The sequence below is a fragment of the Micromonospora sp. NBC_01638 genome (genome assembly GCF_045209745.1).
Classification (GTDB): domain Bacteria; phylum Actinomycetota; class Actinomycetes; order Mycobacteriales; family Micromonosporaceae; genus Micromonospora.
The window spans coordinates 6,871,181-6,928,851 of record NZ_CP109273.1 but is presented as its reverse complement, the minus strand read 5'-3'; the positions used below and the strand labels follow the sequence as shown (position 1 = coordinate 6,928,851).

The window sequence follows — 57,671 nt, the reverse complement described above, 5'->3', positions numbered from 1 at the left end:
ACGGGCAGCAGCCCAGAAGGCGTCTCGCCGAACATCAATAGTCTCGATCGGCGAGGCCGTCCTTTTGCAGGTTCCGGTCAGATCTTCCCATGCCGCTATTAGCGCTGGAGGTGACGCCAGCAGGCACCTCAGGTCAGCGAGAGCCTGTTGTAGACGCGCAACCTTATCCTTGTTCTGGCCAACTTCGTCGTCGAGTCGAGTCAGGACATCTTGTGCACGACCAGCTAGGACTTCAGTAATTTTCGGCCCGAGGTTCCGGTAGGCAGTGCGGAAATCCTCGACCGCCGAACTCCATCCAGATTTGTGCATCCTTTCGCTATATGGGCGCGAATCCTCACACCAAGCAACTAGCTCATCTACAGCTACGAGGATGTCAATCTGGCGGTCGTTACTCCAAGGCGCCCCGGGCGAGGTCATACATTGCATCAACTCGCGGTGCGCATCGTCTCCGAATAGCCAGTATTTTCCACTACCTCTACTCATTCCTTGCCTTCCATTGGCCGAGCCGTCGGCTTCAGCTCCGAACCTCATCGGCGTTCTCGTTGTCCTGCCGATCTCGTCGAACCACCCGAATAGTCCCGCCCGGCCATTCCAGGCCAGCGGGTCGGATTCGTCTCAGCCGAGACCGCCGCTTGGGCAGCCCGTACAGGACGAGTGCCACGAGGAGCACCGCAAGGACACTGAGATAGGCGACAAGTGAAGCTGCCGCACCGACCTCCGTGATAGCCCGCAGTGGGGACGCGAGCCATCCAGTAACGCCGTTGTGAGGCATGGCCTTGACAAGGTTCAAGGTCTGGTCGATGGCGGGTAGTCCGAACACAACGGCTGCGGCGAAGGCTGCGACTGCCGCTGCCGTCGACCGAGCGGCCGACCGCTCCGCCTGTTCGGCCGCAACGATCGAGCCGAGCTGGTCAAGACGTTCTCCCAGCAACGCCCGCATACGTTCGGCGCCAGACGACTGCAGGAGCACACTGACGGTGTCTTGGGCGTCCCCGTACGCGAGCGCAGACCGATTAAACTCCTGCAATCCGAAGATGAGTCGTCGCTGCAGGTCACGTGCGACTGCGGCCGTGGGTGCGGTACCGGCCGCCTCCAGTGATGCGTTCACAGCTCGCAGTTGCCAGTACTGCAGGAGGAAATTTTCGACGAGCAGGAGCGCCCACAGATGATCGTCGAACCTCTTCCGCTCCTGCTCCCACGCGATGAGCGTGGTGGACGCATGTGCGTGCCAGACCGAGTCACGGTTTCTGATCGAGCTATCCGCCGGCACCTTGAGTCTCGCCGGCTCGCGGAGTCCCCGGTACCCCTCGTGGCGGGTTAGGATCCCGTTGAGTTCATGTCGGTGGCGGCTAGTCCACAAGGCCTCACGTCCGCAACATCCCAGCCGGTCGACGCACACCACTGGGTGACAGAACCATTCACCCCCTGGATCGATGCCCGACGCCTCCACGATCGCGTCCTGGTAAAGCCGGAATAGGTCGACAAGCGACGCTGGACCGGCGTGGACGATGCGCCGCCAGCGCGTTCCCTCCTGAGTCTCCGACAGCCAGGTGCCGGGCCATCTGCGTGGATCGTATCTGCCTCTCCGAGAGGCGGTCTCCATCACAGGCTCGGCTACCTCGATCCAGCTGAGGCTGACACCCGAGGCGACTGTCCGCGGAATCAACTGGTCGGTGTTGAGCCCTTGCGGCATCCGGACCGCCACTGTCAGCTGCAACACACCGGACCGGTGCACCAAGAGCAGCACATCGCCCCGCTGTCCCCCGGCCAACTCATCCTGGTCCGAGAATCCCGAAAGCCCGAAGTTCACCTTGCGCAGAGTTAAGCGCAGGTAAGGTTCCGATTCGAGGTACGCGGCTTGGTACATGTCCTGCTCGCGGGCGTGCTGGATGGCATTCAGCGTCTGGCGGCGCGCCACCGACGCGTTGACCTCGTCGACAACGCGGAGCATCTTGGTCTCGACGTCTTCGTCGTTGTCGACTTCCTCCTCGTCCCCGCGGTCGATGGGCCGGCCGTCTGCCCTTCTCACTTTCCGTCTCAGCACCGAGGTTGCGAGCTTGGCCGCCAGTAGGGGATGCTTGCGGGCCCATCGTCCCAACTGCCCGCCGGCCACAGCACGACCGGCCTCGGCGAGCCGTTGAGCATCACGGATCACCCGAACGAGATCCCCGTACCGGGGCGCCATGCGCACCTCACCGTCCACCGGTGACGTGACCGTCTCCGCGAGCTCGGCCGCGAGCAGCCGCTCGGCGACGGCATGTGGCGACACGGGCGCCGACCCGAACACAAACGTGAAGTACACGACCACCTCGTCGTACGTGGCGACATGCGCTCGACCCGGATCTTCCAGCCCAGGCCGGAATCGGTCGCACGTGCCACGGAGCACATCAGCTACGCGTCCGAGCCTCATGGCCGGATGTTACGAGGACCGTCCGACACTCACGGGGCGGCCGCCAGAGGAGGTCTCTAAGAGCGACCGGCAACAGGTGTCACTTGAGCCGGCGGGTGGTGGGCCGGGTATCCCAGCGGTAGAGCGTGCGGGCACGGCGGATGAGTTGACGGATTGTGACGATGGCTGCTGCCAGGTACAGGTAGAAGTCGATGATGCTGGCGTTGCGGTCGGTGCAGCGGCGGATCTTGCCGAACCCGTTCATCCACGAGTTGGTCCGCTCGACCACCCAGCGTTTGCCGACCTGGACCGGGGCGGGGATGCCTTTGCGCGCGATCTCGGCGTCGAAGCCCAGCTCGTCGAGCAGGTTGCGGGTCGGGCCGTTGTCGTAGGCGCGGTCCAGATGCGCGGTGACCTGCTCGGGCCAGCGATGCCGCAGCTGCGCGCTGCACGCTTCGAAGGTGTCACGCAGCAGCGGCGAGTCGTGGCGGTTGGCCGTCGTGCCGGTCAACCCGAGCGGGATCCCGTTGCTTTCCACGCCGGTCGAGCGTTTCATGCCGCCCTTGCCACGGTCGACCGGGGAACGACCGGCCCGCTCGCCGCCACACGGTGCTTTCGTGATCGCTCCGTCGACGCTGACATCGTCCAACTCCAGGCCGATCATGCGGTCGTAGGCGTCCAGAGTCAGCTCATGCAGCCGCTCACCCAGGCCGGCTTCGGCCCACAGCTGCAGACGCCGGCGGATGGTGCGATCCGAAGCACCGGTCCGACGCGACACGTTCGTAGCCGGAGCCGTGCACCAGCGCGGCGATGACGTGCTCGAACACGACCCGGCCGGGAATCCGGCGCCGGTGGCAGCCCAGCGGGTGCGTCGGGTCGAACTCAGGTTGCTCACCGCACAACGCGTCGAACTGGACCCAGACAGGTTCGAGCAACGATGATGGCAGGGCAGGCACAGGACTCCCGTCGATCACTGAGCGTAGAGAACTCCGATGATCGATGGACCCGTGCCTGCTTGCTACCCCGGGATGCCTACCTGTCCAGATCTTGACCTATCGCCGGTCGCTCTAAGCCGCCTGCCACCAACATCACCACGACGGCGCCCGACACAGCTTCCCCCGTTGGCGTCGGCATTCCAACCTCGGCCGGGGCTGCGGAAGCAGATCTTGGCAGCCCGCCGCCGTGGCGACGACGTCGTCCTAACCCAACCGGAGGACGGCTCCGGCAGCGCGCCTGCCGGGACCCGGGTCCTTGCCGGTGGAGGAGGTGTCGGCAAGTCCCAGCTGGCGGCATGGTTCGCCCCGGACGCGATCGAGCGCGGCACCGTCCTGGTGATGTGGGTGGCGGCGGGCAGCCCTGAGCAGATCATCACCGACTACGCCCGCACAGCGGTCCGAGTCGGCGCCCCCTCAATTTTTGCCAGCAGTCCAGATGTTGATGAAGTAACCGATAAGGCCGCCGATCCCGAGTGAAATAATGTTGCTCACAACCGTAATCCACACATCGCGTTTCTTGGCATCCCAAAAGGTCGGTGCTTCTTTTCTCGTTCTAGTATCAAGTAGCACTCGAGGCTTCGGCCGCTCCACATCGCGTCGCCGCGACAGCCCATCGTAGATTGCGCGGCCGACGACGGGGGCAACAAGAAGAGCAGCTCCGAAAAGGGTGTCAACAAAGTCAGGGGTGACTAGCCTGCGGCACCCAAGTGCTATTTCGTAGACTTCTTGAGCTGCCCCCTTAGATGCTAAATCATCACCCGTTATCTGGAGAAGGCTGATGTCCTTACCGAGCTGGAGCGTCACCTCACCCGAGTTTCCGCCGGTGAAAGAAAAGCTCCTCACAGCGTGGACGCCCTGCGACGCAAGATCGGCAATGTCGGCGACATCGTCGATCTCGTAGTCGTCAACCTTCATATCAACTTTTTGATGGGATATCTTGTGAAGAACGGCCACCATTCGATCGAGATCGTCTCGCCACATACGCAAGTATCCGAGGTCGACAGTGATTACCTTTGGAACAACACGTCTTAGCGCCACTCGATGGATGATAGGTTAACCGACCCCTTCTCGTACAGGAAGGAACCAGGATTCGACGGCGCCACCATGCGTTCTCAACGTGACGACATCCCCTAGTGATCAACTCCTATACCCTGAACTCTCCGCTGGCCGCCTTCGAACGCCCTCACATCGGCATGATCAAACGCGTTCTCATCGGCAGATCCGCGCCCTCGGTCACAGACGGTGGAGTCGCGCGGCAAGGGGCGATGGGGCCAACTTCGTCCTGACAGTCGATGGAACGTAAGCAGCCGGACGACTGGCAGGCAGAGCTGCCGACGGGTTTGTCCACCGACGGCCGGCCGTGACAGGGTCTGCGAACATAGTGGTCCGGCGGATAGGGCTCGTGAGGGCTTCGCCTGCGGTGCGGTGTGGACGGCTGGGACAGGGGGATAGCGGTGCCGAGAAGGCTTGTGGTGGCGGAGTGGGAGGACGGGCAAGAACCGTTCGACTCGCGGAAGAAGCCGGGCAGCTACAGCCCAGCAACACGTCTACCGGGCAGTTCACGCAAAGCCGGGGAGATGACGATCACGCTGCCCACCGAAGAGGACCTGGCTGAGCGTCCTCGGGAACCGCCGGAGCACCGCCAGCGCGTTGCCGCCGGGCGGCCGTTGCAGCGCGGCGATAACGGCGCCGTCGATGCATTGGCCGACGCCCTTGTCCTCGCTGGGATGAAGACCGTGGATTGGGTTTTTGAGACAGGGGGCCCGAAGGCCTGGGCGTGGGGTAAGCAGACCGTGGCGGATTGGAAGGCTAGACGAGCTAGAGCTGCCGTTGAGGCCGCTGCGTCCGTGGAGCTCGAGCCGGCCGCAGTGCAGGTTGAGCCAGCTGACGTGACGCACCTTGCGGGTACCGCGGTCGAGGCGGAGAAGCCCATTATGAGCTGGACAGAGGTGCAACAGCGCCTTCGCGTAGCCGACGCGGCCGAACGGCTCCGTGACCAGCAGATAAAACTCGTGCTGGGTTCACGGATCGTCGATGATGACCTGACGGAGCTGGGCAGCGCGGCCGTACCGTCCGCGCAGGCGCAGGTGGGTGCCAGGGACCAGCCGATGCTGCAAGCAACGCCATCGCTGGCTGACGCAGATCTCCGGGTCCAGCTCGACGGCGTTCGCAACCGCGACTCCTGGCAGGGCGACGGCATACCTGTCCAGCGGACGTGAAAACGCGGCAAGCCGGGTGGTCACCACCAGTCGTTGCGCTCCGAACCAAACCGCAGCTTAAACAGTGATGGCGGGCGCGGCGCTGCACGAGGCTGACACCCTCGGACCGTTTCTCGTAGTGAACCATGACGAGGTCCACTCCGAAAGTGATATTCTCGCGCACGGCGCGAGCGATCTGGCAAAATCGCTCTGCCGGCACCGGCCCGTCGAGGGGCTGACATGACCCGAGTCGGCAGTCATCCCTGAAGGCTACTTTGCGCATCGGCATTGTTGGGTGCCCGCTAATCGGCAGATCCGCCTATGGGCGTCAGCGAGCCTTGCACGCCTCTTGACAGGCAAATCGACTGAGGATCATTCTTCCGAGACTTACATGCCCGACGTTAGACAGAGATCGGCTGCCGATAATGCGTTCGGCCACATCTCAAGACCCGCGCCTTTGGACCATGCTGGCCCGCCAGTCGCCGGTGCGTAGGTGACTCAACATGACGCTCGCCGCCCTCGCGTCCGGGTGATCGCTGCCGAGTAGTCGGTCGGTGTCGGCGACAAGCCGTTCGAAGATGGCTGTCGCCTCATCGGTGCGGCCGGCAAGTGCATAGTTGAGGCCGAGGCCGCTACGGGCATTGATCGTATCTGGATGATCGACACCGAGCAGGCGTTCGAAGTCCGGCACGACCTGTTCCGACAGCGCGGTGGCGTCGTCGATTCTATCCGCCTGCCGGTACGATCCGGCGAGGTTGTCTCGAGCGGTCAGCGTGTCCGGATGCTTCGGATCAAACAATCGCTCACGGACAGCCAGGACCTCCTCCTCGATGAGAATGGCCTTATCAGGACGTCCCTCCAGCCGGTACGAAATTGCCAGGTTGCTGCTGGCCTCCAATGTCGCGGGATGCTCGGCACCGAGCAGGCGTTCGAAGTCGGCGACAACGGCTTCCGAGAACGCGACTGCTTCAGCGAACCGGCCCGCGTACCGGTAGGAGGCTGCGTGGTTGTCACGCAGACGCAAGGTACTGAGGTTCTCCGCACCGTAGACGCGCTCGTACGGGGCCAGCAGCCTCTCCTGGATATCGATCGCCTTGCTGAACTGGCCCGCCTGCCGGTAGGAGACGGCGAGGTTGGCGCGAGCGGTCAACGTGCCCTCGTGCCCGACCCCGAACAGCCGCTCCCACTCGGTGGCGGTTTGCTCCTCGATGGCGATCGCATCGTTCGTGCGTCCGGCCTGCCATAGAGCGCTGGCGAGGTTGCCCCGCGCGGTCAGGGAGTTGCGATGTTCAGATCCCAGCAGACGTTCGCTGGCGGCGACGATCTGCTCGAACTCGGCGATTGCGGCGGTCAGGTTTCCCTGATTCTGTTGGAAGGTCGCTGCGCGATCCCGCAGCCACAGCAAGTCGGCGCTGATCTGCTCCTGTGCAGTGTGTTCCACCAGCGCTTTGATGTGGGGCAGCAGCGCTGTCCACAGCGGCCAGCCTGCCAGGTTCATGGCCGGATCATCCGGCACAGCGATAAGAAGAAGCTCAGCCGCAAGGTCACCAACAGCCTTCGCCTGCCCAGCCGTTGTTGCGGCGCTGCGGGTAACAGACTGGACCAGCCGGTGCACTGTCGTGCCGCCGGCACGACGGCTGATCATGGAGTACGAGGCCAGCAAAGACAATGCGTCGGCGACATCCCGGGAGTTGTCGGAAAGCGGGAGCAGCACGCTGTCGGGCAGCTCGTCAGCGGCCAGCCAAGCGAGCAGGTCCAGCACCGTGGTGGCGAGCGGGTTCTTGTGGTCGATTGCATCCATGGTCACCGTCCACACCACGGCGATCGAACGTCGGTCGGAGTCACCTTCGCCCGTGTCAGCGGCTGTCGGCACGAGGCGTTACAGCGGGTCGCCGACGACGGCTGGCCGTACGTGGTCCTGGACAGCAAGCTGTTCACTCATGCGGTTCTCGCATTCGTCTGGCGCTTGAGCTCGTTGCGGGCTAGCGCGTTCTTGTGTACTTCGTCTGGGCCGTCGGCGAACCGCAGGGTGCGGATCCCGGCGAACGATGCGGCCAGCGGGAAGTCCTGGCTCAGTCCGCCGGCGCCGTGTACCTGGATGGCCTTGTCCAGGATCCACTCGACGGTCTTCGGCGCCGCTATCTTGATTGCCTGGATCTCGGTGTGCGCGCCCTTGTTCCCGACGGTGTCCATCAACCAGGCGGCCTTGAGTACGAGTAGCCGCAGCTGCTCCACCCGCACCCGCGACTCTGCGATCCAGTCCCGGACGACACCCTGTTCGGCGAGCGGCTTCCCGAACGCGACCCGATCAGAGGCGCGGGCGCACATCAGCTCGATGGCGCGTTCGGCGACGCCGATCGATCGCATGCAGTGGTGGATGCGGCCGGGGCCGAGTCGTGCCTGGGCGATGGCGAACCCGTCCCCCTCGCCACCGATGAGGTTCGAGGCGGGGACTCGTACGTCGGTGAACTCGAGTTCCGCGTGGCCTCCGTGGTCGCGGTCGTCGTATCCGAACACCTGCATGCCGCGTTTGATCGTCAGGCCGGGGGTGTCGCGCGGGACGAGGATCTGGCTCTGCTGGCGGTGTCGCTCGGCCGACGGGTCGGTCTTGCCCATCACGATGAAGATCTTCGCCTCGGGGTTCATCGCCCCGGTGATCCACCATTTGCGGCCGTTGATGACGTAGTCGTCGCCGTCGCGATCGATGCGGGTGGCGATGTTGGTGGCGTCGGAGGATGCGACGTCGGGTTCGGTCATCGCGAACGACGAGCGGATCTCGCCGGCGAGCAGCGGTTGCAGCCATTGCTTCTTTTGCTGGTCGGTGCCGAACGTGGAGAGAACCTCCATGTTGCCGGTGTCCGGGGCGGCGCAGTTCAGGGCGGCCGGCGCGAGGTGGCCGCTGCGCCCGGTGATCTCGGCGAGGGGAGCGTACTGCAGGTTGGTCAGGCCGACGCCGTGCTCGCCGGGCAGGAAGAGGTTCCACAAGCCTCGGACGCGGGCCTCGGCCCGCAACTGCCTCAGGACCGGGACGGTGGACCAGGCCCAGGGATCGTGTAGGGCCGCGAGTTGCTCGGCGAACACCGGTTCGGCTGGGTGGATCTTCTCATCCATGAACGCGAGCAGCTTCTCGCGCAGCTCTTCGGTTCTGGGATCGAACGCGAAGTCCATCAGTTGTGCTCCTTCAGCGAGGTGAGTCCGGCGGCGATCAGGGGCTCAACGATGGTGCCGATGGTTTCGAACCCCTGGCCGACGGTCTGCCCGTGGGTGTGGCGGTAGTGGATGCCTTCGAGGATCACGGCGATCTTGAAGTAGGCGAGTGCGAGATGAAAGCCCAGCCGCGACAGGTCCCGTCCGCTGGCTGCGGCATAGCAACGGAGGATCTCGGTGTCGGTGATGAAGCCCGGGGCGGTGCAGGCGTCGGTGACGACGTACCCGCCGTCGAGCGCGGGCATCCGTTGATAGACAAGCAGCAGCGCGACGTCGGTGAGCGGATCCCCGATGGTGGCCATCTCCCAGTCGATCACCGCGGCAATCTGGTCGTCGCGGTCGACCAGCAGGTTGTCCAGCCGGTAGTCGCCGTGCACGATGGCGGGCGCCGACCCGGCCGTCGGCATGTTGGCCTCCAGCAGCGCGTGCAACTGTTCGGCGCCGGCGAGGTCCCGGCTGCGGGAGGCGTCGAGCTGTTTGCGCCAGCGTCGGACCTGACGGGTGAGGAAGCCGTCCGGGCGGCCGAAGTCGCTGAGGCCGATGGCGGCGGGGTCGACGCGGTGCAGCGCAGCGAGGGCGTCGACCATCCGGGTGGAGATGGCGTTGACGCGTTCCACGCCTAGTGGTCGCAGCTGTGCGGCGTGGCGGTACGGCGTACCGTCCACCCGCTGCATCACGTAGAACGGAGCGCCGACCACGTCCGGGTCCTCACACAGCGCGAACGTTTGCGGTACCGGCACGTCGGTGCCCTGCAGCGCGCTGATCACCCGGTACTCGCGGGTCATGTCGTGGGCGGTCGCGAGGACGTGACCGAGCGGCGGCCGACGTACGATCCACCAGCTGCTGCCGTCGGTAACCTCGTAGGTGAGGTTGGACTTGCCACCCGCGATCACCCGCGCCCGCAACGGCCCCCCAACCGTGCCCGGGCAGGCGCGCTGGAGGAACGCCTCGAACTTTGCCAGGTCGAGTCCCGGAGGGTTGCCCGCTGCAAGGTCGTCGCCGGCAAGGCCCCGGCTGGCTGTATCCACCTGCTCACTCATCAGGGCACCAGCACGGAGATGGTCTCGGCACCCGCGTGGACCCTGTGGGACCCGACTGCCTGCCCTCGAACTCGTCGAGCCCGTTGAACTCTGCATTGCCTACTCCTGTGACGCGGGGTGATGTCCGTACATGTGTCGCCATGAGTGCGAAGAGCCGCCAACGTACGTTCACGGCATCTCAGTCGCGCGGTCCGCCAGCGACGTAGATGACCTGGGCCGGAGACGAACGATGCGTCCTCCCACGCGAAGAATGAGACAGTGGCGGCGATGTCGTGGGGCTGACCGACGCGGCCTAGCGGGATCTGCGCGGCGGCAGCCGCTTTGAAGTCCTCGAACGGGACACCGACCCGGGGCAACGGTGGTTGCGGTCCTCTCGGTCTCGATGAAGCCGATCTCCTCGACGACCGGCTTGCCCGCCGACTCGTCCAGGTCAAGTACGGCGGCTGCGAACCCGTCCTCGCTGAGCCGCTTGGCGACGGCGGCGCCGGTGCCGCGTGCGGCTCCGTTGACGATGGCGGTACGACGGATCGCGGTCACGGAGTCTCCTCCAGCTGTGGTGTGGTGGTGTTCAGGCCCGCAACGTGCCGAGCAAGCTGACTTCTTGTTTCGTGTACGTCGATGTGCAGGACCGCCTGCAGGCCTGCCCGTCTCGCACCCTCAATGTTCGCGACGGCGTCGTCGACGAACACCGCCGCACCGGGCTCGACACCGAGCAGCTTCAGGGTGTGCGCGAAGATCTCCGGGTTCGGTTTACGCATCCCGACCTCGCCAGAGATGACCACCGGGTCGAACAACGCGTCGATCAGCTCCCGCGGGTAGGTGTTGCCCCAGCTATTGGACAGCAGGGCGACCCGCACGCCGGCGGACTTGAGCTCTTCGACGAGGTCGAACATCAACGGGTCCGGGCGCATCTCGGCGAACAGTGCCTGCAGCAGCCCGTTGGGGGCGACCGGTCCACCATCGGTGGCGACCAGTTCCGCGGCGAGCAGGGTATCGAACTGCGCGGCGGCAAGCTCACCGGTCTCCAGGCGGTGGATCGGTGTGCCCTCGGGCGCGGATCGGGACATCCACGCCTTCAATGTTCTGGAGAACGACACTGGGTCGATCCCGTCCCGCTTCAGCCAGGCCGCGATCGAGTCACGCACTGGGCTGGTGAGAACACCGCCGTAGTCGAAGACCACCGCAGCGGCGGTCACTCGCTCGTCGTACGTCATCTGCTCCTCCTCGATCGGCAGCATGGGATCCGGATCGGCGGTGTGGGGGTCAGGCCAGGTAGGTGACTCGGCCGACCGTCGTACCGTCCGCCAACCGCTGCAGGCCCTCGGCGACATCGCCAAGGTCGAGCCGTTCGCTGACCAGCGGCTTGACCAGGCCGTCGGCTGCCAGCTTGGACAGCTCGTCGTGGCACTGCCGGACGGCCGCGGGATCGTGCTGGTTGTACAGGCCCCAGTGCAGCCCGACGATCGAGTAGCTCTTGACCAGCGCGTGGTTGAGGGCGGCGGACTGGATGTCGCCGCCGGCGAAGCCGACCACCAGGATCCGCCCCTCGAACGCGATGCACTTGGTCGAACGCTGGTAGGCCTCACCGCCGACCGGGTCGTAGACGACATCGGCGCCGCGGCCGTCGGTGAACTCCTTGACGACCGCGACGAAGTCCTCGGAACGACGATCGACGACGACGTCCGCGCCCAGAGCCCTGGCCACCTCGGCCTTGTCTGGTCCTCCGACCACACCGACCACCCGGGCCCCGGCTGCCTTGCCGAGCTGGACGGCCGCGCTGCCCACGCCGCCGGCTGCCGCATGCACGAGCAGTGTCTCCCCGGCCTGTAACCGGGCCCTGCGGTGCAGCCCGAACCATCCGGTCTGGTAGCCGATATAGAACGCGGACGCCTCGGCGTCATCGAGGCACTCAGGGGCCGGGAACGTGGTGGCCGGGTCCATCACCGCGTACTCGGAGAAACCGCCGGCGGGAAGCACCGATGCACCGATCACCCGATTGCCGACCGCGAAGCCGGTCGCACCTTCACCCAGTGCGACCACCTCACCGCAGAGTTCGATGCCGGGTGTGAACGGTAGCTCCGGCTTTACCTGGTACCTGCCCCGGCACATCAACACGTCGGGGAAGTTGGCCGCAGCAGCACACACCCGCACCACGAGCCTCCCGGCGGCAGGCTCGAGGTCGGGCACCTTCTGCAGCCGCAGCACCTCGCGCGGCTCACCGAGCTGGTGCACCTGCCAGGCCTTCATCCGCGGAACCCTCCTTCATTCAGTCGCCGCTGGAGCTTGCGCATCCCACTGAGCCCGCGGCGGTAGTACTTTCTGACTTGCGGATGCGGCAGGATCAGCAAGTGATCGTGCTGCGGTTCTTGGCCCGTGGCGCCACCGGCACCGAGCTTCGCGGCCATCGCGTGTCCGATGCCGCGATCGGCACCGGTGACCACCTCACCCCTGTCGCGGGCGTCGATGCCCGCCACGGTCACACTCCTCCGGTCAGGGTGAGTCCACCGTCAACGACCAGGATCTGCCCGGTGACCCAGGCGGCGTCGTCGGAGAGCAGGAAGGCGATCGCACCACCGACGTCGTCCGGAACACCGAGCCGCCTGAGGGGGTACGCGGAGGCGACCTCGTCCTCCTTGCCCTCGTACAACGCGGTCGCGAACCTGGTCTTCACCACCGCGGGAGCCACACCGTTGACCCGGATCCGTGGCCCGAGTTCCACCGCAAGCTCGGCGGTGATGTGCGCGAGCATCGCCTTGCTGGCTCCGTAGAACCCGATCCCCGGGGCCGGTTTCAATCCGGCGACCGAGGAGACGTTCACGACCGACCCGCCGTGCTCACCCATCCAGGCCCGGTGGGCCTGCTGCACCCACGACAGCGCGGCCAGGCAGTTCACCTCGAAGATCTTTCGCGCGGCGTCGAGGTCGAGGTCGACCATGGGCCCGTAGACCGGGTTGATGCCGGTGTTGTTCACCAGCATGTCGACGCTGCCGAACGTTTCGATTGTCCTGTCGATCGCGTCGCGCTGGTGGTCCACGTCGTCGCCCTTGCCTGCGGCCGCGATCGCGTTCTTCGGGCCGCCGAGCGACTGCACCGCCGCGTCAAGCGCTTTCTGCTTGCGGGCCGTGATGCACACCTTCGCACCGCCAGCGACGAGCCGTTCGGCGATGCCGATGCCGATGCCGCGGCTGGCTCCGGTGATGATGGCGACCTTGCCGTCGAACCTGTTGCCCATCAGGACAGCCCCTCTGGCACGATGGCCATTCTCTGGTCGCCACCGACACACGTCGTTTCCAAGCCGAACTGCTTGTCGTGGAACTGCAGCGAATTGATCAGCGTGCTGGTGATCCGGGCCCCGGTGATCCCGAATGGGTGGCCGACCGCGATCGTGCCGGCGTTGACATTGAAGTTGCCGAAGTCGACGCCGAGGTCTCGGGCGGAGGGGATCACCTGCGCGGCGAGGGCCTCGTTGATCTCGACCAGGTCGATGTCGTCGATGCTCATCCCTGCGCGGACCAGCGCCCGCTTCGACGCCTCGACCAGGCTCAGTCCCATGGTTTCCGGCGACAGGGCGCCGACGCCGGTCGAGGCGATCCGCGCCAGTGGGGTGAGCCCGAGTTCGGTGACCTTGGTGTCGGACATGATCACGGCCGCCGCGCCGTTGAGCGGGCCGCCGTTGCCGGCGGTCACCGTGCCGTCCGGTCGGAATACCGGCTCGAGCTGGGCGACCTTCTCCAGCGTCACACCCGCCCGCGGGCCGTCGTCCTTATGTGCGATCGCCTGCTCGACCAGGTTCTGGCTACGGACCCCAAACGAGTCCTGCTCCTCGCGGGTCACACCCTTCAATTGGGCGACGTTCTCCGCGGTGAGCGTGTCGTCGGCTTCACGGTCATCGTGGCTCGAAGCCTCAGCTAGGTGGACGGACGGCTGCGTCATCCCTATCGGATCCCTTCCGGGTTCTCGCCCGCGTGCCGGCGCGCGACGTGGAACGCCGCACCGCCGGCACGTGGACGTGATGAGTGGCTGGTGATGAGGAGGCGTCAGCCCGCAGGGCGTGCCTGGATGTCCACCTCGATGTTTCCCCGGGTGGCGGCTGAGTACGGACAGATCTGGTGTGCCTCCTCGGTCAACTTCTGGCAGGTGGCCTCGTCGACGTTCGGTATTTCGACAACAAGGCGGACCGCCAGGCCGTAGCCGGTCCCGACCGGACCCATGCTCACGTGGCAGGTTACGAGCGATCCCGACGTGTCGACCTTCATCCGCCGGCCGGCGGCACCGATGGACGCTTGGAAGCAGGCGGCGTAGCCGGCGGCGAAGAGCTGTTCGGGGTTTGTCGCCCCACCTGGCCCACCCATCTCCTTGGGCGCGCGTAGATCGACGTCCAGGAAGCCGTCGTCCGATCGCACGTTTCCTGCGCGCCCACCGGTTGCGGTAGCCGTGGCCGTGTACGTGACCCGGTCAAGTTGGGTTGTCACGAGAAGCACGTTCCTCTCTTGCTCGATCAGGAGTCTGCGCTGACGGCGCAGCCGGCCCGGTAGGCCATGGCGATGTTGCGGGTGTTGGCGTATCCGGTCACGTAGCCGCGGAATTCCGTGGTCGCGACGGCGTTACCGGTGGCGAACAGCCCGGGGATCGGCGTCCCGTCGCGTCGTAGTACCCGGGCGTCCGCGTCGGTCTGTAGACCGAACGTGCACACCCCGATGCCGAGCAGCCGCAGCGGAAGCGCGTAGAAGGGCGGTTCGGCGACGGCTCCCAGGTTGGGGTTCGGTTGGTGCCGCGCGTCGCCGTATCGACGCCGGACAAAAGCCTTCGATCCTCGGTCGTAAACCGGGTCGATGCCGAGGTCGGCGTTTGCGTTGAAGTCGGAGACGGTCTGGGCGAGGGCGTCAGCGTCAATCCCGACGGTCGCGGCCAGCGCCTCCAGGGTGTCCGCCCGGGCGATCGTGTCGGGGTAGGCGGCGCCGGCAGGCAGCGTGCCAAGGCGGTAGTTCTTCCGGAACTGCTCGTCGAACAGCAGGTAGCAGGGGAAGTTTTCCCATCGCCGACAAGCCGGATCCCACCGCAGAAGGGCTGAGTTGATGCCCACGTAGTAGCTTTCGTCGCCGAAGCGGTGTCCGGCGCGGTTGACGACCATGGTGTGCGGCAGTCCCATGACGTCGAACAGTTGGCTGTAGAGGTGAGCCCCCGTGCCGCTGTGGACGTCCTTGGATTGCAGGTGCGCGCCCATCGAGAACTGGGGCCCACCACCGCGTACCACCGCCGCGCCGGCCGCTTCCGCGAGACCCAAGTGATCACCGCGGATCGATGGCGGTCCGGCTTCGACGAAGTCGGGCAGCCCCTCGAGGTCGGCCGCGAAGTCGGCCCAGCCGTAGCCGCCCGTCGCTAGGAGGACGCCACGTCGGGCGAAGAACTCCGACTCGTGCCCACCGGGGTCGACCGCGCGGACACCGCTGACCCGGCCCGACCGTTCGATCAGCCGCTGGACGCGATGTCCGAGGACCCAGTCGACGTCCTGCTGAACTAGCGCCGCTCGCACGAAGGCAGCCGCCAGGCCGGTGCCCATCGTCAGAAAGTCATCACGCTGGCGCTCGGCGAACAGCGCCTCGATCTGCTGGGGCGTCCGCGTGCTGTCGAACAGTTCGCGGTGCCGCAAGCCCGTGCGGTAGTGCGGGGAGGGGGACAGGTGCGATCGCAGTCGCCGAAGTCGAGTGCCCTCGATGGCGCACTCCAGCATCCGTCCGCTCGGCATCGAGCCGGGCGCATCGGGGTAGTAGACGTCCGGGTTTCCCGGAACCACCTCGAAGTCGATGCCGAGTGAACGGTAGAACCCCAGTGCCTCCTGCGCCGAGGTGAGGATCTTGCGGCGGAGATTGTCGTCGGAGTTGCGTTCACCCTGAGCGTAGCGGAGGTAGGCGTCGGCGGCGTCGACGCTGTCGGGTGGGTCGTCGTCGGGTGCGCCGGGCGCCCACAGCAGGCCGCCGCTGTACGCGCCGCCGCCGCCCAGGTATTGGGAGGCCTCGATGACAAGGACCCGCAGGCCCGAGGAGGCGGCAACGGCAGCAGCGGCCAAGCCGCCCAGGCCGCCTCCGACGCAGACCAGGTCGTATTCCGGCATAGCGGTACGGGCAGCCGCTGCTATGCCGACGCGGCGGATGGGGCAGCGGCAGCTGCATCGGCACCGTACTTCTGGCGCAGCAGGTTAAACCCACCGCCGGCCTCGATGACCTCGATCGCGTGCCCGCTCGGGGCCTTGCCCTGCAACACCTGTCCTGATGACACGACCCGCACGGTGGCGGTCCGCCAGTCGACTTCCACGTCATCCCACCGTTGGACCGCCGACGAGATGCCCGGTACGGCGACCAGTGGCATCCCCTGATACAACTCGCCCCGCCAGAATCCGGGTGCGAACGACTCGGCGACAACGGCGACAATCCCCGCGTTGCGCATCGCGATCATCGCCGGGTAGTGCGGGTGCCCGTAGCCGAAGTTCCGACCGCCGACGATGATGTCTCCGGGGCGGCAGTCGTTGACGAAGTTCGGGTCGTACGCCTTCATGCACACCGAGGCGAGCTTGTCGGGGTCGTAGTACTTGATGTTCTCGACGCCGATGATTAGGTCGACATCGAAGTCCGAATCGAAAATCCAGGCCACCCGACCCTTGAGTACGGCCGGGACGGCTGGCGAGTCTGGCTTGCTCATGCGGTTACCACCTCGCGGGGGTCTGTGATACGACCGGTCAGCGCCGATGCGGCTACCGTGTAGGCGCTACCCATGTAGATCTCGGCTTCGGTGCTGCCCATGCGCCCTGAAATGTTCAGCACTCCGGTCGAGATGCACTTGTCGCCTGCCTGCAGCGGGGACGCGTAGCCGATGCAGAAGTCGCACGATGCGTGGGCGATGCGGGCACCGGCCTCCGCGAGGATGTCGAGCAGTCCCTCCGCCTTCGCCTGTGCGTAGATCCGCTCGGAGGTTGGAACAACGTTGAAGTTGACCCCGGGCGCGACCTTCTTGCCTTTCAGGATCTCCGCGGCGGCTCGGATCTCCTCGATCCTCCCGCTCGCGCACGACCCGATGTAGGCGTGCTTGACTTCGACCCCGGTCACGTCCTCGATCCGTTTCGTGTTGGCCGACTTCGCTGACCCGGGCAGCACCACCTGCGGTGACAGGTCGTCCAGGTCGATCATGTGCTTGGCCGCGTACTCGGCGTCCGGGTCGCTGTAGACAGGCTCGAACGGCTTGCGGGCGACGCGCCGGGCGTATGCGAGTGAGGTCTCATCGGGATTGAAAATCGCCGAAACGGCTCCAGTAAACATTGCCATGGCGCACAGTCCCTGGCGGCGGTCGATGGACATCGCCTCGGCGCCGGGGCCGACGTACTCCATCACCTGGTGTGCACACGCGTCAGCGCCGTACCTCGCGATGATGTGATGAATGAGGTCGCGGTTGTCCACTCCGGGGGCGAATGCGCCGCTAAGGTGAAACTGCGTGGTCCGCGGTACGTCGAGGTAGACGGCGCCGGAGACCCACGCTTCGAGCAGATCCTTGCGGACACCCCAGCCGAGCGCGCCAAAGGCACCGAGCCCGCTGATGTGTCCGTCGAAGTGGACCAGGAAGTTGCCAGGGATGGCGTAGCCGAGCTCGGCGGCCACCTGGTGCCCGATCCCCAGTCCCTCGTGCACCTCGACGCCGTTCGCGCGTCCCCAGTCGCGGGTGACCTGGTGCATCTGTTGCTCGCGCTCGTCGTTCCTCGTCACCAGGTGGTCGATGAACAGCACGTACCGCTCGGGGTCGCTGACCGTTGTTATCCCGAAGTCGTCCGCCATCTGCCGGAACATGACGTCCGTATAGCCCGGGAAGTCGTAGGCGACCATGTAGTCGGGGCGGAACGGTGCGTTCTGGCCGGGACGCACCACGGGAAGACCGCCGGCCCGCGCGAGAATCTTCTCCGTGATCGTGCTGCCCATCACATGCCTCCTTCGATGGCAGTCAGCTCGGACTGCGACGCGTGGTACTTCGCCTGTAGCTCGAGAATTTCGGGGAACCCGAGCAGTGCGGGGATCTCCTTCGGAGCCATACCGTCGGCAGTCACGTCCGTCGCCAGTTCTCCGTCGTACAGCCGCTGCAGGGCGTTAGCGATCGCTCCCGCCGCAGCGTGAACGGCTTGGTTCGGCAACAGTGCGATGCGTACTCCGAGTTCGAGGAGGACTTCTCGAGTGAACTCCTTCTCGACCCACGTCCCGGCGGTGATGGTCGACACGAGGTCACCGCCCAGTTCCTCGCTCGCGTCCGACCACTCCTCGACAGAGCTGAACGAGCGCGTCACGGGCATGAGGAGGTCGGCACCAGCGGCTCGGTACGCGGCGAGGCGGCGACGCGCGTCCTCCCCGTGAGCATCCGTCCGAGCAATGATCAGGATGCCGTCAGCGGCGTCCTTCGCGGCGCGGATCTTTCCGGCGGCCTCCTCGATCGGAATCAGCGGTACCGGCTGGTTGACCCACAGCGGCTCTTTCTTGGGCGCCACCTGGTCCTCCATGAAGACGGCGCTCGCGCCCGCGTTGCGCGCCTGGTTGACCGTGCGCATGACGTTCACGGCGTTGCCGTAGCCCGTGTCGATGTCGGCGATCAGGGGAAGAGAACAGCCTTCGCGGATACGGCGGATCGCGCCGATGTTCTCGGTCATGGTGTAGAGCTCGGCGTCGGGCATTCCGAGTGACGCCGATATGGCGTATCCGGAGGAGCAGACGGCGCGGAAGCCGACGCGCTCGATGAGGCGAGCCGAGAGACCGTCCCATGCCCCGGGCGCGTACACCAGCCGCTCGTGCTCAAGGAGTTGCACCACCGACGTTGTGATCATGAGCCGAACCTCCTTGGTCCGGATACCGGACCCAGTTCCGTAGTGCGTGACATGGGACATCTTGGGTGGAGGCCCGACCAGCGTCAAGGGGCGCGTCTTTCGTGCCCCGGGCGCGGACGTGTGCGTCACCCCGACCCGGCCATCGCCGGGTGCGGAAATGTTCGGCGTCAACGGCCTGGGATGATCAAGTTCGTGGACGCGGTGCGGAAGGTCTGAGGGCGGGGTCTCCGCGGTGCACGTCCGGTACGCGTGCCGGTGGTCGCCGGAAATCCTGACCTCGGAGATGTTGACCGGCATCGCAGGTCCCGCTAGCGTCACCGTAATCCGTACCACGGTCCGGCATCCGAATCACCGAGAAGTGGCTGCGAGACCCGCAGGCGCCGGATGCCGGTAAGAAACGAGACGATCTCTTCATCGGCTTAGGTCGAGGGCCGGGCAACCCCACGGCGCCTGACGCTCACAGCGGCGAAGGCCGCGCACCCGACCCGAGGGTGCGCGCCCTAGCGCCATGGCCCCGCATGCCGAGCAGACCGGCAGTAGACGACACTCGAGCAAGGAGTTTCAGTGCGCCGCACGAGGACAACTCATCGCCCCTCGACGCGGGGCCGGAGTTCGCTCCGCCTCGCTCTGGCACCCATCGTCGTGACCGTCGTGGCGCTGTCCGCCGGTTGCGCAAAGAGCACCACGACGGGGTCAGGTGATGGAAGTTCGGCCCGCATCGGCATCATCGTCGCCGAGACGGGACCGTTGGCCGGTGCCGGCCGATCCTGGGTGCAGGGTGCGGCGATCGCGGCCAACCACGTCAACGACCAGGGCCTGATCGGCTCCGGCCGGAAGATCGAACTCGTCAAGAAGGAAGGCTCGGAGGATCCAGCCAAGTCCGCAGGTGTCGCCGCGCAACTGGCGGCTGACAAGAGCATCCTCGGACTGGCATGCTGCATCCTCAGCCCCGTGGCGGGAGCGGTGAAGCCCATCGCGATCGCGCAGAAGGTTCCCCTCGACATCTGGGGTGCGACCGAGCCGAACATGGCGCAGCTGCCGTACGTCATCCGGACGACGACCATGCCGCACCCCGCCAACGAGGTCATCGGCAAGGCCGTCGCCGAGAAGAAGGGTCTGAAGTCGGCCGCGTACAGCGTCATGACCGATAACGCCGGCATCGTCTCCCAGGCGGTGGCCTTTAAGAAGGGCCTCGAATCGGCCGGCGTCAGCGACCTGGGTCAGGTCGGGATCCTGGCGAAGCAGACCGACTTCACGAGCGCTGCCGCGCAGCTGATTCAGAAGAACCCGAATTCGATCGTTGTCGCCGCCACGCAGTCTGAGGCAGTCGGGATGATCGCAGCCCTCCACGACAAGGGCTACAAGGGCCAGATCATCACGGGCGAGACCGTGGTCGGTACTGGGGTGTTCAAGTCGCAGCCGGACGCGCTCGACAAGGTCCCGTTCCCGGTGTACTACCTCGCCAGCGAGGCGAATGCCCAGGGCAAGAAGTTCGCCGACGACTACAAGAAGCAGTATGGGGCCGACCCCGACGACTTCGCGGCGCAGGGCTATAACGCGATCTGGACGATGGCGGTCGGCTTGAAGGCCGCCGGTGACAAGCCGACCAGGGAGAGCCTCACCAAGGCGTTAGGTGACCTGAAGTCGGTGGACAACACGATCTACGGGACGGTCACCTTCGACGGCGGTCAGCTCGACGCGAGTGAGGGCGTCAAGATCGTCAGCTACACAAAGCCGAACGGCGAAATCCAGCCGTGGAACGGCTGAACTGACAACTCGCCGACGCTCGGGGCCGTCGTCCGCGGCGGCCCGAGCACCGTTATGAGAGAGGAGCGAGATGCTGTTCGTCGAGCAACTGGTGAACGGGATCTCCGTCGGCGCGATATACGCTCTGTTCGCGGTCGGCTTCGGCATCGTCTTCTCGACGATGCAGATCCTGAACCTGGCGCAAGGTGTCTATGCCACGTACGGCGCGATCATCGCGTACTTCGCCGTCACCGCGGCGAACCTTCCGTACTGGCTGGCGTGCGTCGTCGGGGTCCTGTCCGCCGGCCTGGTCGCAGTGTTCGTCGACCAGGTGGCGTTTGAACCGCTCCGGCGCCGAGGGGTGCAGATGCTGGGGGCGGTCATCGCGAGCGTGGCGATGTGGATCGCGCTCCGGGAGGTCATGAGCATCGCCACCGACGCGACCCCGGTCGGCTTCCCGCCGGACAAGTCACCGCGCGGGCTGATCAACGTGGGCAGCATCAGCATCCTCCACACCCAGTTGATCGCGGTGGTGTGTGCGGCCGCCGTCATCACCGCCGTGTACCTCCTGCTCCACCGCACGAATGTCGGGGCGGCGATTCGTGCCGTCGGCTACGAGAAGCGTTCGGCGGAGATCGCGGGCATCTCGCCGCGCGCGATGATCGTCGGGGCCGCGATGTTGTCCGGTGCTGTCACTGGACTGGCGGGAATCCTGCTCGCCAGCGGGCACAGCTTCAACTTCACGGTCGGTGATCACCTGCTGCTCCAGGGCTTCGCCGCCGTGGTGATCGGTGGCTTCGGCGATGTTCGCGGTAGCGCCCTCGGTGGGCTGTTCATCGGGGTCGTGCAGACCCTTTCGGCTTCCTACATCTCCGCGTCGTATCAGGACGCGATCACGTTCGGACTCGTGCTCGTCGTCCTCCTCTGGAGACCGCAGGGTCTCCTCCGTATAGCGACCGTTGTGAGGGCGTGACGAAATGAATGCCGACCTCGTTCTTCTCCAGAGCGCCACACTGTTTGTGATGGCAGGGGCGGTCCTCGCGCTGAGCACGTACGTCACCCTGTGGGCAGGCCTGCTGAGCTTCGCGACCGTCAGCTTCGCCGCGATCGGGGCCTTCACATCGACCTGGGTGCTCACCAACACCGAGCTTGGAGTGGTCACGGCGCTCCTTGCCGGGGTGGTAGCCGCAGCTGTGGTCGGGCTCATCGCCGGGCGGCTGTTCCTGCGCCTGTCGAGCCACTGGCTCGCCCTGGCGACCGTCGCCCTCGTGCTGATCACCCGGGTCTTCGTGGTCAACCTCGGGGACCACACGGGCGGCTCGGCCGGTGAGGTCGTCCCCGCAGCGCTGACGCCGTGGCAGATGGCGCTGCTCCTGGTCGTCGTGAGCGCGGTGCTGTTCCTGCTGAAGCGGTCGAAGTTCGGCGCCGCGGCGGACGCGACCCGGGAGGACCCGAACGTCGCTGCCGCTCTCGGCATCCCGGTCGGCCGGGTGCACGTCCTCGCCTTCGGCCTCAGCGGGGCGATAGGTGCGGTGGGCGGTGTCATGTTGGCCTCTCGACTGTCGTTCATCGACCCGGATACGTTCTACGTCGACCTGTCGATGACGGTGCTCGCGAGCGTCGTCCTGGGCGGTGCCTACCACTGGTCCGGCTCGGTCATCGGCGCCGCGGTCTTCACCGGCCTACCCATCTATATCAGCCAGTACATCGGCGAGGGCCAGGCGATCATCAATGGGCTTCTTCTGCTCGCGATCATCATCTGGCTGCCCGACGGGCTGATCGACCCGATCCGGTGGCGGCGGATTCAGGCGAAACGACGGCGACCCGAGGGGTCTGCGGGGGTCGGCGACGGGCGCAGCCCGTCGGAGTTGACGGATGTGGGGGCAGCGCAATGAGCACCGACGTTCATCCCGAGCGCGCGACGAAACACGACGTCGCCGCGCAGTTGGAGAACATCTCGAAGAACTTCGGCGGACTGCAGGTGCTAAGGTCTGTGACCTTTTCGGTGCCGCGCTCGACGATCTTCGGAGTCGCCGGGCCGAACGGCGCGGGCAAGACGACGCTGCTGAATCTCATGACTGGCTTCGGCAAGACCAGCGGCGGTCGCATGGCGATCGGCGACGTGGATGCGACGAATTTCGACGCGCTGCGGATCAGCAAGCTCGGCGTCGCCCGGACGTTCCAGAACATCCGGCTGTTTCGTGGCCTGACGGTACGGGAACAGGTCGCGGCCGGCAGCTACCGGCATCGTCGTGCCAGCATGCTTGGCAGCATGCTGGGGCTGCCGGCCGAGTGGAAGGACCGTCGAGAGGTCCGCCAGCTCGCCGACGAGATGCTCGACTTCGTCGGTCTTTCGGCGGTCGCCGACCGGTTGGCCGAGACTCTCTCCTACGGCGACCAGCGCAGGCTAGAGATCGCACGTGCGCTGGCGACCCGGCCGCAGCTGCTCCTCCTAGACGAGCCGACGGCCGGCATGAACGACGCCGACTGGCTGCCCATCGCGCAGCTGCTCGCGAAGCTGCGCGACGAAGGGCTGACCGTGATCGTGGTCGAGCACAACATGCGGCTGTTGGAGAAGTGCTGCGACCGGGTGGCGGTCATCGCGGCCGGCACTGTGATCGCGGAGGACGAGCCGGTGACCTGCCTTCGCCTGCCCGACGTACGCCGCGCCTACTTCGGAAGGTGAAACTCTATGGCCCCGATCCTTACCGTCGAAGATCTGTCTGTTCGCTACGGCACAATCCCGGCTGTCACCGACCTGTCGTTTAGGGTTGAGGAAGGCTCCCTCACCGCTCTGCTGGGCGCGAATGGCGCCGGCAAGTCCACGACTCTGAACACGATCGCTGGTCTCCTGCGACCCGTAGGCGGCCGTGTGACGTTCGCGGGGGAGGACATCACCCGAACAGCCGCCTTCCGCGTCAGCCGCCGCGGCCTGGCGCTGGTGCCGGAGGGTCGGATGGTGGTCGCCCCGCTGACCGTCGAGGAGAATCTGGAGCTCAGCTCGTTCGCTCGCGGCAGGCGGCGCACCGCAGTGATGCAGGACGTGTGGGATCTGTTCCCACGGCTGCACGAGCGCCGCAACCAGGTCGCCGGCCTGATGAGCGGCGGCGAGCAGCAGATGCTGGCGATCGCACGCGCCCTGATGACTAAGCCTTCGATGCTGCTCCTCGACGAGCCGTCGATGGGGCTGTCGCCCGCGCTCGTGGACGTCGTGTTCGGGGCGATCAAACAGATCCACGCGTCCGGCGTGAGCATCCTGCTCGTCGAGCAGAACGCCGCCATCGCCCTGCCCATCGCCGAATTCGCCTATCTGATCCATCGCGGGGACATCATCTCAGCGGGGTCGCCAGCGGAGCTGGAGAAGGACCCGGACATGGTTGCCCGGCACCTCGGCCTCGACCCGGCCGTGGTGGCGCCCGAGTTCGAACAACTCCTGGTGGATTCAGAATCGACACCCACCGAACGGCTGTGACCAGCGGCCGTATCGCGATCGGAGTAGGGAGCCTGATGCCCAGCCCACACTACGTCACCACAAGCGGTGGCCAGCTCAGGATCTGGATCGACGGCGAGGGTCCGACGCTTGTCGCGGTGGCGGGCCTGACGCGGGCGGCCTCCTTTCAGGCGTCCGAGTTGCGTCGCGCTCTGCCGTCCTGGCGGGTCATCGTCGTGGAGCCCCCGGGGGTCGGCGGGTCCGCGCGCGTTGCGCCGGCATCCGTCGAGCTCTCGGCCAACCTGATAGCCGAGAGCCTGGCGTTTCTCGACAACCAGTTCGCGCTGCTGTCCTTCGAGCTGTCGTGCGCGCTCGTGCCGAGCCTCCTTGAGCGGCTGGCGCCGGCGTCCACGGTGCTGGTCAACGCTGACGCCGCACGGGGCTGGGTCCAGACCCGTACCGCGCCGCCCGGCTTGAGCCCGCGAGCCGACGGAGCGCACCTGAACGCCCTGTGGTCGTTCCTGCGCGATCGCCGGCTGCTTCGCCCGGACGAACCGACGTTGCCGGTGACCGCAGGGGATCCGCTTCCGAGCGTTGCCGACTTGAGCGTCAGCTTCATTGACGCGGTCACCGCGCCGGAGACATGGGCAGCGTGTTGGCGAATGTGCAGCGAGAAGCTGGTACCCGCGCTGGACGCCATGGCCGCGCTGCCGCGCGCCAACGCACTGTCCGAGATTCCCGACCTGCTGGCGGCGGCGCCGCAACCGTCCGCGGCCGCTCCGCCGCCTACCGCGCCCCTGCCCGGAACCAAGGTGTGGCACGAATACCGAGACACCACCGTCGGCCGGGTCCATCTGCGGCGGGCCGGCTCGTCAGGACCACCGGTGCTGGTGCTTCCGACAGGGGGCGGGTCGTCGGCCCAGTTCGCCCCGGTCATCTCCGGTCTCGCGGAGGGCCGCACCGTGGTCGGCGTTGACTACTTCGGCAACGGCCTGTCGGACGCGCTCGACCGGACGCCGACGGTTGCGACGCTCGCCGATGACGCGTTCGCGGTAGCGGACGCCCTCGGGTGGGACACATTCGACGTCTGGGGGTCCCACACCGGCGCCTGCGCCGCGCTGGAGATGGCCATTTCGCGCCCGGAGCGGATTCGTAAGGCCGTCCTCGAGGCACCGGTGATGGTCACACCCGATTTCCGGGACGACCTGCTCACGAACTACTTCCCCGGCTTCTCTCCGGACAAGTTCGGCCTGCACCTGCAGCACATCTGGCACTGGCGGCGGGACATGTTCATGTTCTGGCCGTGGTACCGCGTGGACTACTCTGCTACGCGCGCGATCGGCGTGCCGTCAGCCGACGAGCTGCACCTGTACGCCGTCGGCATTCTGGAAAGCGGTATCACGTACGGCGGCGCGTACCGGGCCGCGTTCGCCTACAACACCCAGGATCGATTGCCGCAGCTGCGTGTTCCCGCGATCCTGACCGCAGGCCCGAACGACATGCTCGCCAACGCGCTCGAGGACGCTGCGGCGCTCGTCCCGGACGGACTGCTGCGGACCGTCCCGACCCCGACCACCATCTGGTGGCCAGACCCGAACCCGGGGGCTGCGGCCGTCACGCTCAAGGTGTACCAGGACTTCCTGGGGTGACCGCTGGACGGTCAGTCGGCGAGAGTCGCTGCCGCGGCGGCTCGGAGCGCGCGTACGCCGGCCGGATCCGGCCTCGCAGCTTCGCCGGCCCGGCTGACCGACAGGCCGGTCGTTCTGCGCAGTTGTACGAGCGACTCCGCGTGGGTCAACATGATCGCGAGCGAGTCGACGACCGGGACGTCGTCGACCGCGGTTACGCCCTGCCGCACGAGTGAGGTGTTCAGCAACGACTCACAGGGCACGACGACGTCGGCGCCGGCGGCGATGACCTTGCGCGCTGCGGTCTGGAACGACCGCCTCATCGCGCCCGGTTCGCTGAACTCGGCGTCGACGTCGTGTTCGTTTACCGCCGTCTCAAGCGCCACGATTGCGGCGACGCGACCGCTGAGCCCGTAGTGCCGGACGCGGTCGGCGACCAGTTCGACGTTCGCGGGACCGATACCGACGAGCCCGAGTCGCGCGCCCACGGAGCACGACAGCAGCACGGTCGACTCGCACATCGACACCACGGGAATGTCGACGACGCTACGCGCCTCGTGCAGCGCAGGGTCGTGGAAACAGGTGATAGCGACCGCGTCGTAACCCTCGGCCTCGGCTCGGGTCACGCCGTCGACTATCTGCAGGTTGGCGAGGTAATGACACCACGGATTCGCCAGCACGTCGATGGGCGCCGCCCCACTCGGGTAGGTACCCGCCCGCATGCCGTGGAGATCAACGACCGTGCTGGGGCGCGTGACCCTGCGGGCGTGCTCGGAGAGCATCGCCCGGTACGCCGGGAGGTGGTCAAGCTCGCTGATGCTCTGGTGCCAGATCCGGACCGACATGTGCAACCCCTATCCGTGACTGACTTAGAGGACCGCAACCGGGGCCAAGGGACTCCCCGTGCCCCTGGGCAGCCGAAGCGGCGCGGCTACCAGCATGAACTCGTTGGTCTGCCGGGCGGCCAGTTCGTCGGCCAGGTCCTCGAGCGCGAGGTTGTGCAGCAGGTGGACGCCCAGGTGCACCAGGGCGAGGACATGGATCGGCAGGCGATTCTCGTCGACGGCGGGGAAGTTGTCCGCCGAGCCGTCGGTGCCGAGCAGACCGACGTCAAGCTCGGAGATGACCCGCATCGCGTCGTGGTGCAGTCCGGAGATACGGCCGAACTTCTCGGTGGCGCTTCGACCCTCGTCCGCCCCCCGGGCGCGACCCGTGCGTATGATCAGGGCGTCGCCGGGATGTACGTCCGGCGCGGCGGCGCGCAGGTCCGCCTCGGTCACGGGCTCACCGTTCGGCAGGTGGTCGATTCCGCGCAGCCGGGGGACGTCGACGAGCACCCCGCGCGTAACCACCGGTCCGGCCACGAGAATGTCGCACGCCGACGCCCCGGACTCGTCCACCATTTCGGTGAATCTGCGCCCGTTGTATCCGACTCCGCCGAACCCGATATGGCAGATCGCGTCCATGTGGGTGTTGTCCAGGCCGTGGCACTGGACGTGAATCTGGTCGCTGGCAGCCTGAACGTCGCCGCCGGCGTTCGACCCCCAGGCCGTGACCATCTCGTGCTTGACCGCACGGTCCAGGCCCTGCGGGTAGTAGGGCGGCGCGTTGACGTCCAGCGGCTGGCCCAGGCTGATCACGGTGCCGGTGCGGACTGCGGCCCTCGCCCGGAGGACGTTGTCCGCCGTGACGAGGTTTAGTGTCCCGCGTTCGTCGCCGTCGCCCCACCGCCCCCAGTTTGGACGCACGCCCAACCGTTCGCCTTCTGCCCTGACCGTCTCGGCGGTCATCTCCTCGTGCATGCTGCGGCCCGCCCCTAGGATCGTTGGTTCGGATTACGGACTCTGTTGCGCTCTCCGGTACGGATGCTACGCTGCGGCCCACCCACAGGGAAGAGAAGGGTTGCGCCTGCATGACAGCGAGTCCCGCTACCAACAGGGTGATTTCCAGCTCGCCGACTTTCGGGCGCTACTCCGAGGAGCCACTGGAACTGCTGCGCGCTGCGGGGTGCTCCGTGCAACTGATCGATCGTGGCGACACCCACGCCCTGATGCAGGCGTTGCCGGACGCGACTGCGTGGATCGCCGGGTTTGAGCCGGTGGATGAAACCACTTTGGCCCATGCGCCCAACATCAAGGTCGTCGCCAAGTGTGGTGCGGGCATGGACAACTTCGACCTGCGGTACCTCAAGGAACGCGGCATAGCGACGGTGAACGTCCCAGGTGGCAATGCGCGCCCCGTCGCCGAGTACACAGTCGGGCAAATCGTAGCGCTGGCTCGCGGCATTTTGGCGAACGACCAGTCCGTGCGGGCGGGGAAGTGGGGGCCCACCATCGGACGGGGCCTCGACGGACGCACGCTGGGCATCGTGGGTTTCGGGGCGATCGGCCAAGAGGTCGCGAAGCTCGCCACCGTGTTCGGGATGTCCGTCATCGTCACCGACCCGCTCGTCGGTCAGGCAGCGCTGGACGCGCACTCGGTCCAGGCGGTCGCGCTCGACGAGCTGTTGGAAAAGGCCGACGTCGTATCCATCCATGTGCCATTAGCGGAGACGACCCGGAACCTGATCGGTGAGGCGGAGCTAGCCATGATGGCGCCGCACGCCCTGCTGATAAACAACAGCCGCGGCGGGATCCTCGATGAGCGGGCACTGGCTGCGGCATTGACAGCGGGCACGATCGCGGGTGCCGCGCTCGACGTGTTCGAGCAGGAACCGCTGCCGAAGGACAGCCCCTTGCTGTCTGTGCCTCGCCTCGTCTTGTCGTCGCACACCGCCGGGTACTCGGATTCCGCGCTTGCAGTGGTCACACGGCGGTGCGCTGAGTCCGTATTGGAGACGCTCAAGGCCACGCACTAGCCGAGCCAGCTCGTACCAGTCGAGGAGCAACGATGAGGATCGCCCGGATCGACGGCGCGGGCCGAGCGGAGTTCGTTTTCACCGACGATCACCGCAGTGGCTGGGTAACGGCGAGTGCCCTGGGTGTCGACATCCGCGCACTGGATGACATTGTCGACCGGCTTTCCGACATCCGTGAACGGATGTCGGTGACGGATCCGGACCGGAACAATCGGGTCGGCCTGCTGGCACCCGTGGAGAGGCCGGGCAAGATCCTCGCGGTCGGGCTGAACTACCTGAAACACATCGAGGAGGTTGGCAAGGCCACACCGCCGGTGCCCTTGATCTTCGCGAAGTACCCCAGCGCCGTCACGGGACCTCACGACGTCATCGAGCTGAATCCTGGCGTCACTGCCGAGGTTGACTACGAATGTGAGCTCGCGGTCGTCATCGGCGCGCAGGCCCGAAGGGTCGATCCGGCACAGGCACTAAATCATGTGCTCGGCTACTGCGTGGCGAACGACGTGTCGGCTCGGGATGTGCAGCGTGGCGAGTCCCAGATATCACGCTCGAAGGGCCTCGACACGTTCTGTCCGGTCGGGCCCTGGATTACGACAGCGGACGAGGTCGCCGACCCACACCAGCTGGACATCCGAACGACGGTCAACGGTGAGATCAGGCAGGACTCGAACACCGAAGACATGCTCTTCGACGTTCCGTTTCTCATCGCGTACCTGTCGCAGACGATGACGCTGCACCCGGGAGACGTGATCCTGACTGGGACACCGCCCGGCGTTGGTTCAGGCATGAAACCACCCATCTACTTGCAGGAGAACGACGTGGTGAGATGCGAAATCGAAGCGCTTGGGTACATAGAGAACCGTGTCGTCACGCCGATGGTGACACGATGAGTGGGCGTAAACCGGTCTACGACGTTGTGTGCATCGGCGGGGGACTGGGCGGACTGGCCGGCGCGTTACGTGCGCACGATCTCGGTGCGCGTGTCCTCGTCCTGGAGCGCTCGTCGATGGTCGGCGGCGTAGCCGCATACAGTGGCGGCTTCTGCTGGGTTGGCGCGAACCACCTCGACACGTCTGGTTCGGACTCCCTTGAGCGGACCGAGGAGTATCTCGACTACGTGCAAGGCGCCGGGCGACCCGTCGACCGTCAGGCGCGCCGGGCCTACCTCGAGTCGTCCATCCGTGCGACGAGGTGGTTCGCAGAGGCCGGCGTGCCGCTGTCCTTGATTCGAAACGCCCCAGACCTGTACCACCCGTCCCCAGGCTCGACCGAGCAGGGGCGCCTCATCGAGGCCGCGGTCCATGGTGCTGAATTGGGCGAATGGCGGCAGCATCTGCGCCCGAGCGCGTACTACCGAACCGGCATCACCCGCGACGAGATCTACCACGAGCTCGAAGGTGACGTCGGCGCGCGGCTTGCGCTTGCTGAGGAACGTCGGGATGCGGACTTCCTGACGCACGGCGTCGGACTGGTCGCCGGATTCGCCCGGGAAGCGCTCGCCAGACGAGGCGTCGAGTGCTGGTTGGAGCACCGCGTCACCGCCCTCCGCACAGAGAGCGATCGCGTCGTCGGGGTCGTCGCGGAGGGACCGGACGGTCCGGTCGAGATCACCGTGGTCAAGGGCGTGCTCATCGCCGTCGGCGGGTACGGGAACTCCGCTGACGCCGCCGAACTCGAGGACGTACCCGAACTCGTCGAAGCTGCCCCGCCCGTCGTCGCCGGCGACGGCCTCACCCTCGGCCAGTCGGTCGGCGCCACGGTGGTCCGCGGTGCTGATCCCTTCGTGGTCCTCGGAGCCCGCTTCGAGAACCAGGCTCATCCCGGCACCGATGTACCCATGTTCACCCAGTTGCTCGAGTACCTCGGCTTCCCCCACTCGCTGATCGTGAACCGCGACGGGATGCGCTTCGGTGACGAGAGCTACTACGGGGCGCTGATCCGCGGCCTGCGCAGCTTCGACACGCGCAAGAAGCGCTGGGCGAACTACCCGTGCTGGCTGGTGTTCGACGAGAACTACCACAAGCGTTACCCCCTCGGCCCCTACCTTCCTGGTTCCACCTACCCGGAGGAGGTCCTGAAGTTCGACACGCTCGACGAGCTTGCGGACAAGGTCGGAATTTCGAAAGAGGGCTTGGCCGTGACGGTCGAGCGCTTCAACGGCTTCGCCGCGACAGGTGAGGACCCAGACTTCGGCCGTGGCTCACTGCCCTTCGCTCGCCGCGCGTACGGCGATCCAAATTACGACAACCCGAATCTCGGCCCGATCGTCGAACCGCCGTTTTACGCCCTCCAGCTGACGGTGCTCGGTGTTGGGCTGTGCTCTCTCGGCCTCGCGATCGATGAGCATGCGCGGGTGCAGCGGCGAGACGGCAGCATCATCCCCGGGCTGTACGCCACCGGAAACGCCGCGGCGACGCGCGAGTTGAAGGGATACGTCACCGGCCTGGCAAACGCGCGCAACTACACGTACGCGTTCAACGCGGTAAACGACATGTACGGAGTTGACTGACCGTGGAAGAGAACAACGCTTGGTCGCGCGTTTGGCACCCACTGTATCCACAGGGCGTCCCGGCGATGATCGACCTCCCGGCACCCACCATCCTGTCGATGTTCGAGGAGCGGCTCGAGGCGGATCCCGAGGCCCCTTCGCTGCACTATTTCGGTCGTACGATAACTCGCTGTGAGGTCGCCGAGCTCACTGATGTGCTCGCCGGCGGCCTGCGGGAACGTGGCGTCGCTCCCGGCGACCGAGTAGCCATCGCGCTGCAGAACACCCCGGTGTTCGTGATCTGCGCGCTGGCGGCATGGAAGGCGGACGCGACGGTTGTACCCGTGAATCCGATGCTGCGTACCCGCGAGTTGTCGCAAGTCGTCGACGACTCCGGCTGCGTCGTGCTGGTAGCCGACCCTGCGATGCGAGACATCGTCGAGTCCGTGCGTACCGGGGCGGCGCGGCTCCGGCATGTTCTCTGGTCGCACCCGGCGGATCTGTCGGGGGGCATGCCGGGGAACTGGGCCCCAGCGCCCGAAGGGCTCAGCGGAGACGAGTCGGTCCTGTCGATTCTGGACTCAGGCGGCCGGCCGCTTGAGCCGTGCGAGCTGACCCGGGACCTGGCGCTTCTCACGTATACCTCCGGCACAACGGGGCCTTCGAAGGGCGCGATGAACCGCCACCAAGGCCTGGTATACGAGGCGGTTGCCGGTCGCGCGTGGTTCGGTCTCGGCAGTGACGACGTGGTCCTGGCGATAGCACCGCTGTTCCACATCACGGGCCTCGGCGTGCACCTGGCGCTGGCCCTCGGTAACGGAATCCCGTTGGTGCTCACCCATCGCTTCGACCCGCGTGTGGTCGCCGCGCTCACGGCACGGTACCGGCCCACGTTCACGGTGGGTGCGCTCACCGCGTTCATCTCGCTGTTGGACGAGGAGACAGCCGACGCGACGACGATGGCTTCGCTCAGGAATGTCCACAGTGGAGGTGCACCGGTCTCGGCGTCGGTCGTGCGGCGCTACGAAGAGGCGTACGGCGTCTACGTGCACAACATCTACGGGCTGACGGAGACCACCTCGGCCTGCATCGGGGTCCCGCTCGGTCAGCAGGCTCCGGTCGACGACGCCTCCGGGGCGGTGTCGATCGGTGTGCCGCTACCAGGGACGGACGTCCGGATCGTGGACGAGCAAGGAGAAGTGCTTGCCCCGGGCGAGCTGGGTGAGATCTGCGTGCACGGCCCGCAGGTGGTCGAAGGCTACTGGCAGCGCCCCGTCGAGAGCGCGAAGGCCATCCGCGGCGGCTGGCTCCACACCGGGGACGTCGGGTTTATGGACAAGCAGGGGTGGATCTTCATCGTCGACCGCAAGAAGGACATGATCGTCGTAAGCGGGTACAAGGTCTGGCCTCGGGAGGTTGAGGACGTCCTGTACGAGCACCCGGCGGTCCAGGAAGCGGCCGTCGTCGGTGTGCCTGACTCGTACCGGGGCGAGACGGTCCACGCCTACGTCACCGTCCGGCCTGGTGAATCGGTCTCCGCGGGTGAGCTGGAAGCGCACTGCCGCGACCGGCTGTCGGCGTACAAATGCCCCCGGGCCTTCCGGGTGGTCTCGGAGTTGCCGAAGACCCCGACTGGGAAGATCCTGCGACGGACCTTGCGTGATGAGGCTGCCAGTAGGGGGCGCGGTCGATGATTCCGCACGCATGAGCACGCGGCTCTGACGGTCTGCGGGAGACCCGGACGTACGGTGGCGGCCGGTCAGGAGTTCATGCGGGCGGAAAGCGCCTTCGCGGACGCGGCGACCCGGTCGACGACCTGTGACAGGAGCGGATCGGTGAAACGGCTGGCGGGTCCGCCCACGCTGAGGGATGCGATTGGCGCACCGGCGGCGTCGAGTATGGGGGCCGCGACGGCGGCTACGTCATCGATGTAATCCTCGATGCTCACCGAATAGCCGAGGTTCCGGACTTCTGCGTATTTGGCCCTGAGGGCCGCTTTCTCCACCGTCGTTGCCGGAGTCAGCCGCACCCGGTCTGCCGTCAGCACTTCCTCTTCAATGGGTGGAGAGAAGGCGGCGATGACGACCGGCCCAGCGGCTACGTGGTACGGCAGGACCGTGCCGACAGTAACTCCGTGCACACGCACCGGATTGCGCCCGACGACCGCCTCAATCGTCACGGCGCCCTGCGGTCCGGGCACCATGAGGAAGGCGGTGTCGCCGAACTCCTCTGCCAACTGCCGCATGAATGGCAGGGCCTCATTCCGCAGGTCCAGGTCCGCCCGTGCGATGGCGCCCAGCAAAAGCACCCGCATTCCCACCCGGTAGCCGCCCGAGGGGCAGCGCGTCAGCCAGCCAACTGACACCATCGTCTGCAGGAGTCGGTACGCCGTCGTTTTGTTGTAGCCGGTCTCCTTGATGAAGTCCCCAAGGAAGACTTCGCGTCGATCGTTCGAAAAGACATCGAGAAGTCTTGACGCCTTGATGATTGACCCGACGATGTTCTTGGGGTTGGTATCCAGCTCCACGACGAGAGCGTAGCGCATCGCGAACCAAGTCCCGGAATCCGGGTCAGCGGAGAGATGTCGGCGGCATACGGCCTCAGCAGAGTCGTGTGAGGAAGCCACGAGGTGGGCCAAGGTCCGGGGGCGGTCACGTCGACCACGCCACTCGTGAAGGTCCGGCTCTCATGGCTGTGATTGATTCGTGGGTGACGCGAGTGTGATCCTCGTTTGACTGAGGTCTATGCGAGCGGGGGAGGCGCGACTGGCGATCGACTGCGGCAACGCGAGCACGACCGCAGTGGTGGCGTGGCCTGACGGCACCTGGCTGCCGCTGATGTTCGACGGTGAGCCCGCCCTGCTAGTAGCGCTTTGTTAGGTTGGTACCAGTTGGTGGCAGAGTGGGCAGAATCCGAGCCAGGTCGCGAGTTGGTACTGCAGTTCGCGGAGGACGGCGTAGAGGCTCAGGTCTGCCCTGTTGCTTTTGGGTCTGCGAGCCGTAACTGGGTGAGGAATAGTTGGGCGGCTGCGGTAAGGGTGACGTGGCGGTGCAGGGCTATTGCGTAGTGGGGTTGCCCCTGGTCAAGGCAGGATTGCTGGTGGTCACGGCGTCGATCAGGTCGTGTGGGCGGTGGTTGGCGCGTCGGGTGGCTTCGGCGATGTTCGTGGCGCCGTTTGTGCGGTGGTAACCGATCGAGGTGTTACGGAGTGTCGCGAAGACGGCGGGGCCGTTGCCCGTCCGGGCTTGGTGAGCGTCTTCACGTAGTGTCACATCTCTGACGTAATGCAGGCGGTTCTCGATGTGCCATTCAGACCGCGCCCAGGTGCCGAGGTCGGCGGGTTGAGCCTGCTCGGCGGGCAGGGACACGGTCAGGTATGCCGCTTCGCGGCTGGTGTTGCCCTTGATCGTGCGGGTCCGGGTGATTCGGACGGCCTGCTGCGCGTGGGGAAACGCCATCTCGCCGGGAGTGGCCACGGTGACGGTTTTGACGGTGCGGGTTTCCTTGCGGCCGTGGCCGGTCTCGAGGGTCTGGGAACCGATCGGGATCTGCGCCCACGGAAGGGATTTGAGCTGGTTGTGCAGGGTCGGCTGGTTCCCCTTGACCGTGACCATCAGGTGCCCGCCGTCGGCTGCGAGGAGTTCCGCGTGCCCGGTCTGGGCGTGCAGCGCGTCCGCGACGACCAGGACGTCTTGCAACGATCCCAACTGGGCGGCGACCAGACGCATCAGCGGAGTGAACGCCGGGATCTCATTGGACTTCGCGTCGATCCGCACCTGGGCGAGCACGACACCAGTGGAGGTGTCGTACGCCGACAGCAGATGAACTTGCCGCCCGTCAGCGAGCCGGGCGCCCCGTTCGACCTTGCCGTCGACGGCGATCACGAGCCGCCACCGCCGCCCGGCCATGGTGACCGGCGCTGTTCGGGCCAACAGCCACCGGGCCAGCACCCGTGAGAGCACATCGGCGTCGATGCGGATCAGCAGCCGCCACACCGTCGTGGCCGCCGGTACCCGGTCGCTGAAACCGAGCCGATCCCAGACCTCCTGGTCCTGATTACGCACCCAATCGGTCACCGACGCGAACGTGCACGCCCCGGCCAGCACCGCGCAGACCGCCACCGCCAGGATGCTCACCAGCGAGTAACGGCAGCCACGCGGATCACGCGGGTCAGGGATCGTGGACAACACCTCGAACAAGCCCTGACGATCACCTTCAGTGACCACGGCGGGGAGTGTGCCGGTGGGTCGGTGCGGGAGCAGGATCTCGGTGGGTGATGATGACATCGGCGGGTGCGGTCCTTCTTCTGGGTCATGTGGTCTTCGCAAACACCATGATCACCAACGGGTACCCGTCCTACATGGACCCACCCTCGACCGGTCCCACATCAAACCCCAGCTCAAACACCCTTCAACCGACTACGCAATAGCCCTGCGTGGCGGTGCCAGCCGAACCAGGAGCGGCCTTCGAAGTGGTCGAGTCCGAGGGCGGTCTTGAGTTCGCGGTAGTCGTGCTCGATGCGCCAGCGGCTCTTGGCCAGGCGGGCCAGTTCGGCAAGTGGTGTGTCGGTGGGCAGGTCGGACAGCCAGTAGTCGGTGGGTTCGTCCTGGCCGGGTGGCCATTGCACGAGCAACCAGCACTCGGGTAGGACTCCGTCGTCACCACAGTAGGGTCTACGTTGGACCGTGCGGCCCGCTGGCCGGACCCGCAGGGCGAGGAAGTGCCCGGCCAGCTCGCGGGTGGGCTGGCCGGGGGCACGATCGGCGGTGGCGATCCGGTCGCGCCAGGGCACCAGTCGTGTCGCGTGCGGGCCTTGGGTCAGAGCGATGGTCTTGAGGCTGCGGGCGGGTTGCGGGTATCTCGGGGTGGGGTGCTTGCCGACCCCGGCGTATGGGACCTCGACGGGTTGGGCGTCGCCGGGCTGGGCGGTGGTCGACGAGGTGGTCGCCACGATGTAGCCGATGCCGCGATCGGTCAGGCCTTGGCGGAACTCCGCGACCTGCCCGTAGCCGGCGTCGGCAGTCAGCAGCGGCGGACGCAGGCCCCAACCGGCCAACTCGTCGAGCATTTCGAGGGCCATCATCCACTTCGGCCGGTACCGTTCGCCTTCGGGCAGTTTCGATGCTGCCCGCCGGCTGCGGATCTGGTCGATCTGCTCGGCGTGCGGCGGCCGCAGGCGGGCGTGCGGCTTCTTCGTTCCGGCCGCATCGCGGGTCACGGGTTCCTGGCGCAGTCTGCGGGCGTGCGGGTTGGTGATCTTCCCATCGGGGCCGGGGACGCAGGTCTCGTCCCAGGACTCGGGCACGAACAGCCGCCAGTCCAGCACCGCCGACGCGGTGTCGGTCGCGGCGTGGACACTCACGGCGATCTGGCAGTTCGCGACCTTACCGAGTGTGCCGGAGTACTGCCTGGCCACACACGCCGAGGCGTTGCCGTCCTTCGGAAACCCGGTGTCGTCCACCACCCACACCTGCGGGCCGACCACGTCGACAGCGGCCGTGGCCGACCGTCGCCGCACATCGGTGACGTCCCAGGTCGACGACGTCAGGAACTGCTGCAACTGCTGGTGATCCACCCCGAGGCGCTGCGCCATCGGTTGCATCGACTTCCTCCGGCCGTCCAGCATCAGCCCTCGCAGATACCGCAACCCGGTCGCTCGCTGATCCGACCGCGGCAACCCCGCGAACAACCCGGCCGCGAAGTCATCGGCGCTTGTTCGCCTTTTCTCGCTGCACCAGTGCTCATGACGGCGCCCCGCCGGGTCGCTCCGACGTTGCACGCCGCGCAGCCAAACCGCACGCTCCGCGACGGCGCGCATCATCACCCTGGCATACCGAGCCTTCGATTGCCTCGCGGGGTAGGTTGCCGGGCCACAGCACTGAGTCGTCGCCGCGCTGGGTCGCGGCTCATCGACCTCGATTCCAGATTCAATCCGATCAAACCGCCTCGCAAGAACGCCACACCCGGCGCTCCGCTCACATGATCAAGTGCAGTCAACTCGGCTACTTAGAGACTTTCCGCAGGATCGATGTCCGGCCAGACTCGGTCCAGGTGCTCGGCGAGACGCTCCCACATTGCGGCTGCCCACCGGTGTCATTGGTGTGGCTCTCTCATGGCCTGCGGTCTCGCCGGGCACCGCGCGAGGAGAGGCTGAAAAGGGGTTTGTTCTGCTCGAAGTAGCGGTGCCCTCCTTGCTGACAACTCATCGAGTTCAGTCAAGAGGAGGCGCCGATGTCGGTGATCATCGGGATGGACCCGCACAAGCGCTCAGCAACCATCGAGGTTGTCGACGAACGCGCCCGGGTGCTCGCAGTGGGCAGGTACGGCACCGACAAGACCGGCTACGCGCAGATGCTCGCCGCGGGCCGCAAGTACACCGATCGGGTGTGGGCGGTCGAGGGGTGCAACGGCATCGGCAAGCACATCGCCCACCGACTGGTGCATGACGGTGAGACGGTCATGGACGTGCCGGCGAAGCTGTCGGCTCAGGTGCGGGTGTTCGCCACTGGCAACGGCCGCAAGACCGACCCGGTGGATGCGCACTCGGTGGCGATGGTGGCACTGCGTTCGCCGAACCTGGTGCAGGTCCAGCTCGACCCGGACCTGCAGGTGATGGGGATGCTGGTCGACCGTCGCGACGAGCTTGGCCGGGCACGGACGCAGACCGTCAACCGGCTGCACCGGCTGCTGCTGGAACTTTTCCCAGGCGGGGCAAAGCAGTTCCTGTCCGCCCGGCAGGCACGTGCGCTGATCGCGACCATCAAACCCCGCGACATCGTGGGCAAGACCAGACGCCGCCTCGCCGTCGAGCTCATCGGTGAACTTGAGAGCATCGACAAGAAGATCAAGGCTGCGGAGAAGGGCCTCAAGGAACTGGTGATCGCCCGCGGCTCCACCCTGATGGACCTGCACGGCATTGGCCCGTCAGGTGCAGCCCGGCTGCTGGCAGACGTCGGCGACATCCGCCGCTTCGCCGACCGCAACCGGTTCGCGTCCTGGAACGGCACCGCCCCGCTCGACGCCTCCTCCGGCGACCAGAAGCGTCACCGGCTCTCCCGCGCCGGCAACCGGCGGATCAACCGGACACTGCACATCATGGCCGTGGTCCAGCTGCGCAACCGCACCGAAGGCCGCGCCTACTTCGACACGAAGAAAGCCGCCGGGAAGACTTCCATGGAAGCCATGCGCGCCCTGAAACGGCGACTGTCCAACGTCGTCTACGCCCGCATGCACGCAGACCAACAACGACGGCAGGCGGCGGATCCGGGAGAGCCCTCGGGGACGACTCTGCAATCCAGCGTGACCGACCTGACCCCGGACATCGGCCCTTCGGACAAGCCACTTCCCGGACCCGCCACCACCCAGCCTAAACCCGCCCTCCGAGCGGTGTCTTGACACAAAGGGGTGCCTACTTAGGGATTGCAGAGAAATAACCCGTAGCTTCCCGTGATGCAGTTCGTTGCTGTGGTATGGGTGTCATGGTGGAAGCCGGTGGGGTGTTGGCAGGAAAGTTCCAGGCGGTTTTCCCGCATCTGGATGAGCGGCAGCGTCGGTTGTTGATGGGCGCTGAGGCCCGGGCGTTGGGGCATGGCGGGATCCGTGCGGTGGCTCGGGCGGCCGGGGTCCGGGAGGCCACTGTGTCGTTGGGTGTCGATGAGCTGGACTCGGGTGCGGCGCCGTTGGGTCGGGTCCGCCGGCGCGGCGGCGGCCGGAAACGTCTGTCCGAGCTGGATGTTGGGTTGCTGCCGGCGATGCTGGCTCTGGTGGAGCCCGACGAGCGGGGCGACCCGATGTCGCCGCTGCGGTGGACGACGAAGTCGACCCGCAACCTTGCCGACGAGTTGACTCGACAGGGTCACCGGGTCGGCGCGGACACCGTCGGCGACCTGCTCCGGGCGGAAGGCTTCAGCCTGCAGGGCAACACCAAGACCGTCGAGGGCAAGCAGCATCCGGACCGCGACGGGCAGTTCCGCTACCTCAACGAGCAGGTCAAAGGTCATCAGGGCAGCGCCGATCCGGTGATCAGCGTGGACACCAAGAAAAAAGAATTGGTCGGCCAGTACGCCAACGACGGTCGGCAGTGGCGACCGGCAGGCGAGCCGGTCGCGGTGAAGACCCATGACTTTCCCGACAAGGAGTTGGGCAAGGCGGTGCCGTACGGCGTCTACGACCTAACCGCTGACGCGGGTTGGGTGAATGTGGGCACCGACCATGACACCGCCGCGTTCGCAGTGGAGTCGATCCGACGCTGGTGGAACGCGGCCGGCCGCAGCGACTACCCGCACGCCCGCCGTCTGCTGATCACCGCCGATGCGGGCGGCTCGAACGGCTACCGCACCCGTGCCTGGAAGGCAGAACTGGCCGCCCTCACGGTGCAGACCGGGCTGCAGATCACCGTATGCCACTTTCCGCCCGGCACCTCGAAATGGAACAAGATCGAGCACCGATTGTTCTCTCACATCACCATGAACTGGCGAGGTCGACCGCTGTCCAGCCACGAGGTCATCGTGCAGACCATCGCCACCACCACCACCCGCACCGGCCTACGCGTACACGCCGAACTCGACACCAACGACTACGAGACCGCAGTACGCATCAGCGACCGACAGTTCGACGCCCTGCCCGTCACCCGCCACGACTGGCACGGCGACTGGAACTACACCCTCCGGCCCGAGGCATACGAGCAGGTAAACCCGTTCGACCAGCCCAGCCCCGACTTGACCTGGCTCCGTCACCCAGCCCTGACCGGCCTACCAGCACCCGACTGGGACACCCTGATCACCACGCTGATGACACTGCACGACGAGCAGCGGGAAACGAGCCTGGACAAGCGACGCGGTCACCGCCCCAGGCTCACCGCCCCTGGCACGGGCCGCCGGCCCGTGCTCACCCTCGCCGACCGGCTCCTGGCCACCCTCATCCACCAACGCCTCGGCCTGCCGCAGACCGCCGTTGCCGTCCTGCTCAGCGTCCGACCCGAAACGATCAACCGGCATATCCGTCAGATCCGCCAACTCCTGCAACAGGCCGGGCACACCATCCAGCCCAGCCCACACCAACTCGCCAACCTCGACGACCTCTACAACCTCGCCACAGCAGAAGACATCCCCAACCCACCAGAGATCAAGACGGCGTGTTAATCCTCTGCAATCCCTTAGAGACTTGGTCCAGGATCGGTGTCCGGCCATGAGCGGGCGCCGACTCGCGTGAGAACATGCGTCCATGAGCAGCGACGTCGCCCTCGATGTGAGCGCCCTGGCGATCAACGTCACGATCCCGGAGGGGCTCCGCTGGACCGACACCCGACGCGGTGAGCAGTTCACGCTGACCACACTCAACGTCCGGCTCCTTTCGGACGGGCGCCTCGCGGCAAAGGCCTACGGCCGACCGGCCGGCGGCGGCCGCGGCACATACGTCTCGTTCCCCGTGCCCAACAGGCCCGAGCTGGTGGCCCTGGTCGACAAGGCTGCCAGCCGCGCCGGTGCGCTGTGGGCCGCCCACCGCAGTCTCGTAGACGCACAGGCTGCAGCAGACACGATTTGAACCGCGCCGAGCGCGCTCGCTCAGCGGCAGATCCGAACGCTCAGACCCTGCATTCAACCCTCGGGCGATCGACTCGCCATCGACCCGGCCGCCCCCTCTCCAAGCGGGAGCAGGCCACCGGAGTGTCACGTGACCGCGCAGCGACGGACCACATGTCCCGATCGCCGCAGCGCACCAGTGATGCGGGCTACTACAAGAGTCGCTCGGCCAGCTCGACGATTCCGGCCGCGTCCGCTGTGACCAGGATGGATCGCAGGTTCTCCAAGGCTCGCGCATGGGGTACCGGATTGAGTTCCAGCTGGTCAACGGCGTACAGCCACTGCTGGTCCTCGGCTGCGGCCGTGGCGAGCAACGCGATGCCCGACGTGCCGTCAACCCGCTTACGCAGGTATGGCAGGAGCGCCGGCCACCGCGTGACGATCTCAGCAAACTGGAACAACCGCTGCGCTCGCCCGATGCTGGTCTGCGGATCGGTCATTGGTTCCTGACGAGACAGCATCCGTTCGTAGAGCTGCCAGACGTTGAGTTGCCGCTTGGCTTCCCGTACCGAGCGCTCGGGTTGGGCCGCGAGGCGCTCAGCGATGAACTGCCGGACTGAGGGGTGCTGCTCCATCGTGCGCCACGGCACCGTGACGTGCCGGACCGGTTCCCGCTGAGCGCCCTTTCCGCTAATGGAAAAAGGCCGTATGTCTACGCTCGATCGATTGACGCCATCCGACCTCGGCGTGGGCGGCGCCTGGCCGAGCTGGGGCTGCAGCGCCGCAGCGGCGGGCAGCAGCGGCGCAAACTCGCCGCCGGTGACCGCCTGGACGAAGCGTTCCACGCCGCCGTCGTCGAGACGGGGTACGAGTACCGGAAGCTGAACGAGCTTGCGCAGGAAGGCCCAGCCCGGACTGGGATCATCGCCATGTAGACCGACGCCTGCCGCTTGCAGGTCGCGGTAGACATGGTCGAGATGTGCCGCGACGATGACCGGGTCGAGGCCGATCACGAACTGGCACGGCAAGCTCGACGTCGCGGTGAGACCGAACAGGAAGATGTTGATCGCCTCAAAAACCTCCGCCGTCGTGGCCGCGCGGCAGCGGTCCAGGTCGTCGATGAACACGACCACGCGTGGACCGACGGCGGCAATGTCGGCGAGGAGGGCGTTTACGTCGTGCTGGTCGAGGTAAAGCGAGCCGGAACTGGCGCATTGTAACGGATCCAGTGGTACCTCGAGACGGTCGGCCGGGGCGGCCTTGCCCAGCTCGAGATGCGCACCGGTCACCGGCCCGCGTAGCAGTTCGGCGGGAAGGTAGTCCGCCGCGAGCCCGAACTGGTATCGCACAGCGGTATGGACCAGTCCGGCTAGGAGGAAAACAGCGGGTAGTAGGAGCGCGAGGACCGCCGTCGTAACCGGGACACCGAACACCCGGAATACTTGGTTCGCCTCGACCAGTCCGATAACCAGCGGGAAGGCGGTCGCGGCCACGGCGATGCCGAGCAACGGCGAAATCACGCGTCGCTGGATTGTTCGCCGCAACCGGTGGCGATCGACGCGGTCGCCGTTGTGGCTGAGCCAGTACTGCTCCCGGCGTGCCGTGGTCGGGTAGAGGACTGGTTCGGCCGCGTCGATGATGGCCTTGGTCAGGCCGGCCCAGATCTGGTCGCCGGACTGATAGGCCCACGGGTTGAACCAGACCGACAAAGCAGACGGCGCTTCGCCACCACCGCCGTGTGGTTGGGCCTGTGCGGGTCGCCGGCCCACGTGCGGCGCCTTCAGCTGCCGCAGCACCGCGCGGATCCGTAGTTGCCGCTGCTCCGGCTCCGGTCGCACCTCAGGGGTGGGAAGCAACTGCTGAACCATCCGCATCAGCGTCGTCTTGCCTGAACCCCAAGGACCCTCGATCGTCACCACCGCCGGTCCGTCGTCGCGGTGGCCCAGCGGGTCGACGGTCGGCCGGCACAGCTGCGCGACTACCGCCTCGGCCAGGCTCCGGCGGTCGAGCAGGTCGGTGTCGGCCGGAGTATCCGACAGCCCCCACATCGAGACGGCGGCGACCTCGATGGTACGTACGGCCATCCCCGACTCCGGATCCCAGAGCATGACCGCGCCGTCGTCTGCTCCCGACGCCACCTGTACTTCGCCCTGCGGGCTACGGATCCAGACCAGTGCGCGTACCGCCGCGCTGTGTCCATGCAGTGGAACGCCGACGACCGCACCGGTCTCGACGTCCCAGACACGGATGGCGTCTGCCCCTCCGGAGGCGAGCCGCACGGCGCCGTCCGGCCGGACCCATGCGGTGAGCGCGAGGACGGCTGTGGTGTGCTCGCCCAATGGCTCGCCGAGGCGCACCTGCGCCTCGGTATCCCAAATGTAAACCCGTCCGTCGAAGCCGCCGGCGGCGAGCCGTACCGTACCGTCGGCACCGGACCAGCTGGCCAGCGACCAGATCCCGGAAGCATGGCCAGTCAGCGGCGAACCGATCAGATCACCGGTCTCCGGATCCCAGATCCGCACCACCCCGTCGGTACCGGCGGAGGCGAGCCGTTGGCGGCCATCCGATCCACGCCAGGGCGATAGGGCGAGTACGCCGCCGGTGTCGCCAAGCATCGGCGAGCACACCGCAGTGCCCGCCTCCGGGTTCCAGACCCGCACCGCCCCGTCGTCTCCGGCAGAGGCGAGCCGGTACGCGCCGTCCGCCGTCCGCCAGGCGCTGAGGGCGGCCACTGACGCGGAGTGCGCCACGATCGAGTCCCCGACGCGGTGCAGCGACTCGGAGTCCCATACGCGGATGTGCCCGTCCAGCCCGCCCGACGCGATCCGATGACCGCCGCCGGGCACGGCCCAACTCGTCAGCGCCCAGACGCCGGACACGTGACCAGTGTCGATCTCGCCGAGCCGGGCGCCTGTAGCCGGATTCCACAGCCGCACGACACCGTCCGGCCCGGACGAGGCGAACCTCCACTCGCCCGCCCCAGTCCACCAACTCGTCAACGCCCGTACCGCCGCGACGTGTCCGGTCTGAATCTCGCGGACGAGCACACCCTCTTCGGGATCCCAGATCTGGATCGTCCCGGCCATGCCAGTCACGGCCAGCCGGACGCCGCCGTCCGGGCGCCGCCACACCGACATGGTCCGCACCGTGCTGGCTGGACCCGCGAGCGACCGACCCACCAGCTCGCCGCTGTCCGCATCCCAGAGCTGAATCGTGCCGTCGCCGCATGCTCCGGCCAAGCGGTTAGCGCCGTCCGCCGCCCGCCAGTGGCTTAACGCCCAGACGCCGGTGTCGTGCATCTTGAGCGCCCATCTGGTGGACTGGCCGGTCTCCGGATCCCACACCCGCACCATGCCGTCCTCGCTGCCGCTGGCGATGCGCACCCCGCCATCGGTGCCACGCCACACACACAGATCCTCAACGGCGGCACTGTGTTCGGCGAACGGTTGGCCTACCGAGCCTCCAGTGGCAACGTCCCACACGCGCGCCGTACCGTCGTCTGAGGCGGACGCCAAACGCCGGCTACCGTCGTCGGCCTGCCATGTCACCAGCCGGATCACCGCGCCGGTATGCCCGACGAAAGGCTCGCGCAGGCGCTGTCCGGTGGCGCCGTCGAAGAACCGGATAGAACGGTCGTAACTGCCCGTGGCCAGGCGCAATGAGCCATCGGGCGCACGCCAATTGGTGATCGACATGACGCCACCGGTGTGGTTGGCCGCGAACTCGGCCAGTCGCTCGCCGATCAGCGGATGCCAGATGACGACCTGCCCATCGGTGCCGCTGGACGCGACCCGGGTCCCATCGGGCTCCGACCAGCAGGTCAACGCGTGCACCGCGCCGAGGTGGCCGTACAGGGGTGTACCGACAGCAGCGCCCGTCTGCGCGTTCCAGATCCGGACGGAGCCATCAGTCCCACCAGTCGCCAGGTAGGCTGTCCCGTCCGTTTCCGCCCACGAGACCTGGGAAATAACGCCACCGGACTGCGTAGGCAGCCAGGGCTCTGGATCAGGACTGTCCATGCCTCGATGCTGACATCGAGGGTCAAGAGGCGACGGAGAGCCGGGCGTTGCTGCCCTGCTGGCGCAGACCATGGACAAACGTGAGGATGCCTCCATCGAGAATGACGGCCGGGCGGCGGTCGGCAGGCCCCGACCACGAACCTCGAGAAGCCTGGGGGCGAGATTCCCCCAGGCTCCTCAGCGGAACACAAGCATGCGGAAAGTTCTTTAACTGCGACTCATGTCGATGGATAGACGCCCTCTCATCGGCTACTGGTTAACTGGCGCTACGACCGCAGCCCGGCCAGGCTTGGTCGAGGTGACCGGCGGGATCGCTCTCTCATCGGCTGCCCACCGCGGTTTGGTGTGGCTCTCATCTGGCGTACGTCCTGCCGGTCACCGTGGCAGGGCTATTGCGTAGTGGGGTTGCCCCTGGTCAAGGCAGGATTGCTGGTGGTCACGGCGTCGATCAGGTCGTGTGGGCGGTGGTTGGCGCGTCGGGTGGCTTCGGCGATGTTCGTGGCGCCGTTTGTGCGGTGGTAACCGATCGAGGTGTTACGGAGTGTCGCGAAGACGGCGGGGCCGTTGCCCGTCCGGGCTTGGTGAGCGTCTTCACGTAGTGTCACATCTCTGACGTAATGCAGGCGGTTCTCGATGTGCCATTCAGACCGCGCCCAGGTGCCGAGGTCGGCGGGTTGAGCCTGCTCGGCGGGCAGGGACACGGTCAGGTATGCCGCTTCGCGGCTGGTCTTGCCCTTGATCGTGCGGGTCCGGGTGATTCGGACGGCCTGCTGCGCGTGGGGAAACGCCATCCCGCGGGAGTGGCCACGGTGACGGCTTTGACGGTGCGGGTTTCCTTGCGGCCGTGGCCGGTCTCGAGGGTCTGGGAACCGATCGGGATCTGCGCCCACGGAAGGGATTTGAGCTGGTTGTGCAGGGTCGGCTGGTTCCCCTTGACCGTGACCATCAGGTGCCCGCCGTCGGCTGCGAGGAGTTCCGCGTGCCCGGTCTGGGCGTGCAGCGCGTCCGCGACGACCAGGACGTCTTGCAACGATCCCAACTGGGCGGCGACCAGACGCATCAGCGGAGTGAACGCCGGGATCTCATTGGACTTCGCGTCGATCCGCACCTGGGCGAGCACGACACCAGTGGAGGTGTCGTACGCCGACAGCAGATGAACTTGCCGCCCGTCAGCGAGCCGGGCGCCCCGTTCGACCTTGCCGTCGACGGCGATCACGAGCCGCCACCGCCGCCCGGCCATGGTGACCGGCGCTGTTCGGGCCAACAGCCACCGGGCCAGCACCCGTGAGAGCACATCGGCGTCGATGCGGATCAGCAGCCGCCACACCGTCGTGGCCGCCGGTACCCGGTCGCTGAAACCGAGCCGATCCCAGACCTCCTGGTCCTGATTACGCACCCAATCGGTCACCGACGCGAACGTGCACGCCCCGGCCAGCACCGCGCAGACCGCCACCGCCAGGATGCTCACCAGCGAGTAACGGCAGCCACGCGGATCACGCGGGTCAGGGATCGTGGACAACACCTCGAACAAGCCCTGACGATCACCTTCAGTGACCACGGCGGGGAGTGTGCCGGTGGGTCGGTGCGGGAGCAGGATCTCGGTGGGTGATGATGACATCGGCGGGTGCGGTCCTTCTTCTGGGTCATGTGGTCTTCGCAAACACCATGATCACCAACGGGCCGTACCCGTCCTACATGAACCCACCCTCGACCGGTCCCACATCAAACCCCAGCTCAAACACCCTTCAACCGACTACGCAATAGCCCTGGTCGTAGCCCACGAACGCCTCACGGCCGCTGAAGCGGAGAACCACCGCCTCGACCTCCTCGTCGTGCAACTCATCAAAGCTCTCGACGTCGCCGGTGACACCATGCAAGCTGAACGATTCGCCGAAGAACACGAACGCGACCGGATCACCCCCTACCTCGCCCGACCCGTCGTCGACCGGCCGCTGCACTGGTCCGAGATGCCGGTGCGTGAAGTCCCGGTCTATCGGGGCCGCCGCTGGGGGTAGGCGACCATCACTGCCACGATCGCTCTTCCTCGGAGCCTCGGAGTCATGACGCGTAGGCCGACCTTCACTTGCCGCTTGGCTGATTCGGAAAGCAACGGCACCGTGGCGCTGTTGACCCAGTGCCTTGGCCGGCGAGGGGCTGTCTCGCTAACGGTGTTTCCGGCGATCTTGGTTAGTAGGTTTCAGCGGCTGGGAAGCGGTCGCTGAAGGTGATGGCGAAGGCGTTCAGGGCGGGTTTCCAGCGCATCGTCCATCGGGTTCTGCCTGCTCCGGTGGGGTCCAACGATCGGGTCACCAGGTACAGACACTTCAACGCTGCCTGTTCGTTGGGGAAGTGGCCGCGGGCTTTCACGGCCCGCCGGTAGCGGGCGTTCAGCGACTCGATCGCGTTGGTCGAGCAGATCACCCGTCGGATCTCGACGTCGTAGTCGAGGAACGGGATGAACTCGGCCCAGGCGTTGTCCCACAAACGGATCACCGCCGGATACCGGCCGCCCCACTTCTCGGCCAGGTCATCGAACGCCGCCCTGGCAGCGGTGGCGTTGACGGCGGTGTAGATCGGCTTGATGTCGTGTTTGAGCTCGTCCCAGTACTTGCGGGAGGTGAGCCGGAACGTGTTGCGGATCAGATGGATGATGCAGGTCTGCACGATCGTGCGGGGCCACACGTTCGTGACGACCTCCGGCAGGCCTTTGAGGCCGTCGCAGACGAGGAAGAACACGTCCTTCACGCCCCGGTTACGCAGGTCGGTCAGCACGCTCATTCAGAACTTCGCGCCCTCACCACCCGAGCCGGCCCACAACCCGAGGACGTCCTTCTCCCCGTCGAGAGTGACCCCGATCGCGGCGTAGAAGGGCCGGTTCGCGACCTGCCCATCCCTGACCTTGACCACGATGGCGTCGATGAACACGGCGGCGTAGATCTCATTCAGGGGCCGGTGGGACCAGTCGGTCATCTCCTCGATGACCTTGTCGGTGATCCGGGAGATCGTCTCCTTCGACACCGAAGCCCCGTAGATCTCGGCGAAGTGAGCGCTGATCTCCCCGGTCGTCAGGCCTTTGGCATACAGCGACAACACGACCTCGTCGACCCCTGACAGGCGCCGTTGACGCTTACGGACGATCTGCGGCTCGAACGTGCCGGCCCGGTCTCGTGGCACGTCGAGCTGCACTGGTCCGGTCGTGTCGGTCAGCACCGTCTTCGACCGGGTGCCGTTGCGGACATTGCCCGACCCAGCGCCGGCGGCGCCCTGGTCGTGTTTTTCGTAGCCGAGGTGCTCGGTCATCTCCTCGTTGAGCGCGGTCTCCAGGACCGTCTTGGTCAACTGCTTCAGCAGCCCGTCCGGGCCGGTCAACGACAGGCCCTGTTCCTTCGCGGCCCGGACCAACTCGGCGGCGGCCTTCGCCTCCGCCGACGGCTCGGGCCGCTTCCTACGTCCGGTCTGGTCGTTCAGTGTCGCGGTCATCACGGCACCCTCCTCACCAGGCACAACGCCTGGCAGGTCAGGCCGGAAACACCGTTAGATCCACACTCCCGCCGGCGACGTTCAGGCGACCTAGAAGCGCTGCGGCGGAGTTGGCCGCGGCTCCGTCATCTGAGCACCGCTCCCACGGGCAATGCCCTGGCCAGGCCCTTCAAGCTGGAGATATCTTCGGCGGGCCCGAAGGCGTCAGCGTTGGCGTCCCCGCGGAGGTGGTAGGGCGTCGTTCGCTCATGCCGAAAGTAGTGCGTCTGACCTTCGGGGTTGGTACCCGTCTGTATGAGGGTGCCGATTGCGGGTTGTTGCTATACCTGCGGTGGTATCGATGCGAGATGGGGCGGTGACTGAGGTGAATCTTGGTGAGTTGTCGTCAGCGGTGGTGCCGTATGTCTCTGCTGCGGTGGCGGCGTACGGCGGCGCGGTGATTCAGCGGGTGACCGATCAGGCCGTCGATGGTGGTGCGGATGTCACGGTCGGGTGCGGGCGGCGTCTTCTCGCTCGGCTGGTCACTTCGAGGCGGGGTTTGCAGGTAAGTGAGGCGGTGCGAGAACTCGCGGATGATCCGGCGGACGAGGCGTCGCTGGCACTGGTACGCGCGCAGGTGCTGAAGGCGGTCACCGCTGACCCCGAGTTGGCGTCGGACTTGCGGGGGATGGTGGCCCAGGCGCAGCCCGCCGGTGACCGATATTCGGTGACGGTGTCGAGCAGCAGCGGTTTCCAGATCGGCTCGCACAACATCCAGGCGACCACAATGTGACCGGGCAGCCAGCGGAATGAGGGACGGGATCACGCAGCCCGCCACAACGGGCGAGACCTTGTACCGTGCCAATACTTGTCGCGTGGTCTGTGACCTGGGCTTCCCCGATCTGGTCAGGCTGCTCGTTGGTATTGGTTGATCACGCCGCCGAGGAGTTGTCGTCGTCGAACAGGTGCGTCGATGGCGACGACCACGCCTGGGTCGTGGTTGGGTGGGTGCTGATCGAGGCTCTGGTGTGGCCGGTGGTCGTTGAAGTGGCGTTCGTACTCGCCGACGACGGCGCGGGCGTGTCGCTCGTCGTACACCAGCACCCGGTCGGTGCATTCGGCCCGCACGCTGCGGACGAACCGTTCCGCGTAGCAGTTCGCGCGAGGAGTCCTCGGTGGGGTCCTGCCACTTCGACCCCCTCAGCGGCGAACACGGAATCAAAGGTTCCGGCGAACTTGGCGTCGCGGTCACGGATCAGGAACCGAAACGCGGTGATCCGATCGCCGAGGTCCATGACCAGGTTGCGGGCCTGCTGGGTCGTCCACGCAGCTGTCGGGTGTTCGGTGACGCCGAGGATGTGTACGCGTCTGGTCGCGATCTCCATCACAAACAGGACGTACAGTCTGCGCAGGGTGATGGTGTCGAGGTGGAAGAAGTCGGTAGCGAGCAGTCCGGATGCCTGCGTGCGCAGGAAGGTGCGCCAGTTGGTGTCGACCTCACGTGGCGCTGGGTCGATCTTGCCGGCGGCGAGGATGCGGCGGATAGTGCCGGCGCCGACGCGGTGGCCCAGCCCGACCAGTTCCCCCTGGATGCGGCGGTGCCCCCACCCGGGATTCTCCCGGGCCAGGCGCACGACGAGGTCACGTACCTCGTCGCTGATCCGTGGCCGGCCCGGCCGGTTTGGATAGGTCCAGTGCTGGCTAACCAGACGTCGGTGCCAGGCCAGCAGCGTGGCCGGGGTGACGATCCGATGCTTCCACAGCTCGCGTGGCAGGGCACGGACCAGCGCGGACAGCACCGCCCGGTCCGGCCATGACAGGCGCGGCCTACCGACTTGGCGCCGAAGCACGGCCACCTCATGGCGCAGCACCAACAATTCGGCGGCCATCGCGGACTCGCCGAGCGTCATCTGCGGCAACCAGCTGAACATCCGAACCGCGGTCAGGTACAGCAGCCGAACAACCATGCACGGCATCCTGCTCGACAGCCACGAAAGGCCAGCTCACACCCTGTGCGAACAGTTCTGGCACGGCACAGGTCTCGGTGTCGGCGGAGAGATGGACGTGGTGCCGGCCGCCGCGGTGCAGGCCGGCGGCCCGGATCGACTCCAGCGCACCGGCGCTGGTGCCGTGATAGAGCCGGTCCGGTGGGGTCACCGGGGGCAGCCCGAGGTCCACCGGGACTGAATGGCCCTGGTTGGCCCGGATCCGCAGCACCCCGTCGGTGCCGCGCTCGACAGCGAACCGCTGCTTGTCGTTGCCGGCGACGACCGCGTCCAGCTCGGCCCGCTCGATCCGTAGGGCGGCAAGCAGAGCGTCGACGGGAGTCCAACCGGCCGGGTCGAGCACCAGGCCGGCCCGGTCGGGATCGTGCCGGAGTGCCTTCGACATCCGCTTACTCAACTTCACCAGGTGCTCGCGTTCCACGGTGGCATTGTGGTCGATCCCCGTCGCTCGAATCGAGAGGTTTTCCGACGACGCCGAACCCGGCTTTTTCTCCGGTGGGCCGGTGTCGCTGCTCCCAGGATGGCTGCCGCCGGCCGGTGCCACGGCTCATCTAATGCCACGCCTGTAGGTCTGCTGCAGATCGATGTGAAGAGTTGCGGGTGAGCTTGCTGGAGTCCGCTGCGGTTCCGTCATCTGAGACACCGATCCCAGGGGCAACGCCCTGACCGGGCAGTTCAGGATGGTGACCTCTTCGGCGTGCCCGAAGAGGTCACCACCATAGCTAGGCCTGCGCGAGCTTCAGAGTTGCGCTGAGCGTCATCGGTGGTGGGGCAATGGGTCGTGTCGCCCCTCGGACACCAAATTTCGTGGAAAATCACGATAAATAGGACAGAATGGCTGTCCTATTTGGGCTTACTTAGACCCAAATGTTGTAAATCTTGGAAGCGGCTGCCTGGCTATAATTGGCCGCATCTGTCCAATTCGGTGACAGGTAATGGCGTCTCTTCGGCGCGTTGACGTCGCAGATTCACGGTGGTGGGCATGCCGGGTCTGCGTCTCACCGTCGGTACGGGTCGATGATCTCCTTGGGGCGCAGCGCGGGGGCTGCGAGGTCGCGCAGTATCGGCGAGGTGAGGTAGAACCTGCCTCGGGTTTCGCCGTGCTGTTCGAGCATGCCTGCCCGGACGAGGGCGCGAAGGTCACGGGTTGCTTGGTCGTCGGTGAGGCTCTCATCGCGCTGATAGACAGTGCGGCGCACTCGACCGCCGGTGGCGGCCAGGTAGAGGGCGCTGACCACCCGCTCGGGTAGCCCCGCGCGTCGGACCCAGGTGTCGAGCAGTTCCCAGAGCTGCGCGGCCTGATCGAGGCGTTGTCGGACCAGTTGGGCTTGTTGGTGATGGGCGCTTAGGCAGAACCGGATCCACCTGCTGGTGTCGTTGTCAGGCTGCCAGGTCGGACCGCCCACCTCGCCGAGCGCATCGTAGTAGGCGTAGGTGTTCCGGCCGACGCCGAGCCACTCCTCAATGGAGGAGAACTCCGGGGCGAGGACACCGTCGCGGGCGAGTACGAGGGTGTGTAGACAGCGCGACATTCGACCGTTTCCGTCCCGCCAGGGATGGATCTTGACCAGGTTCAGGTGAGCCATGGAGGCCCGCACGAGCAGCGGTGTCTCCGGTTCGCCGTCGGCCAGCCAGTCGATCAGCTCGGAGATCAGTGACGGAACGTCGTCGGCGTCCGGCCCGGTGTAGACGCGTCGGCCGGTGTGCGCCTCGTCGATGTGGATGTCTCCCGGACGGAAGCGGCCCGGCCATTTGCTGAGGTCATGGCGGAGCATCATGAAGTGCAGTGCGTTGAGCAGCATGTGCTGCCAGGTGAACTCGCGTGAGCGGGCGAGTTGTTGCACGTAGGTCAGGGCGTCCCGGTAGCCGGTGATGACTTCCCAGGTTTGCGGGTTCGTCTCTACCGGTTCGTCGCCGGCGACGGCGGCGGCTGCGTCGTCCAGGGATACCTGGTAGCCCTCGATCGAATTGGAGCCCTGGATGGCGTGAGCGATCAGGGTTCGTCGGAGTTGCCCTGTCCAGCGGTGCGGCTCGGCGATCTGATACCGCAGGTTGTCCCGCATGGTGTCCAGTTCGCCGAGCACGCGCTTGTCGTCATCGGCGAGCGCAGGAGTCCGATACAGCATGCGCTAATCATACAATGCTTTCCGTCTAATGCTGGAATCATTTAAGCATTCGTTTGCTGACATCCGTTAAGAAGACGATTGGTTGGCATCTCGATGGGAGGGGCGCGAGGGCGGCAGGAGGTCCCGGACACGCTGTGTCTCGTTGAGCACTGTTCGACTGTGATCGTCCGGGTTATGACACGACCCATCCGGCCGAAAGAACACCTCGTCGGTCCACTCGTACCTGCTGCCCTGCCCGCGCGTCCGGGTCCAAGCCCGATGCCGATGCCAGCTCTACCCGCCCAAGCGCTCCCGCCGATCATCGGCGCCGCCCTGATGCCGTGGATGGCTCTTCCGGCCCGCTGTGGCCGGGTGAGCGAATGCCTGCTGGCCGCGGGCATCGACCAGCCTGTCGTTGTGGACGTATCGGGCCAGCACGACCTTCCTCTTGCCGGACTGGCGGGTGATCGGGCTGGTCCCGGCGTAGTTCTTGCGGGCTCTCGCGTCGGCGTAGCGGTTCTTGTCGTCGCCGAACTCGGCGAGCACCCGGGCGCCGAGCGCGACGCCGAGGCCGGGCTGGCTGAGGTAGACCTTAACGTCCGGGTGATCGCCGATTTGGGGCTTATGCCGCGTCCGAGTTTTTTGTCCGGTTCTGTTCCCTATGCTCCAGGTGACACCCGTACCCGATCCAGGAGTCCGGCCGGTCCTGCGCCGCGTGCTGCCCACGCCGCGCGTACGCCCGGCTCGCGTCGCCGTGGGGCGCGCCCCCGCCGCGGTGTGCACCGCCGGATCCGACAGAGATGCGTGAGACACGATGAAGGACGCGGACACCATAGTCCTGCCCCGGCTGGCGTCGACGGAGGTCGACGTCGAGGACCCCTGGGGTGAGGACCACGCGATGGTCACCCAGGCGACGACCGACACCGGCCGGTGGCGGGTCACCGCCTGGCTGGTGCCGGCACTGTTGACGGTCGCGCTCTGCCTCCTGCGGGCCGGCGCGGCCGCTCCGCCGGGCGGCGGCACCCCGGGCCTCGCCGGTTCGCCGCTGCTGCGCTGGTGGGCGGAGGCGCTCGGCGCGCCCGGCCCGGCGGTACGGGTGGTGTCGACGGTGGCCGTCACCGCCGCTGCGGCCCTCGTCGGGCTCCTGGCGGCCCGACTCTTCACGCCGCGGGTGGGCCTGCTGGCCGGCGTGATCTTCGCGCTGCTGCCGACGTCGACCCGGTACGCGCAGGAGGTCCAGCCGTACGCGCTGACGGTGTTCGCCGCCGTGCTCGCCACGCTGCTGCTCGTGCGGGCGGTCGACCGGCCGACGGTCGGACGCTTCGCCGGCTACGGCGCCGCGGTGCTGCTGCTGGGCCTCTCGCACGGTCTCGCGCTGCTGTTGCTCGCCGGGCACGGCTGGTCGATGTTCGTCTTCCGACGCGGGGTGGTCGGCCGGTGGTCGGCGGTCGCGATCCTCGGCGCGCTCCCCGCGGCTGTCACGCTGGGGCTTCCCGGTGGCGTGGTCGGCGGCGGGATCGCGCGGGGGTCGGAGCCCACTCTGGACGTGCTGGCCGCGACGCCCCGGAACCTCTTCGGCGTCACCGCCCTGGGGGTCGTGCTGGCCGGGTTGGCGCTGTTCAGCCTGCCGCTGCGACGCTCCGCCGCCCTCTACACCGCCTGGGCGGTGGTGCCGCCGCTGGGTCTGCTGCTGGTCGCGCAGGCGAGGCCGGTCTGGGTGCCGGAGGTGCTGCTCTTCACGCTGCCCGCGTGGGCCACCCTCGGCGCGGTCGCGCTGGCGCGGGTGCGCGTCCGGTGGTGCGCGGTCGCCCTGGTGGCGATCGCGGTGCTCGGCGCCCCGGCGCAGCTGGCCCGGTCCACGCCCGGGGGGCGCGAGCGGGCGACCGGCGATCTCACGAGGGTCGTTCACTTGTGGACGCGACCCGCCGACGGTGCGACGGCACGCGAGGCGCACCCCGCCGGTGGCTGAGGAGAGCGCGGCTCATGGTCATTTACGTAACTAGCCCGCTTTAAGCAAACTGTCCGAATAGCATCAGCTCCGGTCGAGTTCGAGTCGGGCAGAAATCCATGGGGGCAATGTGGTCATCGCCAGCGATAGCCGGCGGTCTCCCGTCGCCGGGCAGGGCATCGCCGTCGCTCCGGCCCTGACCTCGATCGGAGGGTCGTCGGAGCCGCCCGACCGTCGGCAGCGCAACGTCCGGGCGCGCCGCGCCTACGCGGCGTGCGGTACGACGGCCGGACCGCTGATCGCGCCGGGGCACGTGGCGGCGCCGGTCCAGTTCCGGCCGGCCCTGTCGCCCGCGTCCCGGCTGATCCTGACGCTCCTGGTTCTCGTCAACAGTGCGGCCGGGCTGCTGTTCGTCGGGTGGCTGCTGCTCCCGGCGCACGTGCCGGGGCCCGGCGTGACCGGGATCGGCAGCTGGCAGACGACGGCGGCCCGGCTCGGCTTCTGCGTGGTCGTCGGCGTGGAGTTGATCCGCCTCGCGCAGAACGTCGTGATCTGGGTTTTCGCGTTCCATGCCAAGGATCCGGTCCCCGTCGATCCGCCCGTCGGCCTGCGGGTGGCGCTGCTCACCACCATCGTGCCCAGCAAGGAGCCGCTCGACGTCGCCGAGCGGACCCTGCGGCGGATGCGGCAGATTGTCTACTGCGGCCAGGTCGACGTCTGGATCCTCGACGAGGGGGACGACCCCGCGGTGAAGGAGATGGCCGCGCGGCTCGGGGTGCGGCACTTCAGCCGCAAGGGCCGACCCGAGTACAACCAGCCGAGCGGCGAGTTCCGGGCCAGGACGAAGTCGGGAAACCACAACGCCTGGCGGGCCGAGCACGAGCACGGCTACGACGTGGTCGCCAACGTCGACCCGGACCACGTGCCGTTGCCCGGCTTCCTGGAACGGACCCTCGGCTACTTCCGCGACCCGGACGTCGCCTTCGTGGTGACCCCGCAGGTCTACGGCAACATGCACCAGAACTGGGTCGCGCACGGCGCGTCGGTGCAGCAGTACCTCTACAACGGACTCATCGCGCGCGGCGGCAACGGGCTGGACGCGCCACTGCTCACCGGCACCGGCCACCTCTACCGACCGGCGGCCTGGCGCAGCGTCGGGGGCTACCAGGACTCCATCATCGAGGACCACCTCACCAGCATCCGGGTCCACGCCGCCGTCAATCCGCACACCGGCAACCGGTGGAAGGGCGTCTACACCCCGGACGTGGTGGCCATCGGGGAGGGCCCCACCTCGTGGGCCGACTACTTCAACCAGCAAAAGCGGTGGGCGGCCGGCATCTGCGAGATCCTGGTCCGCCCCGAGCTGCGCGCACCGCGCGAGCTGGGCACGCGGCGCCGCTGGCAGTACCGGCTGCTCCAGTTCTACTACCCGAGCGTCGCCGTCGGCCTCCTGCTGGGCAACCTCGCCACCGCCCTGTACCTGCTCACCGGCGTCGGCACGGCCCAGCTCGACGTGACCGTGTGGTCGGTGCTCTGGGCCGGCACCATCGGCACCTGGTTCGCGCTCTGGCTCTGGCTGCGCCGCTTCAACATCGCCCCGCACGAACGGGAGGAGATCGGTGTGGTCGGCATGGCGCTGGCCCTCTTCACCGGTCCCGTCTACGTGGCCGCCGCGGTCGGCGCGCTGCTGCGGCGCAAGCTCGCGTTCGTGGTGACGGCCAAGGGGAAGCTGCGCACCACCGAGTCGCTCGGCACCTTCCGGCTGCACTTCGGCTGGGCGGCCTTCGCCGCCGCCGTGCTCGGCGCGAGCTTCCTGCTGGACCACGGCCTGACCCTGCTGTGGGTCTGGCCGGTGCTGACCCTCCTGACCGGCCTGGGCCCGCCGCTGATCGCCATCGTCTCCGGTGTGACGCGCCGTGGGCGACACCGCGACGACGCGGCCCGCGCCGCCGCGCGTACCCGTAGCGAGGACCGCCACCCGCCGAGGACGCGGGTGCCGGCGGAACGGAGTGTGCCATGGCGAGGCTGACCCTGCCGCGGAGCATGCTGGCGCTGATCACCGCGCTGCTGCTCACGTACGCCTTCGTGATCGCGCCGCGCACGGCGTCGGGAGCCCGGGGGGAGGCCGCGGCGACGGCCGCACCGAGCGCCCCGGCGACGCCCGCACCGCCGCCGCGCCCGGAGCCGGTGCTCTTTCCGCCGGCCGGGAAGACGTTCATCGGCGTCATGACGAACGAGGGTCCGTACGACTTCACGCCGGTGAATGCGTTCGCCGCCGCCGCGAAGCGTCAGCCGCAGGCGATGCTCTTCGGCGCGGGATGGGCGTCGGCGGCCTTCGACCGGGTGCTCTTCGACCGGATCCGCGACCGGGGCATGCTGCCGATGCTGGCGTGGGAACCGTGGGACTACCGGCTGGACGAGACCTCCCGCAAGAAGGGCTTCAGCGCCCGCAAGATCGACAGGATCCGCTCGGACCAGCCCCGGTACCGGCTGGCCCAGATCGCGCGGGGGAGCTTCGACCCGTACCTGCGGTCGTGGGCGCAGGGCATCAAGGCCCTCGGGTACCCGGTGGCCATCCGGTTCGCCCACGAGATGAACGGCGACTGGTACCCGTGGTGCGAGACGGTCAACGGCAACCGGCCGGGTGACTACGTCAAGGCCTGGCGGCACGTCCACGCCGTGTTCGAGGCCGCCGGGGTGCAGAACGTCATCTGGACGTGGAGCCCGAACGTCAGGTGGGACGACTCCACCCCGAAACTCGCCACGCTCTATCCGGGCGACGACTACGTCGACTGGGTCGGGCTCTCCGGCTACTACGGCACCGGGGCGCTCTCGACGTACCGGTCCTTCGACGCGATCTTCAGCCCGACGATCCGGGAGATCCGCGGCTTTACCCACAAGCCGCTGGTCGTCACCGAGACCGGCGCCTCCGACGGCAAGGGGCGCAAGGCCGAGTGGATCCGGCAGGCCTTCGAGCTGCTGTCCGGCCACCGGGACATCATCGGCCTGATCTGGTTCGAGGCGCGCAAGGAGGTCGACTGGCGGATCGTCAGCTCGCCCGCCGTCGCCAAGGCCTTCGCCCGGGCCGTCGCCGCCCCCCGGTACGACGTCGGCTGGTCGCCGGCGATGGTGCCGCGTACCCGGGTCTAGGAATAGGCCGTCCGCCGCCGTGAGCGTGTCCCAGCCCGTCAGGTCGGACCGGCACCCCGCCGTGCCCGGCCGCGCGGCGCCGGCCGCGTCGGCGCGCCGGGCGGGCGCGCCGGTGTCGCGTACCCGCGTCGCCCTGCCCGTCAGTCTCGTCGCGTTCGCGGTCGCGGCCCTCGGCAGCGGCGGCCGCGAGATCTGGTTCGACGAGTCGGTCAGCTGGCTGACCACCACCCTCGCGTGGCCGGAGCTGCGGCATCTGCTCGGCAACATGGACCTCACCCACGCCCTCTACTACCTGGCCCTGCGCGGGTGGACCGCGCTGGCCGGGGACTCCACCCTCGCCCTGCGGTTCCCGTCCATCGTCGGCACGGCGGTGGCCGCCGGCGCGCTCACCCTGCTCGGCGCGAAGCTGTACGACGGCACCGTCGGGGTCACCGCCGGCCTGCTCTTCGTCGCGATCCCGTCGGTGTCCCGGTACGGGCAGGAGGCCCGCTCGTACGCCTGGGTCGTCGCCCTCACCGTGCTGGCTACGCTCGCCCTGGTCGGGGCGCTGGACCGGCCCTCGTGGCCGCGGTGGGTCCGCTACGGCGGCTGCCTGCTGGCGTTGACCTGCCTGCACGCCGTCGCGGCGACGGTG

46 protein-coding genes and 5 pseudogenes (2 of these 51 running past the window's edge) are annotated in these 57,671 nt (G+C 67.0%); 19 read left to right on the top strand and 32 right to left on the bottom strand.

The window, feature by feature from the left end:
• The 4 genes and pseudogenes from OG811_RS32170 to OG811_RS32155 all read right to left on the bottom strand — a co-directional run.
• Window positions 1-309, bottom strand: partial view of a hypothetical protein gene (locus OG811_RS32170; protein WP_406071113.1) — the 5' end (the start) only. Its footprint begins 1,404 nt before the window's first position; only the first 309 of its 1,713 coding nucleotides appear in the window; it begins with the start codon at window positions 307-309; its stop codon lies beyond the left edge, outside the window.
• Between the two features lie 205 nt (window positions 310-514).
• On the bottom strand, window positions 515-2,410 hold the full coding sequence (locus OG811_RS32165) for a hypothetical protein (RefSeq protein WP_406071111.1): 1,896 nt from the start codon (window positions 2,408-2,410) through the stop codon (window positions 515-517).
• 79 nt (window positions 2,411-2,489) lie between these two features.
• Window positions 2,490-3,345, bottom strand: a pseudogene (locus OG811_RS32160) (IS5 family transposase).
• Window positions 3,346-3,798: 453 nt separating this feature from the next.
• Window positions 3,799-4,422 carry a hypothetical protein gene (locus OG811_RS32155; protein ID WP_406071110.1) on the bottom strand — a complete coding sequence of 208 codons (624 nt, stop codon included), beginning with the start codon at window positions 4,420-4,422 and terminating at the stop codon, window positions 3,799-3,801.
• A 389-nt stretch (window positions 4,423-4,811) separates the two neighbouring features.
• Between OG811_RS32155 and OG811_RS32150 the strand changes: the two genes are divergently transcribed.
• Window positions 4,812-5,603 carry a hypothetical protein gene (locus OG811_RS32150; RefSeq protein WP_406071109.1) on the top strand — a complete coding sequence of 264 codons (792 nt, stop codon included), beginning with the start codon at window positions 4,812-4,814 and terminating at the stop codon, window positions 5,601-5,603.
• 421 nt (window positions 5,604-6,024) lie between these two features.
• Here OG811_RS32150 and OG811_RS32145 read toward each other — a convergent pair whose 3' ends face one another.
• From OG811_RS32145 to OG811_RS32080, 14 genes and pseudogenes are all read right to left on the bottom strand, one after another.
• The gene (locus OG811_RS32145; RefSeq protein WP_406075999.1) at window positions 6,025-7,383 is read right to left on the bottom strand and encodes a tetratricopeptide repeat protein; all 1,359 of its coding nucleotides are present in this window, start codon (window positions 7,381-7,383) and stop codon (window positions 6,025-6,027) included.
• A gap of 137 nt (window positions 7,384-7,520) precedes the next feature.
• Window positions 7,521-8,750: an acyl-CoA dehydrogenase family protein gene (locus OG811_RS32140; RefSeq protein ID WP_406071107.1), complete on the bottom strand. Its 1,230-nt coding sequence runs from the start codon at window positions 8,748-8,750 to the stop codon at window positions 7,521-7,523.
• Window positions 8,750-9,829 (bottom strand): phosphotransferase family protein, encoded by a 1,080-nt coding sequence (locus OG811_RS32135; RefSeq protein ID WP_406071105.1) that lies wholly within the window; start codon window positions 9,827-9,829, stop codon window positions 8,750-8,752. The genes OG811_RS32140 and OG811_RS32135 overlap by 1 nt, the downstream gene beginning before the upstream one ends.
• A 178-nt stretch (window positions 9,830-10,007) precedes the next feature.
• Window positions 10,008-10,219: pseudogene (locus OG811_RS32130) on the bottom strand (SDR family oxidoreductase); the annotation flags it as partial.
• Window positions 10,220-10,362: 143 nt separating this feature from the next.
• A complete protein-coding gene (locus OG811_RS32125) occupies window positions 10,363-11,043 on the bottom strand; it encodes an HAD family hydrolase (protein ID WP_406071104.1) in 681 nt (226 codons plus the stop codon).
• 49 nt (window positions 11,044-11,092) lie between these two features.
• Window positions 11,093-12,076, bottom strand: coding sequence for an NADPH:quinone oxidoreductase family protein (locus OG811_RS32120; RefSeq protein ID WP_406071103.1), 984 nt, complete (start codon window positions 12,074-12,076; stop codon window positions 11,093-11,095).
• Complete coding sequence (locus OG811_RS32115; protein ID WP_406071101.1) at window positions 12,073-12,303, bottom strand: hypothetical protein; 231 nt, start codon at window positions 12,301-12,303, stop codon at window positions 12,073-12,075. Before OG811_RS32115 ends, OG811_RS32120 begins: the two co-directional genes overlap by 4 nt.
• Window positions 12,304-12,305: 2 nt before the next feature.
• Window positions 12,306-13,061 (bottom strand): SDR family oxidoreductase, encoded by a 756-nt coding sequence (locus OG811_RS32110; RefSeq protein ID WP_406071100.1) that lies wholly within the window; start codon window positions 13,059-13,061, stop codon window positions 12,306-12,308.
• Window positions 13,061-13,693 (bottom strand): annotated as a pseudogene (locus OG811_RS32105) (acetyl-CoA C-acyltransferase); the annotation flags it as partial. The pseudogene OG811_RS32105 and the gene OG811_RS32110, both read right to left, overlap by 1 nt.
• Window positions 13,694-13,866: 173 nt before the next feature.
• A complete protein-coding gene (locus OG811_RS32100; RefSeq protein ID WP_406071099.1) occupies window positions 13,867-14,232 on the bottom strand; it encodes an organic hydroperoxide resistance protein in 366 nt (121 codons plus the stop codon).
• A gap of 95 nt (window positions 14,233-14,327) precedes the next feature.
• Window positions 14,328-15,941 carry an FAD-dependent oxidoreductase gene (locus tag OG811_RS32095; protein ID WP_406071098.1) on the bottom strand — a complete coding sequence of 538 codons (1,614 nt, stop codon included), beginning with the start codon at window positions 15,939-15,941 and terminating at the stop codon, window positions 14,328-14,330.
• A gap of 20 nt (window positions 15,942-15,961) precedes the next feature.
• Window positions 15,962-16,525: a hypothetical protein gene (locus OG811_RS32090; RefSeq protein ID WP_406071096.1), complete on the bottom strand. Its 564-nt coding sequence runs from the start codon at window positions 16,523-16,525 to the stop codon at window positions 15,962-15,964.
• Window positions 16,522-17,790: an aconitase family protein gene (locus OG811_RS32085; protein WP_406071094.1), complete on the bottom strand. Its 1,269-nt coding sequence runs from the start codon at window positions 17,788-17,790 to the stop codon at window positions 16,522-16,524. Before OG811_RS32085 ends, OG811_RS32090 begins: the two co-directional genes overlap by 4 nt.
• Window positions 17,790-18,680 carry an oxaloacetate decarboxylase gene (locus OG811_RS32080; RefSeq protein ID WP_406071092.1) on the bottom strand — a complete coding sequence of 297 codons (891 nt, stop codon included), beginning with the start codon at window positions 18,678-18,680 and terminating at the stop codon, window positions 17,790-17,792. The genes OG811_RS32085 and OG811_RS32080 overlap by 1 nt, the downstream gene beginning before the upstream one ends.
• 642 nt (window positions 18,681-19,322) lie before the next feature.
• Here OG811_RS32080 and OG811_RS32075 point away from each other — a divergent pair.
• The 6 genes from OG811_RS32075 to OG811_RS32050 all read left to right on the top strand — a co-directional run bounded on the left by OG811_RS32075 (window position 19,323) and on the right by OG811_RS32050 (window position 25,505).
• Window positions 19,323-20,447, top strand: a complete 1,125-nt coding sequence (locus OG811_RS32075; RefSeq protein WP_406071090.1) for an ABC transporter substrate-binding protein — start codon at window positions 19,323-19,325, stop codon at window positions 20,445-20,447.
• A 70-nt stretch (window positions 20,448-20,517) separates the two neighbouring features.
• Window positions 20,518-21,399, top strand: coding sequence for a branched-chain amino acid ABC transporter permease (locus tag OG811_RS32070; RefSeq protein WP_406071089.1), 882 nt, complete (start codon window positions 20,518-20,520; stop codon window positions 21,397-21,399).
• Window positions 21,400-21,448: 49 nt separating this feature from the next.
• A complete protein-coding gene (locus OG811_RS32065) occupies window positions 21,449-22,321 on the top strand; it encodes a branched-chain amino acid ABC transporter permease (RefSeq protein ID WP_406071087.1) in 873 nt (290 codons plus the stop codon).
• Window positions 22,318-23,112 carry an ABC transporter ATP-binding protein gene (locus OG811_RS32060; protein WP_406071085.1) on the top strand — a complete coding sequence of 265 codons (795 nt, stop codon included), beginning with the start codon at window positions 22,318-22,320 and terminating at the stop codon, window positions 23,110-23,112. Before OG811_RS32065 ends, OG811_RS32060 begins: the two co-directional genes overlap by 4 nt.
• Window positions 23,113-23,118: 6 nt before the next feature.
• Window positions 23,119-23,898 carry an ABC transporter ATP-binding protein gene (locus OG811_RS32055; RefSeq protein ID WP_406071084.1) on the top strand — a complete coding sequence of 260 codons (780 nt, stop codon included), beginning with the start codon at window positions 23,119-23,121 and terminating at the stop codon, window positions 23,896-23,898.
• A gap of 35 nt (window positions 23,899-23,933) precedes the next feature.
• Window positions 23,934-25,505: an alpha/beta hydrolase gene (locus OG811_RS32050; protein ID WP_406071082.1), complete on the top strand. Its 1,572-nt coding sequence runs from the start codon at window positions 23,934-23,936 to the stop codon at window positions 25,503-25,505.
• An 11-nt stretch (window positions 25,506-25,516) separates the two neighbouring features.
• Here the strand turns inward: OG811_RS32050 and OG811_RS32045 are convergent, their stop codons facing one another.
• Window positions 25,517-26,329: an aspartate/glutamate racemase family protein gene (locus tag OG811_RS32045; RefSeq protein ID WP_406071080.1), complete on the bottom strand. Its 813-nt coding sequence runs from the start codon at window positions 26,327-26,329 to the stop codon at window positions 25,517-25,519.
• Between the two features lie 24 nt (window positions 26,330-26,353).
• Window positions 26,354-27,274: a cyclase family protein gene (locus OG811_RS32040; RefSeq protein ID WP_406071078.1), complete on the bottom strand. Its 921-nt coding sequence runs from the start codon at window positions 27,272-27,274 to the stop codon at window positions 26,354-26,356.
• A gap of 122 nt (window positions 27,275-27,396) precedes the next feature.
• On the opposite strand from OG811_RS32040, the gene OG811_RS32035 reads away from it, so the two are divergent.
• Genes OG811_RS32035 through OG811_RS32020 form a run of 4 tightly spaced genes read left to right on the top strand, consistent with a single transcriptional unit; the run spans window position 27,397 to window position 32,523 of the window.
• Complete coding sequence (locus tag OG811_RS32035) at window positions 27,397-28,341, top strand: phosphoglycerate dehydrogenase (RefSeq protein ID WP_406071076.1); 945 nt, start codon at window positions 27,397-27,399, stop codon at window positions 28,339-28,341.
• A gap of 32 nt (window positions 28,342-28,373) precedes the next feature.
• Entirely contained in the window at window positions 28,374-29,231 is an 858-nt protein-coding gene (locus OG811_RS32030) for a fumarylacetoacetate hydrolase family protein (RefSeq protein ID WP_406071075.1), read from the top strand.
• Window positions 29,228-30,850, top strand: coding sequence for an FAD-dependent oxidoreductase (locus tag OG811_RS32025; protein WP_406071074.1), 1,623 nt, complete (start codon window positions 29,228-29,230; stop codon window positions 30,848-30,850). Before OG811_RS32030 ends, OG811_RS32025 begins: the two co-directional genes overlap by 4 nt.
• Window positions 30,851-30,852: 2 nt before the next feature.
• A complete protein-coding gene (locus OG811_RS32020) occupies window positions 30,853-32,523 on the top strand; it encodes a class I adenylate-forming enzyme family protein (protein WP_406071072.1) in 1,671 nt (556 codons plus the stop codon).
• A gap of 65 nt (window positions 32,524-32,588) precedes the next feature.
• Here OG811_RS32020 and OG811_RS32015 read toward each other — a convergent pair whose 3' ends face one another.
• The 3 genes from OG811_RS32015 to OG811_RS32005 all read right to left on the bottom strand — a co-directional run bounded on the left by OG811_RS32015 (window position 32,589) and on the right by OG811_RS32005 (window position 36,518).
• A complete protein-coding gene (locus tag OG811_RS32015) occupies window positions 32,589-33,356 on the bottom strand; it encodes an IclR family transcriptional regulator (RefSeq protein ID WP_406071071.1) in 768 nt (255 codons plus the stop codon).
• A 529-nt stretch (window positions 33,357-33,885) separates the two neighbouring features.
• Window positions 33,886-35,115 carry an ISAs1 family transposase gene (locus tag OG811_RS32010; RefSeq protein ID WP_406068478.1) on the bottom strand — a complete coding sequence of 410 codons (1,230 nt, stop codon included), beginning with the start codon at window positions 35,113-35,115 and terminating at the stop codon, window positions 33,886-33,888.
• A gap of 113 nt (window positions 35,116-35,228) precedes the next feature.
• On the bottom strand, window positions 35,229-36,518 hold the full coding sequence (locus tag OG811_RS32005) for an IS701 family transposase (RefSeq protein WP_406075998.1): 1,290 nt from the start codon (window positions 36,516-36,518) through the stop codon (window positions 35,229-35,231).
• Between the two features lie 542 nt (window positions 36,519-37,060).
• On the opposite strand from OG811_RS32005, the gene OG811_RS32000 reads away from it, so the two are divergent.
• The 3 genes from OG811_RS32000 (at window position 37,061) to OG811_RS31990 (ending at window position 40,372) form a co-directional block, all read left to right on the top strand.
• The gene (locus OG811_RS32000) at window positions 37,061-38,224 is read left to right on the top strand and encodes an IS110 family transposase (protein ID WP_406071070.1); all 1,164 of its coding nucleotides are present in this window, start codon (window positions 37,061-37,063) and stop codon (window positions 38,222-38,224) included.
• Window positions 38,225-38,298: 74 nt separating this feature from the next.
• Window positions 38,299-39,969 (top strand): ISAzo13 family transposase, encoded by a 1,671-nt coding sequence (locus tag OG811_RS31995; protein ID WP_406071068.1) that lies wholly within the window; start codon window positions 38,299-38,301, stop codon window positions 39,967-39,969.
• A gap of 82 nt (window positions 39,970-40,051) precedes the next feature.
• Window positions 40,052-40,372 carry a hypothetical protein gene (locus OG811_RS31990; protein ID WP_406071066.1) on the top strand — a complete coding sequence of 107 codons (321 nt, stop codon included), beginning with the start codon at window positions 40,052-40,054 and terminating at the stop codon, window positions 40,370-40,372.
• A 190-nt stretch (window positions 40,373-40,562) separates the two neighbouring features.
• Here OG811_RS31990 and OG811_RS31985 read toward each other — a convergent pair whose 3' ends face one another.
• The 4 genes and pseudogenes from OG811_RS31985 to OG811_RS31970 all read right to left on the bottom strand — a co-directional run bounded on the left by OG811_RS31985 (window position 40,563) and on the right by OG811_RS31970 (window position 47,849).
• Entirely contained in the window at window positions 40,563-44,369 is a 3,807-nt protein-coding gene (locus OG811_RS31985) for a P-loop NTPase fold protein (protein ID WP_406071065.1), read from the bottom strand.
• A gap of 703 nt (window positions 44,370-45,072) precedes the next feature.
• A complete protein-coding gene (locus OG811_RS31980; protein ID WP_406071063.1) occupies window positions 45,073-45,987 on the bottom strand; it encodes an ISAs1 family transposase in 915 nt (304 codons plus the stop codon).
• 127 nt (window positions 45,988-46,114) lie between these two features.
• Window positions 46,115-46,327, bottom strand: a complete 213-nt coding sequence (locus tag OG811_RS31975) for a hypothetical protein (RefSeq protein WP_406071062.1) — start codon at window positions 46,325-46,327, stop codon at window positions 46,115-46,117.
• Window positions 46,328-46,556: 229 nt separating this feature from the next.
• A pseudogene (locus OG811_RS31970) lies at window positions 46,557-47,849 on the bottom strand (IS256 family transposase).
• Window positions 47,850-48,204: 355 nt separating this feature from the next.
• On the opposite strand from OG811_RS31970, the gene OG811_RS31965 reads away from it, so the two are divergent.
• Window positions 48,205-48,621 carry a hypothetical protein gene (locus tag OG811_RS31965; RefSeq protein WP_406071060.1) on the top strand — a complete coding sequence of 139 codons (417 nt, stop codon included), beginning with the start codon at window positions 48,205-48,207 and terminating at the stop codon, window positions 48,619-48,621.
• Window positions 48,622-48,734: 113 nt separating this feature from the next.
• On the opposite strand, the gene OG811_RS31960 is transcribed toward OG811_RS31965, so the two are convergent.
• The 5 genes and pseudogenes from OG811_RS31960 to OG811_RS31940 form a co-directional block, all read right to left on the bottom strand.
• The gene (locus OG811_RS31960; protein ID WP_406071058.1) at window positions 48,735-48,956 is read right to left on the bottom strand and encodes an integrase core domain-containing protein; all 222 of its coding nucleotides are present in this window, start codon (window positions 48,954-48,956) and stop codon (window positions 48,735-48,737) included.
• Window positions 48,957-49,417: 461 nt separating this feature from the next.
• A pseudogene (locus tag OG811_RS31955) lies at window positions 49,418-49,717 on the bottom strand (hypothetical protein); the annotation flags it as partial.
• Window positions 49,686-50,255: an RNA 2'-phosphotransferase gene (locus OG811_RS31950; protein WP_406071057.1), complete on the bottom strand. Its 570-nt coding sequence runs from the start codon at window positions 50,253-50,255 to the stop codon at window positions 49,686-49,688. The gene OG811_RS31950 and the pseudogene OG811_RS31955, both read right to left, overlap by 32 nt.
• A gap of 577 nt (window positions 50,256-50,832) precedes the next feature.
• The gene (locus OG811_RS31945) at window positions 50,833-51,960 is read right to left on the bottom strand and encodes a Fic family protein (RefSeq protein WP_406071055.1); all 1,128 of its coding nucleotides are present in this window, start codon (window positions 51,958-51,960) and stop codon (window positions 50,833-50,835) included.
• A 273-nt stretch (window positions 51,961-52,233) separates the two neighbouring features.
• Window positions 52,234-52,773, bottom strand: coding sequence for a transposase (locus tag OG811_RS31940; RefSeq protein ID WP_406071053.1), 540 nt, complete (start codon window positions 52,771-52,773; stop codon window positions 52,234-52,236).
• Between OG811_RS31940 and OG811_RS31935 the strand changes: the two genes are divergently transcribed.
• The 4 genes from OG811_RS31935 to OG811_RS31920 form a co-directional block, all read left to right on the top strand.
• Window positions 52,754-53,908, top strand: coding sequence for a hypothetical protein (locus tag OG811_RS31935; protein ID WP_406071051.1), 1,155 nt, complete (start codon window positions 52,754-52,756; stop codon window positions 53,906-53,908). The genes OG811_RS31940 and OG811_RS31935 overlap by 20 nt on opposite strands.
• 109 nt (window positions 53,909-54,017) lie before the next feature.
• Window positions 54,018-55,916 (top strand): glycosyltransferase family 2 protein, encoded by a 1,899-nt coding sequence (locus OG811_RS31930; protein WP_406071049.1) that lies wholly within the window; start codon window positions 54,018-54,020, stop codon window positions 55,914-55,916.
• Window positions 55,904-57,037, top strand: coding sequence for a glycoside hydrolase family 26 protein (locus tag OG811_RS31925; protein WP_406071048.1), 1,134 nt, complete (start codon window positions 55,904-55,906; stop codon window positions 57,035-57,037). Before OG811_RS31930 ends, OG811_RS31925 begins: the two co-directional genes overlap by 13 nt.
• 112 nt (window positions 57,038-57,149) lie before the next feature.
• Window positions 57,150-57,671, top strand: partial view of a glycosyltransferase family 39 protein gene (locus OG811_RS31920; RefSeq protein ID WP_406071047.1) — the start only. The gene runs 927 nt beyond the window's last position; only the first 522 of its 1,449 coding nucleotides appear in the window; it begins with the start codon at window positions 57,150-57,152; its stop codon lies beyond the right edge, outside the window.

Coding starts and splice junctions, on each gene's coding strand:
- OG811_RS31995 (WP_406071068.1), top strand. CDS start 38,299: ATGGGTGTCATGGTGGAAGCCGGTGGGGTGTTGGCAGGAAAGTTCCAG.
- OG811_RS32165 (WP_406071111.1), bottom strand. CDS start 2,410: ATGAGGCTCGGACGCGTAGCTGATGTGCTCCGTGGCACGTGCGACCGA.
- OG811_RS32000 (WP_406071070.1), top strand. CDS start 37,061: ATGTCGGTGATCATCGGGATGGACCCGCACAAGCGCTCAGCAACCATC.
- OG811_RS32025 (WP_406071074.1), top strand. CDS start 29,228: ATGAGTGGGCGTAAACCGGTCTACGACGTTGTGTGCATCGGCGGGGGA.
- OG811_RS32030 (WP_406071075.1), top strand. CDS start 28,374: ATGAGGATCGCCCGGATCGACGGCGCGGGCCGAGCGGAGTTCGTTTTC.
- OG811_RS32095 (WP_406071098.1), bottom strand. CDS start 15,941: ATGCCGGAATACGACCTGGTCTGCGTCGGAGGCGGCCTGGGCGGCTTG.
- OG811_RS32125 (WP_406071104.1), bottom strand. CDS start 11,043: ATGACGTACGACGAGCGAGTGACCGCCGCTGCGGTGGTCTTCGACTAC.
- OG811_RS32010 (WP_406068478.1), bottom strand. CDS start 35,115: ATGTCATCATCACCCACCGAGATCCTGCTCCCGCACCGACCCACCGGC.
- OG811_RS31945 (WP_406071055.1), bottom strand. CDS start 51,960: ATGCTGTATCGGACTCCTGCGCTCGCCGATGACGACAAGCGCGTGCTC.
- OG811_RS32060 (WP_406071085.1), top strand. CDS start 22,318: ATGAGCACCGACGTTCATCCCGAGCGCGCGACGAAACACGACGTCGCC.
- OG811_RS31935 (WP_406071051.1), top strand. CDS start 52,754: ATGAAGGACGCGGACACCATAGTCCTGCCCCGGCTGGCGTCGACGGAG.
- OG811_RS32055 (WP_406071084.1), top strand. CDS start 23,119: ATGGCCCCGATCCTTACCGTCGAAGATCTGTCTGTTCGCTACGGCACA.
- OG811_RS32065 (WP_406071087.1), top strand. CDS start 21,449: ATGGCAGGGGCGGTCCTCGCGCTGAGCACGTACGTCACCCTGTGGGCA.
- OG811_RS31925 (WP_406071048.1), top strand. CDS start 55,904: ATGGCGAGGCTGACCCTGCCGCGGAGCATGCTGGCGCTGATCACCGCG.
- OG811_RS32070 (WP_406071089.1), top strand. CDS start 20,518: ATGCTGTTCGTCGAGCAACTGGTGAACGGGATCTCCGTCGGCGCGATA.
- OG811_RS32120 (WP_406071103.1), bottom strand. CDS start 12,076: ATGAAGGCCTGGCAGGTGCACCAGCTCGGTGAGCCGCGCGAGGTGCTG.
- OG811_RS31985 (WP_406071065.1), bottom strand. CDS start 44,369: ATGGACAGTCCTGATCCAGAGCCCTGGCTGCCTACGCAGTCCGGTGGC.
- OG811_RS32040 (WP_406071078.1), bottom strand. CDS start 27,274: ATGACCGCCGAGACGGTCAGGGCAGAAGGCGAACGGTTGGGCGTGCGT.
- OG811_RS32140 (WP_406071107.1), bottom strand. CDS start 8,750: ATGGACTTCGCGTTCGATCCCAGAACCGAAGAGCTGCGCGAGAAGCTG.
- OG811_RS32080 (WP_406071092.1), bottom strand. CDS start 18,680: ATGATCACAACGTCGGTGGTGCAACTCCTTGAGCACGAGCGGCTGGTG.
- OG811_RS32110 (WP_406071100.1), bottom strand. CDS start 13,061: ATGGGCAACAGGTTCGACGGCAAGGTCGCCATCATCACCGGAGCCAGC.
- OG811_RS31990 (WP_406071066.1), top strand. CDS start 40,052: ATGAGCAGCGACGTCGCCCTCGATGTGAGCGCCCTGGCGATCAACGTC.
- OG811_RS32035 (WP_406071076.1), top strand. CDS start 27,397: ATGACAGCGAGTCCCGCTACCAACAGGGTGATTTCCAGCTCGCCGACT.
- OG811_RS32050 (WP_406071082.1), top strand. CDS start 23,934: ATGCCCAGCCCACACTACGTCACCACAAGCGGTGGCCAGCTCAGGATC.
- OG811_RS32145 (WP_406075999.1), bottom strand. CDS start 7,383: ATGGATGCAATCGACCACAAGAACCCGCTCGCCACCACGGTGCTGGAC.
- OG811_RS32090 (WP_406071096.1), bottom strand. CDS start 16,525: ATGAGCAAGCCAGACTCGCCAGCCGTCCCGGCCGTACTCAAGGGTCGG.
- OG811_RS31980 (WP_406071063.1), bottom strand. CDS start 45,987: ATGTCATCATCACCCACCGAGATCCTGCTCCCGCACCGACCCACCGGC.
- OG811_RS31940 (WP_406071053.1), bottom strand. CDS start 52,773: ATGGTGTCCGCGTCCTTCATCGTGTCTCACGCATCTCTGTCGGATCCG.
- OG811_RS32085 (WP_406071094.1), bottom strand. CDS start 17,790: ATGGGCAGCACGATCACGGAGAAGATTCTCGCGCGGGCCGGCGGTCTT.
- OG811_RS32135 (WP_406071105.1), bottom strand. CDS start 9,829: ATGAGTGAGCAGGTGGATACAGCCAGCCGGGGCCTTGCCGGCGACGAC.
- OG811_RS32045 (WP_406071080.1), bottom strand. CDS start 26,329: ATGTCGGTCCGGATCTGGCACCAGAGCATCAGCGAGCTTGACCACCTC.